Genomic DNA, 55680 nt, shown 5'->3' with positions numbered 1-55680 from the left:
TGGCTTGGCTGCTGTGCGGCGCTTATAACCAAAAGCCGGTGGATTGCAAATACCCGTTCTGAAAAAAATCGGTGTTCCCTAAGAAAGGCGAAACTGCTCCAAATCGCGGTTCAAAAAAGAATTTGGCGATTTCTGCGGGCGCTGATATTCTTGCCGCAACGCAAAAATCAAATGAGCGCCTGCTGCATATCTCAGAACTTGCGCGGCGCGGTGGAAAAACAACGTGGAAGACCCCGAAGGCGGCGCAAAGCCGCAATTTGACGGGGCGTCGGCGGAAGGGCGCAAGGACGGCAAGAAGTCCAGGCGCCGCAAGGGCAAGCGTGGCGGGCATTCCCGCAGCGCGGCTCATCCCGCTTCGCATGAGCCTACCGGCGGTGCCGGACAGCCTGCGCGCCCGATGGAAGATGCGGCCGGCAATCCGGCCCGCAAGCGAAAGCGTCGCCGTCGTGGCGGCCATGGCGCGCCGCAGGACGGTTCCCCACATGCCCATCCGATGGAGCAGACCCAAGCGGTGGACAGTGCTGCTCGGTCCGAAGGCGAGCAGACGCCGAGCCGGCGCAACCGCCGCAAACATCGCGGCAAGCGCGGTCTTCAGGGCCGGCCGCTGACGTCGGCAAAACCATCAAGTGCCCCGCAACAGGAAAGCCGTGCGGATGAGACGCTGCGCATTGCAGTTCCGCGCGAAACACAGAACAGCACAGCCGCCAACCGCAAGGGCCGCCAGGATAGTCACGGCCATCCCGGGTTTCAGGGCGATCGCCAGGCCGGCGAACATGCATGGCCGGACGAACTCTACGCCGCTCTCGACCTTGGCACCAACAATTGCCGTCTGCTCATCGCCCAGCCGACCCGCCCGGGGCAATTCCGGGTGGTCGACGCGTTCTCTCGCATCGTACGCCTTGGCGAGGGCCTTGCGGCCAGCGGCCGTCTGTCCGACGAGGCGATGGAGAGGGCAGTCGAAGCGCTGAGGATCTGCGCCTCCAAACTCAGAAACCGCGAGATCCGCCGCATGCGGCTGATCGCCACCGAAGCCTGCCGCCAGGCGGTCAATGGTGAGGAGTTCCTCAGCCGCGTCGTTGCCGAAACCGGCCTCGCGCTGGAGATTATCGATCGCGAGACCGAAGCACGGCTGGCCGTCTCCGGCTGCTCTTCGCTGGTCGGGCGTGAGACACGCTCCGTCGTGCTCTTCGATATCGGCGGCGGCTCGTCGGAGATCGCCGTCATCCGCATCGGTGACATTCGTTTCAGCCGGTTGGCCAATCACATCACTCACTGGACCTCGCTGCCGGTCGGCGTCGTGACGTTGTCGGAGCGTCATGGCGGGCGCGACGTCACGCCGGAGGCCTTCGAAGGCATGGTCCGCGAAGTCGGCGGCATGCTCGAAGGTTTCGATTGCCCGGAGATCGAGGTTGCCCAGGCCGGCGACTTCCATCTGATCGGCACATCAGGCACGGTGACGACGCTTGCCGGCGTCCATCTCGACCTGCCGCGTTATGACCGGCGCAAGGTCGATGGCATCTGGCTGTCCGATGACGAGGTCTCCGCCATGCAGGCAAAACTGCTCTCCTGGAATTTCGAAAGCCGCGCCGCCAATCCCTGCATCGGGCCCGATCGGGCCGATCTGGTGCTTGCCGGCTGCGCAATCCTGGAGGCGATCCGCCGCCGCTGGCCGAGCCCGCGCATGCGCGTGGCCGATCGCGGCTTGAGGGAAGGCCTGCTCACCGACATGATGGCCGATGACGGCGTGTGGCGGCGTAATCGCAACCGCCGCGGCCAGCGGGCCAGATCCGGATGATTTCAGGCCGACCTGAAATCTGAATCCGGATATGAATCAAAGAGTTAGAGCATGATGTCGTCCGAAAACCGCGCACACTTTTCGGCATCATGCTCTAGATAAGGAAAAGGCATGACCAAAGCACCGATCGCGGGAAACCGCACCGGCCGCAAGCTCGGCCAGCGCGTCAAGAACAAGAAGATGAAGGCCTCCTCGCGCCAATGGCTGCAGCGCCACATCAACGATCCCTATGTCCAGCGCGCCCAGCTGGAAGGCTATCGCGCCCGCGCCGCCTTCAAGCTTTTGGAGATCGACGAGAAGCACCATATCCTGCGCGGCGCCAAGCGCATCATCGATCTGGGTGCTGCACCCGGCAGCTGGTCGCAGATCGCTGCCAAGGTCACCGGCTCGACGGATGAGGATATCCGTGTGGCCGCGATCGATTTTCTCGAAATGGCCCAGCTGCCCGGCGTCAAGATCCTGCAGCTCGATTTCCTCGATCCGACGGCGCCGGAAAAGCTGCTGGAGGCGGTCGGCGGCACGCCAGATCTCGTCTTCTCCGATATGGCAGCACCGACCACCGGCCACCACCGCACCGACCATCTGCGCACCATGCATCTCTGCGAAGTCGCGGCCCAATTTGCCGTTGAGGTGCTGGGGGAAGGCGGACATTTCCTTACCAAGACCTTCCAGGGCGGCACCGAGCGTGAGCTGCTCGCCATGCTGAAGCAGAATTTCCGCCAGGTCGTCCATGTCAAGCCGAACGCCTCGCGTGCCGAATCGGTCGAGATGTTCCTGCTCGCCAAGGGCTTCAAGGGACGCAAGGCCGAAGGTGACGCAGAGCAGGCTTGATCTTGGGCTGGTCTCGGCCGATGATGACGATCTCAAGAGCTGAGCTGCTGGTCCCATGCTTCTTTACGTCACGCTCGGAACCAACGATCTTTATCGCGCAGGACATTTTTATGATGCCGTGCTGCCTCTGCTCGGCTATCGCCGCCAGCATTATTCGGAAGAGGAAATCGGCTATTCCGCCGAGAGCGATACGCGCTGCCGCTTCTGGGTGGTGACGCCGTTCAATTGCCGCCGGGCGACGTCTGGCAATGGCGCCATGGTCGCCTTTGCAGCCGAACGCCGAGCCGATGTCGACGCCTTCCATGTGGCGGCGATGGCGGCAGGCGCCGTCGATGAAGGCGGGCCGGGCCTGCGCTCCTACCACGCCCATTTCTATGCCGCTTATGTGCGCGATCTCGACGGCAACAAGCTCTCTGCCGTCTGCGAAAACCCTGAATAGACGACAGCGCCGCGCGTCTTTTCAGACGCGCAAAGGAGGCTGTAGCACTCGGAGCCTATTTCACCGCCGGCTGCTCGGCTTCGATCGTCGACGCCGTCACCAGCTTTGCGCGGTGGCCGGAAACGAGCGCGCCGGCATTGCGATCCATCCGGATGAAGGGAATGGTCGCAATGACCGTCAGTCCGGCGATGATGTAGAAGGCGAGGTGGAAATCGGCGACCTGCAACGCTTCACCCCTGATATAGATCGAGCTTTCCAGGATTGCGGCTGCGACCGCAACGCCGAGCGCCAGGCTGACCTGCTGCATCACCGAGCTCATCGATGTCGCTTGGCTGGCTTCGGCATCATCGATGTCGGCAAAGGCAAGCGCATTGACGCCGGTGAACATGAAGGAGCGGGAGAAGCCGCCGAGCAGCAGCACGCCGATGATGGCCAGATGCGGCGTTGCCGGCGTGAACAGGCCGGTGACGATGGTCACGAGGGTCGTCACCATGGCGGCGCAAAGCAGTGTCGTGCGGAAGCCGGCGGCCGCGAAAACGCGCTTTGCCATGAATTTGGTGGTGATCGCCCCGATCGCTCCGGCAAAGGTGATCAGGCCGGATTGGAATGGCGTCAGCCCGAAGCCGAGCTGCAGCATCAGCGGCGTCAGGAAGGGCATGGCGCCGACGCAGATCCGAAAGAGCGTGCCGCCCAAGGTCGAGGCCCGGAAGGTCGGGTTTTTGAACAGGTTGAGGTTGAGGATCGGCGCCGGGTGGCGTTTGGCATGGCTGATATAAAGGAAGCCGCAGATAAGGCCGATCACGGTGGCGGTGACGCCGATGATCGGGGGCAGGGCCGGCAGGCTGACCACCGACAGACCGAAGACGACGCCGGCGGCCGTAAGCGAGGTGAGCACGAAACCGGTGAAATCGAGCCTCGGCGGCGCCGTCGCCTCGACCTCCGGCAGGAAGATCGTTGCAAGCCAGATGCCGATGATGCCGACCGGCACGTTGATCAGGAAGATCCAGTGCCAGCTGAAATAGGTGGTGATGAAGCCGCCGAGCGGCGGGCCGGTGAGCGGGCCGACCAGCGCCGGGATGGTCAGTAGCGCCATGGCTGAAACCAGATCGCTGCGCTTCGTCGTACGCACCAGCACGAGACGGCCGACCGGCGTCATCATCGCGCCGCCCATGCCCTGCAGGAAGCGGGCAAAGACGAATTCGACGAGGTTGGACGAGATGGCGCAAAAGATCGAGCCGATGACGAAGACGGAGATGGCAAGGCGGAAGATCTTCTTGGCGCCGAACCTGTCGGCCATCCAGCCGCTGACCGGGATGAACACCGCCAGCGCCACCATATAGGAGGTCAGCGCCAGCTTCAACGTGATCGGCCCGACATTGAGATCCGCCGCGATCGCCGGCAGCGCCGTGGCAATGACGGTGGAGTCCATCTGTTCCATGAAAAGAGCGACGGCAAGGATCAGCGGGACGATGCGGTTCATAGGCGGGAGGCCTTGATGGGCTGCGGATGGGAGCTGGGAAGGCCCGTGCTGTTTAGACCCACTTCAGAGGCCTGCCAATGCTCAAATCCGGTTCGACGACATGTTTGCTTCACGTCTGCGTGAGACGGCTTGTCCGACAACATCAACTGTCAAGATTGACATGTGTGTACCCTGCCGGGGCAAGAAATCCGGCCGGAATCGACATCGGGGCCAGTGCGGTGACGCACCGCAGGTCATAAGAGGATGGACATGTGGAAATTTCGTCGGGAATAAAACGGCGCGCCCTTTTTGCCGCAGGCCTCGGCCTGTTCGCAGCGCCGGTCATTTTAAGAGAGAGGGCCGAAGCGGCCGCGACTGGAGAAAGCAGTAAGATGGATTTAACGCCGTTGCCCGAGATCAATCAATTCAAGCTCGGTTCCTATAAGTTCACCGTCGTGCGCGACGGCACCAATGTCTCGGAAAACCCGCACGAAACCTTCGGCAGCAATCAGGACCCCGAAACCGTCAAAGCATTGCTGACCGCAAACTTCCTGCCGGCCGACAAGTTCATGAACGGATATACGCCGGCTCTCATCGATACCGGTTCGGAGGTCATTCTCGTCGATACCGGCTTCGGCGCTGGCGGTCGCGCAAGGGGCGCCGGCCAGCTTACCGAAGGCCTGAAGGCCGCAGGCTATTCAGCCGACGACGTCACCTTGGTGGCGCTGACCCATCTGCACGGCGATCATATCGGCGGCCTGATGGAAAATGGCGCGGCGGCCTTTAAGAATGCCCGCTATGTCGTCGGCCAGACCGAGTATGATTTCTGGTCGGACAAATCACGCGAGGGCACGCCGGCCGAAGGCGGCCACAAGGCGGTGCTCGCCAATGTCGCGCCGCTTGCCGAAAAGACCACGTTCATCAAGGACGGCGACAGTTTCGCGCCCGGCGTAACGGCGATGCTGGCGGCCGGACACTCGCCGGGGCATATGGTGTTCCACGTCGAATCCGAGGGCAAACGCCTGGTTCTCACAGGCGATACCGCCAACCATTATATCCTGTCGCTGCTGCGGCCGGATTGGGAAGTGCGCTTCGATATGGACAAGACGCAGGCAGCCGCCACCCGCCGCAAGGTTTTCGAGATGATCGCGGCCGAAAAGATCGCCTTCCTCGGCTACCACATGCCGTTCCCCGCCGTCGGCTTCGTCGAAAGGCAGGATGGCGGTTATCGCTTCGTGCCGAAGACCTATCAGTTCGACATCTGATCTGGAGCAATTCCAGCAAAGCTGCGCCGCAGTTTTGCCAGGCAAAGCGCAAAGCGCTTTTGCCGGGAATGCATGAAAACAAAGAGATAGAGCATCTCCTTGACCTGGGGAAATCAGGAGATGCTCCAGGCGCATGGCACCCATGCCGAGCCCGGCGGACAGGCCGGGCTTTTTGCTATTTCCTTCCTGTCATAGACGTGTTACCAGCCCTCGCCAACTTCCAAGCAATCCCATGCACACCGCCGGGGCGGACGATTCGTTTCCGGGCGGGCTCGCATTTTTATTAAACGAAGGAATTTGGCCATGGCACGCATCATTGAAACGGCAACCGGCGCAGACGCGCTTACCTTCGACGACGTGCTGCTGCAGCCCGGCCACTCCGAGGTCATGCCCGGCCAGACGAACATCTCCACCCGCATCGCCCGGGATTTCGATCTCAACATCCCGATCCTTTCTTCGGCCATGGATACCGTCACCGAAAGCCGCCTGGCGATCGCCATGGCGCAGGCCGGCGGCCTCGGCGTCATCCACCGCAACCTGACGCCGATCGAGCAGGCCGAAGAGGTCCGCCAGGTCAAGAAGTTCGAAAGCGGCATGGTCGTCAATCCGGTCACCATCGGCCCGGATGCAAAGCTTGCCGAAGCGCTGGGCCTGATGAAATCGCACAGCATCTCCGGCATTCCCGTCGTCGAGAAGTCGGGCCGCCTCGTCGGCATCCTGACCAACCGCGACGTCCGCTTCGCCTCCGATCCTGAGCAGAAGATCCACGAGCTGATGACCAAGGACAGTCTGGTCACCGTCAAGGAGAGCGTCGATCAGCAGGAGGCCAAGCGCCTGCTGCATTCGCATCGCATCGAAAAGCTGCTGGTCGTCGATACCGAAGGCCGCTGCGTCGGCCTGATCACCGTCAAGGATATCGAAAAGTCACAGCTGAACCCGAATGCCTCCAAGGATGCCCAGGGCAGGCTTCGCGCCGCTGCCGCCATCAGCGTCGGCGATGACGGTTTCGAGCGCGCCGAACGTCTGATCGAGGCCGGCGTTGATCTTCTGGTCGTCGATACCGCCCACGGCCATTCGCAGCGCGTCCTCGATGCCGTCACCCGTGTCAAGAAGCTGTCCAACTCGGTGCGCATCATGGCCGGCAACGTCGCCACCTATGACGGCACCAGAGCGCTGATCGATGCCGGCGCGGATGCCGTCAAGGTCGGTATCGGCCCGGGTTCGATCTGCACGACACGGATCGTTGCCGGCGTCGGCGTTCCGCAGCTCGCGGCCATCATGTCGGCCGTTCAGGCAGCGCAGGCTCAGGACGTGCCCGTTATCGCCGATGGCGGCATCAAATTCTCCGGCGATCTTGCCAAGGCGATCGCCGCCGGCGCTTCCGCCGTCATGATCGGTTCGCTGCTGGCCGGCACCGATGAGAGCCCGGGCGAGGTCTATCTCTACCAGGGCCGTTCCTTCAAGGCCTATCGCGGCATGGGCTCCGTCGGCGCCATGGCCCGCGGCTCGGCTGACCGTTATTTCCAGGCGGAGGTGCGCGACACGCTGAAGCTCGTGCCCGAAGGTATCGAGGGCCAGGTGCCGTACAAGGGACCAGTCGCGGCCGTCGTCCACCAGCTCGCCGGCGGCCTCAAGGCGGCCATGGGTTATGTCGGCGGCAAGGACCTGAAGGATTTCCAGGAGCGGGCGACCTTCGTGCGTATCTCCGGCGCCGGTCTTCGCGAAAGCCACGCCCATGACGTGACCATCACCCGTGAGAGCCCGAACTATCCGGGCGCCGGCCTCTGATCATGAAAGCGGGCAGCGGGATTCCTCTCTGGATCGTCGCGCTGCTCGCAGCCCTCTGCCTTGCCGTGCTTGCCTGGACGACTTTCGGCTTCGTTGTGCCCTTCAAGCACGAAACCGGACAGGCGGTTCTCGATACCTATTTCGCCGGTTACGACGAGTCGGCCGTCTTTCATATGCAGAAACTGCTCGATGAGAACGAGACGGCGACCAAGCTGCTCCGGGCCATGTATTTCGGGCCGGAGCTGATCTTTCCGGCATTGCTGACAGCGCTGCTGTTCCTCGCCTTCGCCAAGCTTGGTCCCGCCGGCGCGTGGTTCGGCCGATCGCTGCATCCGCTCGCAGGCAAAGCGGTCTATCTGCTGCCGTTGATCTACGGCATCGCCGACTACGGCGAGAATATTGCGAGCCTGGCCGCCTTCGGCAACGGTGCGTCCGCAAGTCTCGCAGCCGAGCTGCTGCCATGGATGACACGGCTGAAATTCGTAAGCCTCGCCATCTGCTTCATCCTCATCGCCCGGCTTGCCATCGCCCGCTGGCTTTCGGCGCGCGAGGACTGAGCGGCTTTATCGGGCGCTGGTATCCGGCTTCCCTTTCGGCTACTGCTCGCAACGAATTCGGAAGCGAAAAGACTTAGGAACCATATGACCGGCTATCAAATCTTCTGGCCACTCCTCGCCCATGCCGCCCTGGTCTACGGTCTTTATGCGCTTCTTGGGCTGCGGCGCGCAAAAATGGTCCGCGCCGGCAATATCGATAAATCGGACTACCGCGAAAATCGTGATGAGCCGGCCGAAAGCCTCGTCGTCAAGAACTGCCTCGCCAACCAGTTCGAACTGCCGGTGCTGTTCTACGCCTGTTGTATTCTTCTCTATACCACCGAGGCCGACAATATCGTCGCCGTCGGCCTCGCTTGGACCTTCGTCGCGCTGCGTTACGCCCATGCCGCCATCCATGTCTCCAGCAACGATCTGCGCTACCGCAGCCCGATCTTTGCCGCCGGATACCTGGTGTTAGGAGCTATGTGGGTCTGGCTCGCCCTATGGATGGCCATGAGCTGAGGGCCGGCGCGGAGTGCCTCGCCAGGCGTCCGGTGGCCAGCATTGTCACTCGTCTCGTGCAGCGGCATGGATATCACTTCGCTCGAAGAATTCTGCAACTATTTCAGGTCTTTCGGTTGCTGATCAATTAGCATGATATGATCTAGGCGCCTGATTTCACACGCTTTTGCCGGTCGTTAAAATGCGAGCGTTTTCATTTACGACTGATGAAGACCTGCAATGTCATATCCGCCCGACGCGCTGGCTTGGCATGATGCCTGCCCGCGCGAACGATAAGAACGGGAACGACATGGGCGCGGAAAGCATGGATCGGATAGGCCTGCGCAGGCAGCCGAAGCAGGAGCGCAGCATCCAGAGGCTGGACCTCATTCTCGCCGCCGCCGCCAAGATCATTGCCGAAAAGGGCGTCAGCGCCATGCGGATGACGGAACTTGCCGTCGCTGCCAAGGTGCCGATCGGCTCGGTCTACCAGTATTTTCCCGAGAAGGCGGCGATCGTCAAAGCCTTGTTCGACCAGCACGCCTCGGCAATCCAGGCGAAGACGGCGGCGATGTTTGCCGACGTGCGGTCGCTCGACCAGGCGCTCGACCTCGTCTGCGACATCATCGACTGGTACTACGATTCCTACCACAATGATCCCGTCTATCTCGGCGTCTGGATGGGAACGGAGACCGACCAGGATCTGCTTCAGCTGAATATCGAGCATAGCGCCCGCGTCGCCGGTATCTTTCATCAGGCCGTGCGCAGGCTGGCGCCCAGCCTTTGCGACGAGCAGATATATGCGCGCACTTACCTGTTCAGCCACCTGATCGGCGCCGTCATCCGGCTTGCCGCCGTCAGCGAGGAGACTTTGGCGCGGCGCATGCTCGACGAGTGGAAACGCGTCATCCGCGCCTCCCTTTTCGCCACGACCCTGCCGAACGCCGCCTAAAAACTTACCAGCTCGGTACCATATTGGCGGCCTTCAGCCGCGGATAAAGGCGTGCCTGGGCGGATTTGACGTCCGCATCGAGGTTGTCGTCGACGACAGCAGGCGTGATGTTGTCGAGGCAGGCGGTGATATGCGCCGTGATCGCGTTCATCAGCGAGAGCGAAACGCCCGGCCGTTTCATAATGCCGATCTGTACCGGCGGCAGCGCCGGAAAGCCGTCCGCCTGGCTCAGTACTTTCATGCCGGTTCGCAGCGCCGATTCCGGCATCACCGAAACCGCCATGCCGGCAAGTACGGCGGCGGCAACGACGGTGCAGGACCAGCTGGTGAACAGGATCTGGTGTTCGCGTCCGACAGCATCGAGCGCCGAACAGGCAAGCTGGCGCCACTGACAATCACGCCGGCCGACGGCAAGCGGCACTGGCGCGTCGTCGCGGATCGGATGGTTTGCCGAACCCACCCAGCAAAGCGGCTCGGTTCTCACCACATCGGACATGCGCTCGCGCGGATTATGGGTGACGAGCGCGATGTCGAGCTCGCCCTTGTGCATGCGCTCGGCCAAATCCACCGAGGGCTCGCAGACGATGTAGAGTTCGACATTCGGATGCGTCTTGGCGAAGCGGCCGATGATCTCGGGCATGTAGCGGTCGGCATAATCGTCCGGCGTGCCGATACGCAGCGTCCCTTCCAGCCTGTTATCGTCGAACGCCGCGATCGCCTCATTGTTGAGGCGGATGATGCGACGGGCATAGTTGAGCAGTTTTTCACCCTCGACCGTCAGCCGGTTGCCGCGGCCGTCCTTGATGAACAGCTGCTTGCCGATGCGCTCTTCGAGACGGCGCATCTGCATGGAGACGGCCGATTGGGTCTTGTAGACCCTGTCGGCGGCCTTGGTGAAGCTGCCGGAATCGACGATGGCGATGAAAGTCTGCAACTGGTCGAGATCAAGAGGCGCGGCCATGGTGTCACCCATAAAGATAGCTGATGATAATCATTAGAAACATTCGTTGGACTGATCAATAGCTCTTTGGCATCTTCGGGATGCAAATCAAGCAAAGTGAAGGACAGACACCCTGCCTGTCCAAGCAGAATTCAGCCTTATCCCTTTCCGCACGACCTCGCGGAAGGGGTTGGGTTGTTGCGTGCCCGAGAAAGGAGAGTTCGATGCACACGACAGACCGAACACTAGAACTCGACTGCAGCAAGCTTACCCCGACGCTTTCCCAGCGCCTGGCGGCAGGCCTCGCTCCGCTGGTCTCCCTCTTTCGCGGGTTCCGCAATCGCATGGAGATCAACGCGCTGCATGATCTGAACGACACGCAGCTTAGGGATATCGGCCTTAGCAGGGCCGACCTGACCTCTGCGTTCCTGGCCTCGACGTTCTTCGAGGACCCCTCGGAACATCTGACGCGCTCAGCGCGCAATCGCTGGCGCCTGTCGCTCTTCCGCTCCTACGAGGAGTAGGAGCGTCGAGTTTCCCCGCAGGGTGATAGCCAATAGCCCTGCTGCTTGACCCGGTGATCGGCTTTCCCAAGCCATCGCCGGGTTTTTTTATGCCTTGGTTTCAGGCGCCTTCGGCCGATAGGTCTCGAAAATCGCTTCCAGGTTCCTCTGGTAAGTCTTCTGTACTTCCAACCCGCTGTCGAACATCGCGTTCAGCATCTCGGTATAGCTGTCGGCAACCTTCGCCTCTTCCGTCGGCGCCTCCGGCGTCTTCGTCGTCGGCTGTTTGGCCGCCGGTGGCTGGCCAAGCCCGCCCATCATCTCCTGAAAGGCCTTGGCAAAGGGATTGTCGAGGAAGGGGTTCGGCTGAGACGCCGGTTCCGCCCTCGGTACCGAAAACATCTGCTGCATCGCCTGGGTGAAGGGATTGTCGAAGATGCTGGCCTCTGGGGCCATCTTCGGTTTCGGCGCAAAGCCGGTACTCTCAAGCCATTTCTGGATGGTCTCGCCCATCGCCGTGTTGACGAAGGGGTTGACCGGTGAGGCCATCTGGCCGGTCGTCTGCTTGAAGAGCCCGCCCATCAGCGTATCGGCGAGCACCGGCAGCATCCGCTGGTAGATGTCCTGGCCGATGCCGGTCATCTGTGCGGCCTGCGCGGCCACTGCGCGCGAAACCTCCTTCGAGCCGAAAAGCTGGGCAAGGATGTTGTTGCCGTCGGAAATGCCCTCCGGCGTGAAGGCCCGGCTCATATCCTCGAAATATCGTGCATAATTGCCGGACGAGACAGCCTGCATCAGCCCGACGAAATCATAAGGGTTGCTGGTGCTGCGTTTCAGGCCGGCGGAAAAGGCAGGCATCAACGCCGCCATCGCCTTGGTCGCCTGTTCCTGGGCGAGGTTGAACTGCCGGGCGACTGCCTCCATCGCCGCGCCGTTCTGCGCCTGCATCATCATGTCGAAGAGTGGCAGCATGGAAGTCCCTTTCCCGGTTCGCGGCGTATTGTAACGTCACTATAACCGGAAATGGCAGAGCGCAAACCGCTTTTTGCCATAAGAACTTAGAGCATGTCGCGCAAAAGTGTGCAGCGGTTTTGCGATAACGACATGCGTAAAAACAAAGGGCTAAAGCGCTAGGAGCGAATCTGAAAGATCGCGAGGCGCTTTAGAGAGAAATTTTGGCCAGGCTCAGTACTGATAGTCCTCGAAGACAGGTTCCACGGAGCCGTGCCAGCGGCCGTGGTAGAGCGACAGCAGATCTTCGGCGAGCGTCGCCTTCTTGGCGAGCACCTCGTCGAGCGGCGCCAGGAAGATGCTCTCGTCCTGGCCTTCGCCGTTGAGCTTGCCGCGGGCCTTGAGGCCAGCCTTCGATATGCCGACCACTTCGCGCGCCATGTCGAACAGCGAATGTCCGCGGAATTGCGCTTTCAACCCTTGCGCCGGAACAGCATTGCGCAGGGCGCCGACCTCGGCAAAGCTCCAATCCTTCGTCAACGCGTCGGCGGCCTCGAGTGCGGCATCGTCATAGAGCAGGCCGACCCAGAAGGCCGGCAGTGCGCAGATGCGCCGCCACGGGCCGCCGTCGGCGCCGCGCATTTCGAGGAAACGCTTCAGCCGCACGTCGGGGAAGAGTGTCGAGAGATGGTTCGTCCAGTCGCCCATCGTCGGCGCCGGATCGGCGATCTCACCCTTCAACGCGCCATTCATGAACTGACGGAAAGTGACGTGGGTGCAGTCGTGATAGCGGCCGTCGCGGACGATGAAATACATCGGCGCGTCGAGCGCCCATTCGGCATAGTCGCGGAAGCCGAAGTCGTCGCGGAAAGTGAAATCGAGCAGGCCGGCCCGCCGGTTGTCGACATCGCGCCAGATATCGCCCCGCCAAGAGAGCAGCCCGTTCGGCTTGCCCTCGGTAAAGGGTGAGGATGCGAAGAGGGCGGTCGCCAGCGATTGCAGCTTCATCGAGACGCGCATCTTTTTGCGCATGTCGGCTTCCGAGGAGAAATCGAGATTCACCTGGATGGTGCAGGTGCGGTACATCATGTCGAGACCCATGGTGCCGACCTTCGGCATATAGCGGGTCATGATCTCGTAGCGTGATTTCGGCATCTGCGGGGTTTCCGCATAGGTCCATTTCGGACTGCCGCCGATGCCGAGGAAGCGGATGCCCATCGGCTCGGCGATTTCGCGCAGCGTCGCCAGGTGTTGGTTCGATTCCTTGCAGGTCTCATGGATCGTCTCCAGCGGTGCTCCGGAGAGTTCGAACTGACCGCCGGGCTCGATCGAGATGGCGCCCATGCCGCTCTGCTCGGCAAGGCCGATGATGTTGCCGCCGTCCGTGATCGGCTCCCAGCCGTTTTTCTTCTGCAGGCCGGTCAGCAGGGCCGAAATGCTGGCATCGCCGAAATAGGGAACCGGGCTGTTGTCGGCGCGGAAGAAGGCGAATTTCTCATGTTCGGTGCCGATCCGGAAACGCTCCCGCGGCTTGTTGCCCGCGGCAATATAATCGGTCAGATCCTGGACCGAAGAGAGCGGTGTCTGGTCGGTGGTGTCGCGGGCCATGCGGGATACCTGCATTGAAAAAGGCGCCCAGGGGGCCGGGCAATTGGAAGGGTGATTTGGACCCAAGCCACCCATGTTGCAAGTGAAATTCTTTCAACGACGCATCAAAAAAATAGCAGCAATTTCCGTGTCCACCCGTTTTCGGCGTCAGGTCCAGTCGCCGATCGCCGCCTGGACCAGCGCCAAGGCTGCAACGGCTGCCGTATCGGCTCGCAGGATGCGCGGTCCGAGCGGAATTGCGGTGACGAAATCGAGGCTTCGAAGCCGCGTCCGTTCTTCTTCGGAAAAGCCGCCTTCCGGCCCGACCAACAGAGCGAGATGCCTTTCCTTGATCGCTGAAAGCACCGGCAGCGGATTTTGCCCGGCATCGCCCTCGTCGCAATAGATGATGCGGCGCTCCCTCGGCCAGCGGTCAAGCAGGTCGAGAAGTCTCACGGGCTCGGCGACATCGGGAATGCCGAGAACGCCGCATTGCTCCGCCGCTTCGACGACATTGGCGCGCAGCTTGTCGAGATTGGTGATCTTACCCTGGACGTGCTGGGTCATGACCGGCTGCAGCAGCCCGGCGCCCATTTCCACCGCCTTCTGCACGAGATAATCCAGGCGGCCGACCTTGAGCGGCGCAAAGAGATAATGCAGGTCGCACGGCTGCGGCTGCGGCCGCGTCTCTTCGATTGCTCTCAGCAGGATGCGTTTGCGCGTGGGGAAGGAGAGGGTCGCCTTCCACTCGCCGTCGCGGCCGTTGAAGAGCAGGATCTCCCCACTTTCCTCCATCCTCAGCACATTGGCGAGATAGTTGAACTGGTCGGCATTCGCCTCGAGGGCGGCGCCGCTGGAAAGCGGCGCGTCGACGAAAAGCCGTTGCATGCGGAAATTGGCGCGCATTTAAAAACTCGCGGGTTTTAGAGCATGATGCCGAAAAGTGTGTGCGATTTTCTTATGGCATCATGCTCTAACTCTTTAATTTAGAACAGGATTCAGATTTTAGGCCGAGCGGGCCTAAAATCATCCTGTTCTAGACGAAGAGCGCGAACATAACCCAATATATCATTGCCGCAAGCGCTGCCGAAACCGGCACGGTGACGATCCAGGCAGCGATGATCGTCATGAAATGCGAGCGACGCACGAGATAGCGCCGGCGTGTCTCGTGGATATTCGGCTCCTCCGGCTCGTCGATATCGAAGCTTTCGGCCTTGCGCCTGATATAGGCGATGCGGCGCTTCGAATGGCGCGTGTACCATTCGCGGAAGAAGCCGACGCCGAAGACGGCGCCGACGGCGATATGTGTGGTGCTGACCGGCAGGCCGAGCCAGGAGGCGACGATGACGGTGAAGGCGGTCGACAGCGCGACGCAATAGGCCCGCATCGGATTGAGCTTGGTGATCTCCTCGCCGACCAGGCGGATGAGGCGCGGCCCGAACAGCAGCAGGCCGACGGAGATGCCGAAGGCGCCGATCAGCATCACCCAGAGCGGTGGATGGCCGATGCCGTCACCGCCGCCGATACCGACAGAGTGGACGATCGCCGAAAGCGGCCCGACCGCGTTCGAAACGTCGTTGGCGCCATGCGCAAAGGAAAGCAGCGCCGCAGAGCCGATCAGCGGCAGCCGGAACAGCACCCGCAGCGAGCTGTTGCGGTTTTCGAGATTGCGCGCCTGGGCGAGCACAAGCGGCCGGGCGGCAAGCCAGCTGACCAGCCCGATGCCGATGCCGATGAGGATGATGGTAAAAGACGGAAATTTGCCGGTAGGCGACAGTTGCAGCACCATATAGGCCATGAAGCCGCCGGCCATCACTGCGACCAGCACCGGCACCCAGCGCTGGGCGGCCGCGACCTTGTCGTCGCGATAGATAATCAAGGTCTTGACGAGGTAGAGCAGCCCGGCCGCGATCAGTCCGCCGATCAGCGGCGAGGTGATCCAGCTCGAGGTGATCTCCAGCATCACCCGCCAATTTACCGGTTCCGGCCCGACGGCCGCGATACCGGCGCCGATCACCGCGCCGACGATCGCATGGGTGGTCGAAACCGGCGCGTTCAACCAGGTTGCGAGATTGATCCAGAGGGCTGCCGCCGTCAGTGCCGCCATCATGATCCAGCCGAGCATCGCCGGCGGCACCTGGACCGTGTCGACGATGTTCGAGGAAATCGTCTTGACGACATCGCCGCCGGCGATCGTGGCGCCGAGAACTTCGAAAATAGCAGCGATGACCAGCGCCTGGCCCATCGTCATCGCGCGCGCCCCGACGGCAGCGCCGACATTGTTGGTCACGTCATTGGCGCCGATGTTCATCGCCATGTAGCCGGCAAGGGCTGCCGCCGCCACGACGAGCACCGCTCCTGGCTGGTCGAACACATAGACGCCGGCAAACAGCATGGCCAGACCGACGAAGATCAGCCCGAGACCAGGCGCCACCAGCCGCCGCAAGACATGCTTCGTTGCGTCCTCGGCATGGGTGATCTTGGCGAGGTCTTTGTCGAGCGTGCGTTTCGTCAGGACTGTGGGACGTGGCGGCATTCGTTTTCCGAGGTATGAAATCTGCTTCTACGTTGCTTTTCTAGCACCGCAAGATGGCAGGATTCATTCCGCGGAAATTGGTTTGGCCGCCGAAATTGGTTTGGCCGTCGAAATCTGTTTGGCCGCAGGAGCCTGTTTGGCCCGTCGGGTCGTAAATCTTTCCGATACCGTCTGCTTGAAGGCAAGCAAGAGGGTGCGAAGCTCTGGTTCGCGCACGCGCCCGGCCGCTTCATCGAACGAGACCCATTCGATGCGGCGTTCGCCCTTTTCCTTGAAGTTCTTCGCCATGTCGGTGACTTCGAGCGCATAGACCTGCACCTTGCAGGCCACCTGCACGCCGTCGCGCAGGACTTTCGAATAGCTGTAAGCGCCAAGCGTTTCCGTCTCGACCGCGCCGCGGACACCGGCTTCCTCAAATGCTTCCTGTGCGGCGACCTCATGGGCGCATTTGCCTGTCATCGGCCAGCCCTTGGGAATGACCCAGCGGCCGGTATCGCGGCTTGTCATCAAAAGGACCTCGGCATCACCGCTCTTCTTCTTCACCCGATAGCAGATCGCACCATATTGCTGTCGCGGCGGACGCCGGAACATCAGCTGCACATCGGATGCCAATCGGGCGAGAAGAGTCAATTGTCGGGTCACCTTCGCAGTGGTTGTTAGGAATCACTCATATACGTGTATCACGAAAAGCTTACACAATCCAAAAGCCGCAAACGCTCCGAACGCGATTCGACCCCCGATCATAGAGGAAATCAGGCTGGGCCAGACTTAAAAATCCGTCACGTCCTGTTTCGAATGCGCCACATTGCACAGCTGTACAATATGGCGTGGTCTTGCCTTTCGTTCAATCGCAAGATCAAGTGATCCACCATCATTTTTGAATGTCGTCATCATGCGCCTTCCACCGCTCAATGCCGTCCGCGCCTTCGAGGCAGTCTGCCGTCACGGCAGCATTCTCAAGGCTGCCGAAGAGCTGAATGTGGTGCGCGGCGCTGTGCGCCAGCAGATTGCCACACTGGAGGGCCACTTCGGCCGCAAGCTCTTTCTGCGCGATGGCCGCAGGCTGGTCCCCACCGCGGAGGCCAGCGCTTTCGCCGAGGCGTCGGGCGCGGCTTTCGACATTCTGCAGCGCGCTGCTTGCGAGCTTGAAGGCGCGGTGCCGGGCTGCATCCGGCTCGGCGTGCCCTCCGCTTTCGCGGTCTGGTGGCTGATGCCGCGTGTCGCGGATATGCAGACGAGTCTCGGCGATGTGGTGGTCGACATCGTACCGAAGACGGTGGTCGAACCGTTGCAGATGCACCCGGAATTGGACGCCGTGATCATGGGCGGCGAATACCGGCCGTCCGCGGGGATTAGCGCCGTGCGGTTCATGGAGGACGAGTTCGGCCCGGTCGCCACGCCGGCGCTTGCCGCGACACTGTCGCCCGACCCGGCGGCAATGGGCCGGCTCACCATGCTTGCCAGCCGCAGCGTTCCCAAGCTCTGGGACGAGTGGTTTGTCGAAAGCGGCACGCCGCCGGTTGCCTTTTCCCGCCGCCAGGAATTCGAGGATCTGCTGCTGGCGCTCGGTGCCGCCCGCTCGGGGCTCGGCATCGCCCTTGCGCCGCGCGCCTCGATCGAGGACGATCTTCTGCGCGGTCAACTGGTGGCACCCTACGGCTTCGTCTCCCGTCCGTCCGGCTACAGCCTCTGCTGCCGCACGCCGGATGCCAAGCGACCGGGTTTTGCGGCCCTGTCCGGCTGGCTGCACCGTTGCGGGAAAGCGAGCTGAAAGGGCAGATTTTCTGCTCCTTCGCCAGAATAACCTCCATAGTCGCCGCCCTGCCGCTCCGCTAAAAAATATGGGAGCATCGGCAACAGGGATGAAATGATGGAAAAGACTGCGACACGCATCGACTGGATCGGCAGCAGCTGTCGGCTGTTGAAGGCGACCGCGGCCGAATTCGAGCGGACGCGTCCCTTCGCTGGCCTGTCGATCGGCACCGGCATTCATCTGGAACCGAAGACGGTGGCGCTGCTGATGACGCTTCGCGCCGGCGGCGCGCATCTTGTCTGCACCGGCAATCTCAACAGCACCCAGCCTTCGACGGTCGAGTTCCTGCGGTCCCAGGGCATCACCGTTTTCGCCACGCAGACGACCGATCCCGCCGCCCATCATGGCAGCCTCGAAGCAGTAATTGCTGAAAAGCCGGATCTGCTGCTCGACAATGGCGGCGATCTCTTCGCCATGGCGGCGGAGAGGCCCTACGCCAATCTCCGTGGCGGCACCGAGGAGACCACCTCGGGGCGCACGCGGCTGCTGCCGTTGCGCGAACGCCTGAACATGCCGATCCTCGTCATCAACGACAGCCCGATCAAGCAGTTCGCCGAAAACCGGCATGCCGTCGGCCAGAGCCTGTTCGAAAGCTATTTGCGCTTCACCAACCGCTCGACCAACGGCAAACGTGTGACGGTCTTCGGCTACGGCGCCTGCGGCAAGGGCACGGCCGCCTGTTTCCGCAACGCCTTTTCCACCGTCAGCGTCGTCGATATCGATCCGGTGACGACGCTCGAAGCCCATCTCGACGGTGTCGTCACGCCGCTGCGTGACGATGCGATTCGCTCGGCCGACATAATCGTCACCGTCACCGGCTTTGCCGGCATCGTCACGGCGGCCGACTTGCTCCTCATCAAGCACGGCGCGATCCTGATGAATGGCGGCCATTTCCCGCATGAGATCGATGTCGAGGCTTTCCGTCGCCATTCGGATGTCGTCGGCATCGATTGTTACGAGGCCGACCATATCGAGACCTTCCATCTGATCGACGGTCGTTCCTTCCATGTGCTGGGCGGCGGCCACATGGCCAATCTCGCCGGTCCGCGGCCGCTCGGCAATACCGTCGAATCGATGGATCTCGGCTTCACCCTTCAGGCCCGCTGCCTGGAACGCATCGCCAAGGGCGAGGCCGCTCCCCAATCCTGCATCGTGCCGGTCCCCGGCGATATCGACGCGATGGTGGCCAACGCTTATCTGGATTTGGCGCGCTAGATGTGAGCATTCAGCGAAGAGATCAGTCGATCTCGACGACGAGCTTCCCGTCCGCCTGCCGGTTTTCGATCAGCCGATGTGCCTCGTCGGTATCGCCCAGTGTGAAGCGGTGCGGGTCGAGCCTTGGCACCACCTTGCCGGCTTCGACCAGCTTCGTCATTTCACGCATGATCTCGCCGTGATGGGGGCGTCCTTCGCCGGTCAGAAGCGGCAGCAGCGTGAAGACGCCGGAATAGGTCGCCGCCTTGAAGGAGAGCGGCGCCAGCGCGTGATTTCCCCAGCCAAGGCAGCTCACGACATGACCGAACCGGTTAACCGCCTGGAACGCCGTATCGAGCCCCTGGCCGCCGACCGTATCGTAGACCAGATCGAAACCCTCGCCGCCGGTATGTCTAGCGACATAGGTTTCCACCGCTTCCGCGGCACGATCGATCGGCGTTGCATCGAGACCGGCGAGATAGTCCATTTTCGAAGCGCCGTCGATGACATAGACCTGCGCCCCGACGGCCTTGGCGATCTGGGCGACGATATGGCCGACACCGCCGCCGCCCAACACCAGCACCTTGTGATCGGCTCTCACTCCGGCGCGGTCGACGAGTCCTTCCCAGGCGGTAATTGCGACCAGCGGCAATGCTGCGGCCTCGCGCATCGAAACGTTCTGCGGCTTTGGCGCCAACAGTGCGGCGTCGACGGCTGCGAATTCGGCAAGCGATCCCTGAACGCCGCCGACCCCGCCGGTCATGCCATAGACCGCGTCGCCGCGACGGAAACCGCCGACGCCGGGTCCGATCTCTTCGACGATACCTGCCATATCGATGCCAAGAATGGCCGGAAGCGGGTGGCGCGCATGGGCCGCATTGCCGGCTCGGATCTTGAGGTCGAGCGGATTGACGCCGCTCGCCGTGATGCGCACCAGGACCTGGCCTTCGACGGGCACCGGCTTCGGAACATCGGCGATCCGCAATGGCGAATTCGGCGATTCCGCCAGCAGCACTTTCATCGTTGATTGTATCGACATGCAACTCTCCTTCGTTCGCAGTGTGGCGCCTACGGTCGCAACGGGTCTTCTGGAAGAAAGATCGCTCATTGAAACGCGAATGAAAATAAAAGACAACGACTGAAGCTCATGCATTTTTGTTTGATGGATACGAGTGATGGAATGGAGCGACCTGAAGCTGTTTCTGGCGATCGCACGGTTCGGCACGCTGGGGGCAGCAGCCCGCAGCCTCGGGCTGACGCAGCCGACGATGGGCCGGCGGTTGCGTGCCCTTGAAGCCTCTCTTGGCCAGACGTTATTTCAGCGCACCACGGAGGGCTTTGTGTTGACCGAGGAAGGCGCGGTCGTGCTCGCCGGTGCCGAACGCATCGAGGAGGAGGCGCTTGCTGTGGAGCGCGTCCTTACCGGCGGCAGCCGCCAGCTCGGTGGTTTTCTCAGGCTATCCTCATCCGACTGGTTCGGCGTGCATATGCTTTCGCCGGTGCTGGCGGAATTCTCCCAAGTCCATCCCAAGGTGGTGGTTGAATTATTGACCGACAGCCGGCTTCTCAGCCTGCCGCGACGCGAAGCCGACCTCGTTTTCCGCATTCAGCCCTTTACGGAAGCGGAGATCATTTCGCGCAAGCTCATCCATATCGAATACGGCCTTTACATCCGTCGCGGCGCGCCGCACCCGAAAGCATTCGATGGCGCCGGCGCCCGCCTCGTCACCATGGACGAGGCTTTCGGCGACATGCCGGATGTCGGCTGGCTGCAGCGCCTCTTGCCGCGGGCTGAAATCGTCTTGCGCAGCAACAGCCGCGATGTGCAGGCGGCGCTCTGTGCCAATGGAGCAGGGCTCGCGGTCCTGCCGCGGCCGCTCGGTGATTCCATTGCTGCCATCGAACTGGTCGGTCTCGGCGAGGCACCGCCCGGCCGCGACACCTGGGTCGGCTATCACCGCGACATGAAACGCCTGGCGCGGCTGCGCGCCCTGCTGGATCTTGTCATCGAGAGATTGGCGGGCTGAACCGACGCTGGAAAATGATCCCGAAAATGTGAGCGATTTTCGGAGCGACATCACGCTCCAATTTCCAGTTGGGTCTGCAGTCATATCTCCCAATAGGGGACGGGGCCGTAAAGCTCCGCGAGATAATCGATGAACAGCCGCACCTTGGCCGGCAGGAACTGCCGGCTGGGATAGACGGCCGAAAGTGCTACATTGTGCGAGCCTTCATAGGCCGGCAGCACCTGCACCAGCTGGCCGGCTTTGAGCTCTTCGCCGATATCCCAGGTGGAGCGCAGGGCGATCCCGAGGCCTGAGATGACCGCCTCGCGGATCACCTCGCTGGAATTGGTGATCAACATGCCTTCCGGCTTCAGGCTGAGCATCCCGCCCGGCCCGTTCAGCCGCCAGGTGTCGTTATTATGCGCCGGCAGGCAGCGGTGGTGTTTCAACTCGTCGATATGCCTGGGTTCGCCATGTGCCGTCAGATAATCCGGCGAGGCGCAGAGCAGCCGGCGCACTGGCGCCAGCCGGCGAGCGACGAGGCTCGAATCGGTGAGTTCCGCGATGCGGATCGCCAGATCGAAACCACCGCCGACGATGTCGCTGAATTCGTCCGTCAGCACCAGGTTGATCGTAAGCTCCGGATGCGCCTGCATAAACGTCTTCAGATGCGGCGCGATGTGCATGCGTCCGAAAGAGGTCGGCGCCGAGATCTTCAGCGTGCCGTGCATCTGCGCCGAGCGGCCGGAAATGTAGAATTCCGCCTCCTCCAACCCGGCGAGAATGCCAAGAACGCGGTCGTAGAAACCCTGTCCGGCCTCCGTCAGCGAGATTTGCCGCGTCGTGCGCTGCAAAAGCCGGGTGCCGAGCCGATCCTCCAGCCGCTTGATCCGTTTGGAGACGACGGCGGGAGAAAAGCCGAGCGCGCGCCCGGCGAGCGACATGCTGCCTGTCGAAACGACCTTGGCAAAGATTTCGAGATCACCCAGATTGGTCATAAGGTTTTGTGACTTTTTCCCTTTTTGTCATAAGTGCTTAGCATTTGCGCCAATTTCGGGAAAGTGTTAAGCCGGGTCTATCGGCGGCAGGGAGGTTCGCGGCCGGTTTCCGCTGCCATTTCCTGTTGTCATTTTCCCGATGAAAGAGAATCAGGGAGAACGCCATGTCCGACGCCATATCGTTTCTCGAGCCGCGCGCCGATGTGCTGGCGCGCCGAGCCCAGATCGTCGCCGATCTGACCGAACTTCTGCCACCGGAATGCCTGGTCCATGAGGCGCGTGAACTGGTGCCGTTCGAGACCGACGCATTCGTTTCCTACCGTCGTCTGCCGCTCGCCGTCGCCCTGCCGCGCACCACGGCCGAGGTTTCGGCCATCATGCGTTATTGCCACCGTTACGGCATTCCGGTCGTGCCGCGCGGCGCCGGCACCTCGCTTTCCGGTGGCGCCATTCCGCAAGAGGACGCCGTCGTGCTCGGCCTGTCGAAGATGAACCGCATCCTCGAAATCGACTTGCCGAACCGCGGCGCCGTGGTGCAGGCTGGCGTCACCAACCTCAATATCTCGGAATCCGTCTTCGCTGACGGCTTTTTCTACGCCCCCGATCCGAGTTCGCAGCTCGCCTGTACCATCGGCGGCAATATCGGCATGAATTCCGGCGGCGCCCACTGCCTGAAATATGGCGTCACCACCAACAATCTGCTCGGCGTCAGGATGGTGCTGGTCGACGGCACGGTAATCGAACTCGGCGGCAAGGCGCTGGATGCGGCGGGTTATGACCTGCTCGGCCTCGTCTGCGGCCATGAAGGCCAGCTCGGCATCGTCACCGAGGCGACGGTACGGCTGATCGCCAAGCCGGAGGGTGCCCGCCCTGTGCTCTTCGGCTTCGAGACTTCGGAAGAGGCCGGCGCCTGCGTTGCCGATGTCATCGCCGCCGGCATCGTTCCGGTCGCGATCGAATTCATGGACAAACCGGCCATCGAGATCTGCGAAGCTTTTGCCCATGCCGGTTATCCCCTCGATGTCGGCGCGCTGCTGATCGTCGAGGTCGAAGGGTCGGAAGCGGAAATGGACGCCACGCTGAAGGACATCGTCGAGATCGCCCGCCGCCACGGCGTCAAGACCGTGCGCGAATGCCAGTCGGCGACCGAAGCGGCGCTGATCTGGAAGGGCCGCAAATCCGCCTTCGGCGCCACCGGCCGCATCGCCGACTATATCTGCATGGACGGCACGGTGCCGCTCAGCCAGCTTTCGCACGTGCTGAAGAGGACCGCCGAGATCATCGATCATTACGGCCTGCGGGTCGCCAACGTCTTCCATGCCGGCGACGGCAACATGCATCCGCTGATCCTCTTTAACGCCAACGATCCGGAGGATGCCGCCCGTGCCGAGGCGGCCGGCAACGATATCCTCAGGCTCTGCGTCGATGCCGGCGGCTGCCTCACCGGCGAACATGGCGTCGGCATCGAGAAACGCGACCTGATGCGACATCAATATTCCGAGGCCGATCTCGCCCAGCAGATGGCGGCGCGCGCCGCCTTCGATCCCGGGTGGCTCCTCAACCCGTCGAAGGTCTTCCCGCTCGAAGGGCGTCCCCCCGCATGATCGATCTGATGCCGACGAGCGAGGAAGAGGCGGCGGCGATCGTCCGCGCCCATGCCGAGGCCGGCCGGCCGCTTGCAATCTGCGGCGGCGATACCCGCTCGGGTTTCGGCAATGCCGTCATCGCCGAAGACCGGCTGCGCTCGACCGGGCTTGCCGGCATCGTCGCCTATAACCCCGGCGAAATGGTCATGACCGTGCGATCGGGTACGCCGCTTGCAGAGGTCGAGGCGGCACTTTCCGACAGCGGCCAGATGCTCGCCTTCGAGCCGATGGACCATCGCCCTGTCATGGGAACCTCGGGCGAGCCGACGATCGGCGGTGTCTTTGCCGCCAATGTCTCCGGCCCGCGTCGGCTGATCGCGGGAGCCGCCCGCGACAGCCTGCTCGGTGTGCGCTTCGTCAACGGCCGCGGCGAGATCATCAAGGCCGGCGGCCGGGTGATGAAGAATGTCACCGGCCTCGACCTCGTCAAGCTGATCGCCGGCTCGCATGGCACGCTGGGCTTCCTCACCGAAGTCACCTTCCGGGTGCCGCCGCGTCCGAAGACCGAGCGTACGGTGGTTCTATCCGGTCTCAACGACGCCGAGGCGGCAAACGCCATGGCGGCGGCGATGGCGCTGCCGGTCGAAGTCTCGGGTGCCGCCCACCTGCCGCTGACGGTGACGTGGAAATTCCTCGCCGGCAAATTGCCGGAGGGCGAGGCGACGGTTCTGCGCATTGAAGGCCTGGCGAGCTCGGTCGACGTGCGCATCGAAAAGCTTGCGGCGGCAATGTCGGCCTTCGCGACGGTGACGCGGCTGGATGAGCCGGAAAGCCGCAGGCTCTGGCAGGAAATCCGTGACGTCCTGCCCTATGCCGATGCGACTCCGCGGCCAGTCTGGCGTGTTTCGGTCGCTCCCGGCACCGGCCATCAGCTGGTCGCAGCGCTACGCCTGGAAGCCGGCGTCGACGCTTTCTACGATTGGCAGGGCGGACTCGTCTGGATGCGCATGGAGGCCGGCCCCGAAGCCGACCTGGTCCGCCGCTATATCAAGGCGCTCGGCGGTGGCCATGCGACGCTGCTCCGCGCATCGGGCGAAGCGAGGGCGGCCACCGCCGCGTTTCATCCGGAGCCTGAGGCGGTGGCGATGTTGTCGCGGCGGGTGAAGGAGAAATTCGATCCGGCCGGCATATTCAATCCGGGGAAGATGGGGTGAGAAGATGAGTCTGCGTCCCGGCACAACCGCTGGCATCCCCTCGAAGCGGAGGCCCCGCTAAATGCAAACCAACTTCACCCCAACCCAGCTGCTCGACCCTGATGTCGCCGAATCCGAGCAGATTCTGCGCAAATGTGTCCATTGCGGTTTCTGCACCGCCACCTGTCCCACCTATGTGACGCTCGGCAACGAGCTCGACAGTCCGCGCGGCCGCATCTACCTGATCAAGGATATGTTGGAAAACGGCCGGCCCGCCGATGCCGAGGTCGTTACCCATATCGACCGCTGTCTCTCCTGCCTTGCCTGCGTCACAACCTGTCCCTCTGGTGTCGACTACATGCACCTGGTCGATCACGCCCGCGCCCATATCGAAAAGACCTACAAGCGTCCGTTGATGAACAGGCTGACGCGTGCCATTCTTGCCGCCGTGCTGCCCTATCCCGGCCGTTTCCGTCTGGCGCTCAATCTCGCCCGCCTCGGCCGACCTTTTGCCGGCCTGATGCGGGGAGCTGCGCTGAAACCCTTCGCCGCCATGCTGGCGCTTGCGCCGCGCCGCATCCCCGCAGCGTCGGCCTTCGCAAAACCCGGCAGCTACCCGCCCGAGACGGAACGGCGTGGCCGGGTGGCGATGCTTTCCGGCTGCGCCCAACCGGTGCTCGATCCCGGCATCAATGCGGCGGCGATCCGGCTGCTGACCCGGCTCGGCGTCGAGGTCGTGCTGCCGGAAGGCGAAGTCTGCTGCGGTTCGCTCGTCCATCACATGGGCCGCGCCGAACAGGCGCTCGCCAGCGCGCGGGCCAATGTCGATATCTGGACGCGCGAAATCGACGGGCAGGGGCTCGATTCCATCATCATCACTGCCTCGGGCTGCGGCACGACGATCAAGGATTACGGCCATATGCTGCGCCTCGATCCCGCCTATGCCGCAAAGGCGGCGAGGGTTTCGGGCCTCGCTAAGGACGTCACCGAATATCTCGCAACCCTCGACCTGCCGGCGCATATGCCGAAGGGCATCACCGTCGCCTATCACTCCGCCTGTTCCATGCAGCACGGCCAGCGCATCACGCTGGCGCCGAAGCAATTGCTGAAAGCGGCGGGTTTTACCGTGCGCGATCCGGCGGAAGGCCATCTCTGCTGCGGCTCGGCCGGCACCTACAACATCATGCAGCCGGAGATCTCGGCTGCCTTGAAGGCACGCAAGGTCAAGAATATCGAGGCGACCAAGGCCGACGTCATCGCCACCGGCAATATCGGCTGCATCACCCAGATCGCCACCAGCACCGGCATGCCGATCCTGCATACGGTCGAGCTGCTCGATTGGGCCTACGGCGGCACTGTGCCGGAAAAATTAAGAGGTTTGCCCTTAGGCTGACGAGAAAGGCCGATCGGGCCGGTCTCGGGAGTTTAGACGATGTGGCGGGGAATGATTGTGCTTGCGGGACTGCTCTGTGCGGCAGGGACTGCCCATGCGAATAGCCGCTTTTTCTGTTCCGCCGATGACAAAGAAGCGCGCTTCACGCTCGAAAGCGGTTTCGAAAGCCAAGCCGGTCACAAGCTCAACCATTTCCGCGGCGCGCTTGTTGTCAAGGATCCGGCGCAATCGACCGTGTTCGGCAAGCGTGTCTTCGAATCGCAGCATCTGACCAACCATTGGTCGCGCGACGGCGATCTGCTGCTGGAAGTCTTCGACGGCGGCGAAGATGAAACCGGCGGAGCAACGCTGGATCTGGTCGTGGTTGCCGGCGAACGCGGCAAGCCGGCTGCAACTTTCAGCGGCACCTATTCCCTGACGATCGAAGGCGGCAGCAAACCCTATGCCGTCGAGGGCAAGGTCAGCTGCGGCACCAAATAGCACCGCAGCCGAAACTCAATTATTCAATTACCAATGGAACGCGACGCCGACGTTGACGGCATTCGTGAAGATGTTGGTCTTCAGGTCCACGCCGCTATCGATCGGAACGTCGATGCGCGAATAGGTGCCCTTGTATTCGACGAAGGTCGACCAGCGATCGGTCACCTTGAAGTCGACGCCGGCCTGGGCCTGTAGCGTCACGCCGCCGAATTCATAAGCCCAGGTCTTGCCCTCGGGACGAATCACTTCGACATGCGGAATGTTCACGCCGACACCGGCGCCGAGATAGGGAGTCCAGCGGCGAGCCGGATCCTGGAAGCGATAGAGCCCATTCACCGTCAGCAGGTTCAGGCCGTCGGTGAATTCGAAATGCGACCAGCCGGTCTTGGCGAGCGTGTCGTCGTCGGCATAGACCTTGTCATGGGTATAATCGAGCGAAATACCCCAGTTCGGCTTGTTGAAGTTCTCGAGCCACCAGGTGACGCGGCCGCCGTAGTAAGGCGGGCTGCCGAAGGACTTGCCTTCCCAGCCGGCGGTGAAATGCGTGCCGTCGGAAAGATCGACGCCGCTATGCGGTGCCGTCTGGTAGCCGCCGTAGACAGAGAATTGCAGGTCTTCCGCCGAGGCGGAGGCTGCCGAACAGATCGTGAAGAACGCGATGCCCGCAAGCAGCGAAGCGGAAGAACGCAGCGCATATGTCATTGAATAGCCCCGATATTGTAAAAATAAGTCGTCCTTGCCGCAGATGTGCCAGCTTTCCGCCGCAATGTCTAAGAAAAATAAAAGGCGCGTCAAAGAGCGCCTTTCGTTTTTTTCGTGAGTGTTGCTCAGCCGCCGAATATCGTCCGCAGCACGTCGATGCCTCTGTCCTCGAACGCGACCGTGCCCTGCCTGTTGCCGGGACCGATGACGATCACCTTGGTGCCGACGGGCGCGCGATCATAGAGATGCGTCACATCCTCGTTCATCATCCGGATGCAGCCGGAAGACATGTTGAGGCCGATGGTCCAGGGCTGGTTGGTGCCATGGATGCGGAAAATGGTGTCGCGGCCGCCCTGGTAGAGATACATGGCGCGGGCGCCGAGCGGATTGTCCTCGCCGCCTTCCTGGAAGGCAGGAATCATATGGCCCTTGGCGGCTTCGCGGCGGCGCATCTCGGCCGGCGGCGTCCAGCCCGGCCATTCGGCCTTGCGGCCGATCTTGACCACACCCGACCAGCCGAAGCCGTCACGGCCGACGCCGATGCCGTAGCGGGTGGCCCGGTTGTTGCCTTCGACGAGGTAGAGATACTTGTTGTTGGTATCGATGATCACGGTGCCGGCCGCTTCCGGCGTCACCAGCCGCACTTTCTTACGCTTGAACTCCGGCTTCACATATTTCGGCATCTGCGCGACACGCACGATCTGCGTCGGATGCCGTGTATTGTCGGGCGTGGAGCCGGCCGGCGCTGCAAAGGCTGATGTAGACATCAAGGACAGGACAAGTCCGGCGGCAGCCAGACCCGGCATTAATTTGATCATGAATCGATTCCCCTCAAGCAAATCCGCCCGAGGCTACATGAACTTCTGCCCGATTCAAGATCGGCGTGGCCGGATAAAACATTTTTGGAGAAGGGAGCCGCCTGTTCTTGCGGCTATCTAGAACATGATGCCGAAGAGTGTGTGCGGTTTTCGAACGACAGCATGCTCTAACTATTTAATTTAGAACAGGATTCAGATTTTAGGCCGATCGAGCCTAAAATCATCCTGTTCTAGAGCATTCCCGTTTTCTACGAAACGCGGAAATGCTCTATCCTTTTGTTTTTACGCAATTCCGGAAGCAAAACCGCTGCACACTTTTGCTGGAAATTGCTCTAGCTACTACGTGTGCCGTTAGATGACGATGACGCGGGTTCCGACGCTGACGCGGTCATAGAGGTCGACGACGTCTTCGTTGCGCAGACGAATGCAGCCGGAGGAGACGGCGCTGCCGATCGACCAGGGCGCGTTGGTGCCGTGGATACGGTAAAGCGTCGAGCCGAGATACATGGCGCGTGCGCCGAGCGGGTTTTCCGCACCGCCGTCCATACGCGCCGGCAGGTAGTGGCCCTTGGCGGCTTCGCGGCTGATCATCTCGGACGGCGGCGTCCAGTCCGGCCATTCCTGCTTACGGGTGATCTTGTGGGCGCCTGCCCATTCGAAGCCGGGCTTGCCGACGCCGACGCCGTAACGCCGCGCCTTGCCGCCCTGCATCACCAGATAGAGGAAGCGGTTGTTGGTATCGATGACGATCGTGCCGGGCTTTTCCTGGGTGTCGTAGTCGACCATCTGCGGCAGGTATTGCGGCTCGATCGGATGGCGGATCGCCGGTATGCCGGGATTGATCGCCGAAACGGTCTGCGGTGACACTGGCGGCGCCTGGCGGAGCACGCGGCGCTGGAAAAGGCCACGCTGCTGCGGCTGGATGACCGGCCGCTGGTAGACGACGGGACGAACCGTACCGCCGCCGAGCTGGTAGACCCAAGGCGCGGTCAGGTCGGGGCTTAGCACGACCGGTGGGCGGGTAGCATAGCGGTCGTCTGCAAGGGCGGCCGTGGAAAGAACGCCGAGCAGGGCTGCAGCAAGAACAAGCGGTTTCATCATCGGACGGACTCTCTACAAATGACCGAAAACGTTGGCGGGATACATCCGCCTGCAAAGACGCTGCCACCCAATCCGCCAGCGAATGGTAAAGATCGATTCATGAAAAGCCGACCGACCGGATAAACTTTTCGTCAGGGTTACCGTTCGGTTTGGAAAGACGGTTTGCAAATGGTAAAGCCGGAATCATGACCGGAAAACGAAGCGGACCCGGCGAACAGACGGACCCGGGAATGAAGCGGACATGAGCGAGACAGGCATCATCATCGGCGAGGACGGCAGGAGCCGATGCCACTGGCACGCCAATCTGCCCGATTATCTCAGATATCATGACGAGGAATGGGGCCGCCCTGTCACCGATGACATTCGCCTCTTCGAGAAGATCTGTCTCGAAGGCTTCCAGTCCGGTCTTTCCTGGCTGACCATCCTGCGCAAGCGAGAGAATTTTCGCGCCGCCTTTTCCGGCTTCGATTTCGAGAAGGTCGCTCTCTTCGGCGACGAGGACATCGCTCGCTGCCTGGCCGATGCCGGCATTATCCGCCATCGCGGCAAGATCGTCTCGACCATCAACAATGCCAGGCGCGCCATTGCGCTCAGGGACGAATTCGGCTCGCTCGCCCATTATTTCTGGTGCTACGAACCGGGTCATAACGAGCGACCTGGAGTGGTCGACCGTGAGCATATCGTCGCAAATCCGACGACGCCGACCTCGACGGTGATTTCAAAGGATCTGAAGAAACGCGGCTGGACCTTTGTCGGCCCGACCACAGTTTATGCTTTCATGCAGGCGATGGGTCTCGTCAACGATCATCTGGAGGGCTGCTTCTGCCGGCCCGAGGTCGAGGCGATGCGCGCCGCTTTGGTTCGCCCATGAAAGAAGATGCATCCGTGAGAATATTGATCACCGCCGCTGCCCTGTTTTTCCTATCGGTCTCAGCCATGGCGCAGACGCCGCAGCTCGATCCTGGCGAGAAGCTCGAGAAACTGCAGTTCCCGGCTGTCACCATGCAGCTGAAGGGCTGGACGAAGTTCGGCAACGGCCATGTCTATACGCTGCCGGTGCGCACCGGCCAGCACCTGAAGATCGACTTTGCCACCAAGAGTAAGTTCGCCTACCTGGCGATCTTCGACCTGTCGAAACCGGATGACGAGGCCTTTTTCGGCACCGACGAGGACGGCTTGAGCTTCGAGACGACGGTCAAGGAAAACACCACTTGGCTGTTGCGTCCCTATTATTCCAAGGTCTCGCCGCGCCGCGGCCTTGGCGCCCCCTTCAGTATTCTGATCGAGCCTTTGGCCACTGCGCCGAAGCAGCCGCAGCCACCAGCCGAGCCGGAACGCCCGTCGCTGTTTCCGAAGGCGCCAGCCAAGCCGTAATAAAACAGAGCGCTTTTGTCCGCCTATGCCAGCCGGTCGATCAGGTCGCGCAACTCGCCGAGATGGCCGATCTTGCGGAAACGCGGCGCCTCCGTCGGCTCTTCCACATGTTCCAGCACCCAGGTGAGTTCGTGCGGCACGAAGACGCCGTAGCTGCCGGCGGCGATCGCCGGCACGATGTCGGATTTCAGCGAATTGCCGACCATCATCGCCCGCTCCGGCCCGTCGCCGACCTTGGCGAAGATGCGCCGATAGGTGACGGCGGTCTTGTCGGAGACGATCTCGACGGCATCGAAGAAGTCGCCGAGCCCGGATTGGGCGAGCTTGCGCTCCTGGTCGAACAGATCGCCCTTGGTGATCATCACCAGCAGGTATTTGCCGGCAAGCGCCTCCAGCGTGTCGCGCACATGCGGCATGGTCTCGACGGGATGGCTGAGGAGGTCGCGGCCGGTATCGAGGATTTTGGCGATCACGCTCGAGGGAATCTTACCCTCGGTGATCTCGATCGCCGTCTCGATCATCGACAGCGTGAAGCCCTTGATGCCGAAGCCGTAGTGGCGAAGGTTGCGTTTCTCGGCTTCCAGCAGCCGCTCGGAAATCTTCGGCCCTTCGGCGAAATCGGCAAGAAGCCCGGTGAAATGCGCTTCCGTCAGCCGATAATATTGTTCGTTCTGCCAGAGCGTGTCGTCGGCATCGAAGCCGATCGTGGTCAGTGGTCGCGTCGTCATATGCGTACCTTTGAGCATGATGCCGAAAAGTGTGAGCGGTCTTCTTATGACATCATGCTCTAACTCTTTCATTGAGAACAGGATTCAGATTTTAGGCCGCTCGGCCTAAAATCATCCTGTTCTTGAAATATGGCCGGCAATCTATCGCTCGCCTGTGTCGAGACAAGGGCTGTGTGGAGACAAGGGCTGTGTGGAGACAAGGGCTGTATGGAGACAAGGGCACTCATCTCCGCTTGGAAGGCGCAACGTTGAAAATCGCCGCCGCCGCACTACATCGAGTTTGCCTCACCTTGCAGCCAGCCACGGCTGTGCCTGTCACGCGCAGGCCAATAATCAAAAAATGAAGTTCTTAAGTTCGCAAGCCCCTCTTGCGGCAGACACAAAGGATTTTTTCGACCATGCGTTACAATCAACTTGGAAATACGGGACTTTTCGTCTCGGAAATCTGCCTGGGCACCATGACCTTCGGCGAAGCCAAACAGGGCAGCATGTGGGGCGCCATCGCCGATGTCGACCAGAATGCCGCCGACCGGATTGTCGAGCGCTCGCTTGCATCAGGCGTCAATTTCATCGACACGGCCGACGTCTATTCATCCGGCGAGTCCGAAAGGCTGCTCGGCCAGGCGCTGAAGAACCTCGACATCCCACGCAAGGACGTCGTCATCGCCACCAAGGTCTACGGCGTCATGGGCGACAAGCCGAATGACCGCGGCGCTTCGCGCGGCCACATCATGGATTCGATCGAGGCGAGCCTCAAGCGCCTGCAGACCGATCATATCGACCTCTATCAGATCCACGCCACCGATACGGTGACGCCGATCGAAGAGACGCTGCGCGCCTTCGACGATCTCGTTTCCCGCGGTCTCGTGCGCTATATCGGCGTCTCCAACTGGCAGGCCTGGCGCATCTCCAAGGCGCTCGGCCTCTCCGAACGCCGCGGCTTTGCCCGTTTCGAAACGGTGCAGGCCTATTATTCGATCGCCGGCCGCGATCTCGAGCGCGACATCGTGCCGATGATGCAGGAGGAGAAGCTCGGCCTGATGGTCTGGTCGCCGCTCGCCGGCGGTCTGCTCTCCGGTAAGTACGGTCCCGGCGCGCCCGGCAACGGCGAGGGCCGTCGCGCCAGTTTCGACTTTCCGCCCGTCGACCAGGACAAGGCCTGGGCCTGCGTTGCCGTCATGCGCGAAGTCGCCGAAAAGCACCGCGTCAGCGTCGCCACCGTGGCGCTCGCCTATATCCTTGCCAAGCCTTTCGTCACGACAGTCATCATCGGCGCCAAGCGTGTCGACCAACTCGACCAGAACCTTGCCGCCGTCAAGCTGAAGCTCGACGGCGACGATATGAAAAGGCTCGACGAGGCCAGCGCCCTTGCTCCCGAATATCCGGGCTGGATGCTGGCGCGACAGGGCGCCGGCCGCCGCCCGGCCGATTTCGAGCCGAAGGATTGATTTGCAAGTCCAAGGGCATTTCGGTGAGGGAACGCCGGAGATATCCGGCGTTCTTTTTTTGCAGACGATCGGTTATTTGCCGTGGGCTTTAAGCCAGGCATTCATCTCGGTGATCTCGGCTTCCTGCGCCTTGATGACGCCTTCGGCGAGTTTGCGGATATCGGCATCCTTGCCGTATTGAAGTTCGATCCTCGCCATGTCGATCGCGCCTTGATGGTGCGGGATCATGCCGCGGACGAAATCCACATCGGGATTGCCGCTATATTTGATCGTCATATCCTTGTGCATCTTGGCGTTGGCCTCGCTGAATGCGTGGCTTGCTGCATCGTGACTGCCCATCGGCTTGCTCATGTCCATCGACATGTCTTCGGCAAGGCTGGGGGCGGCAACGAAGGCAAGCATTGTAGCAAGCGTAACGATTTTCAGAGACATGAGAGATCCTTCCTCTGTCTGACAATAGGTCTTCCAGGCAGCAGCGCTACCTGATTGGCATGGATGGGGTGTCAGGACAGTCGGGGAGGGGGCGCCTGCGGCGCGGGCCTTTTATCATCCAGGGCGCGGGCAAGTGCCGGGGCAGGATAGCCGAAAACGGATTTTCCGCCGTCCATGACCGTCACCGTCGGCGGCAGCAGAAGACAGGCGGCGCAAAGCGGCATATGCGCAACGTCGCCGCTAGCGCAGGGATCTTTCAGGGGAGCGATTTGCCTTGGCCCCTCGGGCATATTCCCTTTGGACACATCCATGCCGGCCATCTGATGGTGCATGCTGCCGGCCTCGACGGTGACCGGCGCATTCATCGACGCGCATGTCGGACAGCCCGCCCATGCAGACATGGCGCTGTAGACCAGCCAGCCGAGTAACATCGTGATGAGGGCGAGTGTCCGCATGATGTTTCATATAGGCGAATGCGGGCCGCACGCCAAGCTGGCCGACGATGACAGGCTGACGGATCACGGCATTGTCATGCCTCTCACCAGGCGGCGATCACCTGGTGCTCGATCCGGTAATCCCGGCTCTCCTCGCCGAGCGGCGCGACCGGCCATGTCCAAGTCGCTTTTGCCGGTGGCTGCGAGACACCGTGCAGCAGGTCGGCCTCTTCCTGCACCCTGCCGTTGCGGTCGATGACGGCATATGCGATGTCGGTCACCAGACAGCTGCGGCAGGCAAGCCCCGAAAGCCCGGTCAGATGCGCGGCGATCAACCCTTCCACCGTATCTTTAGGCATGCGGCCTGCCTCGGTCTCGTGGCGCCGTTTCACGCCGCGGCCGATCTGCGACAGCAGGTTGGCCGAAACGACGAAATCGAGATAAGGCACCGAACGCAGGAAGCCCAGTGGTTCGGGCTCCCTGCCGGCGGCGAGATCGTCATAGCCGGAGAGATCGCGCTCGATCAGCCGGACATTGCGGTAGCCCTTGGCCGTCAGCCACAGGCGCACCGAGGCGAGATGGACGAGGTCGACCAGCACGACAGTGTCGAAGTCTCTCGCCAACTCTTTGATCGGCACGTCGCGCAGCAGGCCCGAACCGAGCACGACCGCCGTCCGTTTCTGCCTGAGATCGGCTGCCGCCGCGCGTATCGCATTCCGGCTCTTCTCTTCGTGTTCGGCCCAATCCTTGGAGCAACGTCCGGCCCGGGACCACAGATTGACGGAATAGCGGATGAACTTTCTGTAGGACTTGCCGGTCAACGGCAATGTCGCGGTATAGAGAAGCGCCTCGGCGATCATGAGCATATCCGCATTTCTGATGGACGCCTCTGCTTCAATCGATTCTGCCTGCGGCTTCAAGACCCTTCGCCCTTGCCGCTCCCGGCCCAATCCGCTAGGAAACCGCCACTGTCACAGTCAGCGGAATTCCCGGAAATGAACGATAAACAGAAGAAACCGCAAAAGCTCAAGGCCCGCCTGCCGCGCGGCTTCGTCGACCGCACGGCCGCCGATATCCGTGCCGTCAATGAGATGACGGCAAAGATCCGGGAAGTCTACGAGCATTATGGTTTCGATCCGCTCGAAACGCCGCTGTTCGAATATACCGATGCGCTGGGCAAATTCCTGCCCGACAGCGACCGGCCGAATGAGGGCGTCTTCTCGCTGCAGGACGACGACGAGCAGTGGATGTCGCTGCGTTACGACCTGACCGCGCCGCTCGCCCGTCATGTCGCCGAGAATTTCAACGAAATCCAGCTTCCCTACCGCACCTACCGCGCCGGTTACGTCTTCCGCAACGAGAAGCCCGGCCCCGGCCGCTTCCGCCAGTTCATGCAGTTCGATGCCGATACGGTCGGCGCGCCGGGCGTCCAGGCCGATGCCGAAATGTGCATGATGATGGCCGATACGCTTGAGGCGCTCGGGATCAAGCGCGGCGACTATGTCATCCGCGTCAACAACCGCAAGGTTCTGGACAGCGTGCTGGAGGCGATCGGCCTCGGCGGCGACGACAAGGCCGGCCAGCGGCTCAACGTGCTACGCGCCATCGATAAGCTCGACAAGTTCGGGCCGGAAGGTGTGGCCCTGCTGCTCGGTCCCGGCCGCAAGGATGAATCCGGCGACTTCACCAAGGGCGCCGGCCTCGACCAGGCGCAGATCGACAAGGTGCTGTTCTTCGTCGGCATCAAGGACTATGCCGAAAATGCTTCGCGGCTGGCCGAGCTCGTCGCCGAAACCTCGAAGGGCGTCGAAGGCGTCGAGGAACTGAATTTCATCGGGGCGTTGGTCACGAGCGCCGGCTATCAGTCCGACCGCATCAAGATCGATCCCTCCGTCGTGCGCGGCCTCGAATATTATACTGGCCCGGTCTACGAGGCCGAGCTCAGCTTCGACGTCACCAACGAAAAGGGTGAAAAGGTCGTCTTCGGTTCGGTCGGCGGCGGCGGCCGTTATGATGGCCTGGTCTCCCGCTTCATGGGTCAGCCGGTTCCGGCAACCGGCTTTTCGATCGGCGTCTCCAGGCTGATGACGGCGCTGAAGAACCTCGGCAAGCTCGGCGCCAGCGAAGTGATCGAGCCCGTGCTGGTAACCGTCATGGACGGCGATGTCGAGGCGATGGGCCGCTATCAGAAGATGACCCAAGAGCTGCGCGCCGCCGGCATCCGCGCCGAGATGTTCCAGGGCAACTGGAAGAAGTTCGGCAACCAGCTGAAATACGCCGATCGCCGCGGCTGCCCCGTCGCCATTATCCAGGGCGGCGACGAGCGCGCCGACGGCGTCGTGCAGATCAAGGATCTGATCGAGGGAAAGCGGCTCTCCGGCGAGATCGAGGACAATGCCAGCTGGCGCGAGGCCCGCGTGGCACAGGAGACGGTGCCGGAAGCCGACCTCGTCGCCAAGGTGAGGGAGATTCTTGCGGCGCAGGCAGAGGATCGGAAGAGGGCGGGCGGCGATGTCTGAGGCCGTTCCGACACGCTCGTCGCTTATCGTTCGGAGCGCGGCATGCCCCTGATCAACCTCCCCGAATTTGCCAACGATCTGCTGGCCGAATTTACCGCCCGCAACACCGAGCGCATCGACACGCCGGTGATCCAGCCGGCCGAACCCTTTCTCGATATCGCCGGCGAGGACCTGCGCCGCCGCATCTTCATGACGGAGAGCGAAACCGGGGCGAGCCTCTGCCTGCGTCCCGAATTCACCATCCCCGTCTGCCTGCGCCATATCGAGACGGCAACCGGCACGCCGAAGCGTTACGCCTATCTCGGCGAGGTTTTCCGTCAGCGCCGCGACGGCGCCAATGAATTCTATCAGGCCGGCATCGAAGATCTCGGCGATATCAACCTGTCCGGCGCCGACGCCCGCGCCATCGGCGATGCCACCGGCATTCTCGCCCGCCTGCTGCCGGGCCGGCGCCTGTCGGTGACATTAGGCGACCAGGCGGTGTTCGAAGCCGTCGTCCAGGCGCTCGGCCTGCCGCTCGGCTGGCAGAAGCGCCTGATCCACGCCTTCGGCAACATGACGCAGCTGGAAGCCCTGCTTGCCGGCCTCGTCAGCCCGCAATTCGTCACCGGGCTGGACGACGATATTGCCAAGCTTGTCGCGTCAGGCGATGAGCAGGCGCTGGTCGCCCATATCGAGCAGGAAATGCAGACCACGGGTTATTCGGCCAATGCCGGCCGCTCGCCGCTGGAAATTGCCCGGCGGCTCAAGGAAAAGCTCATCCTCTCCGAAACGCGTCTCGACGACGCGGCCTTCCATGTGCTGGAGGAGTTCCTGTCGCTCCACGTGCCGCTCGTCAATGCGTCCGCGGCCCTGGCCGGTTTCGCCGATGCGGCCGGCCTGAAACTCGGCAACGCACTATCCCGCTTCAACGGCCGCGTTGCCGCCCTTGCCAATGCCGGTGTCGACCTCTCTTGCGTTGACTACCGCGCCGCCTTCGGACGGCCGCTCGATTATTACACCGGCCTCGTCTTCGAGGTGACGGCGGAAGGCTCGGCGGCGGTTCTGGCCGGTGGTGGCCGCTTCGACCGGCTGCTGACCTTCCTCGGCGCAACGGACCGCATTCCGGCCGTCGGCTTCTCCTTCTGGCTCGACCGCATCGAAACCGAAAGGGCAGCTGAATGACCATCACCATCGCGCTTCCCTCCAAGGGCCGGATGAAGGACGATGCTTCGGCAATCTTCGAGCGGGCCGGCATGCCGATCGCAGCTGTCGGCAACGACCGCTCCTATCGCGGCCGCGTCGAAGGCTGGGACGATGTCGAAATCGCCTTTCTCTCGGCCTCCGAAATCTCCCGCGAGCTCGGCAACGGCACTGTCGATTTCGGCGTCACCGGTGAAGATCTGATGCGGGAAGGGTTTGCCGAAGTCGACAAGCGGGTCGAATTCTGCGCCCGGCTCGGCTTCGGCCATGCCGATGTCGTCGTCGCCGTGCCGGAGATCTGGCTGGATGTCGAGACCATGGCCGATCTCGTCGATGTCGCCGCCGATTTCCGTGCCCGCCATGGTCGGCGCCTTGCCATCGCCACCAAATACTGGCGGCTGACCCAGCAGTTCTTTTCGAGCCAGCACGGCATCCAGCTTTATCGCATCGTCGAAAGTCTCGGCGCCACCGAGGGGGCTCCGGCGTCCGGCTCGGCCGATATCATCGTCGACATCACCTCCACCGGCTCGACGCTGCGCGCCAACCGCCTGAAGGTGCTTCAGGACGGCGTCATCCTGCATTCGCAGGCCTGCCTCGTGCGCGCCCGCAGGGAAAGCCATGCGGACGAACCGGTCGTGCAGGCAATCATCGACGCGGTGCGCGCCGCCCTCTGATCTCCAGGCATAAGAAAAACCCGCCGTCGGATGTGACGGCGGGGTTCTCTATGTCTGGGAGGATGTCTGCTTGTTCAGGCGGCCGCGTAGGCGCCGCGGCGGGCGTCGAGCGAGTAAGCGCCTGCGCCGTTGGTGGCGAGCATGATATAGGCGCCGGCGAGCGTGACGTTCTTCATGAAGTTGACGAAGTTCAGGGCGTTGATCCAGCCGTTGGCAGCGGCCGGGAAATCAGGAACGTTGACCGGCGAAAGGTGGAAGACGACGCCGGTGAACACACAGAACACGGCGAGCAGCCAGCCGACGATGCGGACCTGAAAGCCGACGAGCACGGCGAGACCGGTTGCAAGTTCGAACAGGCCGGCGAGATAGGTGAGCGCCGTGGAAGCGGGCAGACCTGCACCGGCGATCATGCCGGCGGTCGAAGCCGGATCGGTCAGCTTGCCGAAGCCGGCGAAGATGAACATGAAGGAAAGCAGGATACGGGCAATCAGGGTAATGACGTTGTTCGACATGGACGTTGTCTCCGTTTGACTGGTTCTGGAGATCTTGGTGCCCCGGCACCGTGTGGACCTCTGATGCCTCCTATGTCGCTCATTTCTCCCATTGTGGAAAGATAAACGAACGGGGACACTTTGTTCAATAATATAGAACGATGCCCTACAGGCGGCCGCTTGCCTTTGCCGCGTCCGGTCTCTTATGGTCGGCGCCCAACAAGGAGAATCCGATGGCAGATCTGTCCGCATTTCCGATCACGGCGCGCTGGCCGGCGAAAAATTCCGACATCATCCAGCTTTATTCGCTGCAGACGCCGAATGGGGTGAAGGTATCAGTCGCGCTCGAGGAGCTCGGCCTTGCCTACGAGGCGCATTATATTTCCTTCGCAGCCAACGAGCAGAAGTCGCCGGAATTCGAATCTCTCAACCCGAACGGCCGCATTCCGGCGATCATCGATCCGAACGGGCCGGATGGTAAGCCGATCGGCCTGTTCGAATCCGGCGCCATCCTGCTTTATCTCGCCGAAAAAACCGGCAAGCTCATTCCTGAAGACGCCGCTGGCCGCTACGAGTGCATCCAATGGGTGTTTTTCCAAATGGCCGGCATCGGCCCGATGTTCGGCCAGTTCGGACATTTCTACAAGTTCGCCGCCGACAAGGTCGCCAATAATTCCTATCCGGTGGAGCGCTATCGCGACGAGTCCAAACGGCTGCTCGGCGTGCTCGAAGACCGGCTGAAGGGTCGGCAGTGGATCATGGGCGACCAGTATACGATTGCCGACATCACCACCTTCACCTGGGTTCGCGGCGCCGATATCTTCTATGGCGGCCGCGAGGTTCTCGACTATGCGAAATTCCCCGCCGTCATGGACTGGCTGCAGCGCTGCATCGCCCGCCCGGCCAGCGAGAAGGGGCTCAACATTCCGGTCAAGCCGGAGTGACGAACAGGCCGCCGCAAAGCAGAAAGGCCGCCCATCGGGACGGCCTTGGTGTTCTACCCCCGGCCTCTATCGGTGGCTTGCAATCTGCCTTGCGCCTTCAAGCTTGAAGCGCGGAAAGATGAAGACGCCGACCATGCTGCCGCTGTATTTCTCTTCGAGCCCGTTCGACTCGCCCATGCAGAACAGCGGCTGGCGCAAGCCGTTCGGCATGATGATCGTCGTCGAAAAACAGAAGGAGGAGCAGCGTGTCGCCGCCTGCTCGAACAGTTCCAAGATGTGGCCGCGGTCCTTGGTATCGTAGCAGCGGATCAGGCTTAGGAGCCCGCATTCCTGTGCGGAGAGGCCGTGCAGCATCGCGCTCCATTCGCCGAGACGTAACATGCCGCTCGACAAATCTCCGGTCCAGGCTTCGGAAATCGAAAACTGCGCCACGATCTCGTCATTTTGATTGTGGTGCTCAAGCGAGCCGGGTGTCAAAGGTACGGCTGCATTGGCTTTGGCGATCTTAAACAAGGCGTTCCCCCGTTCGCATGCAGCTCCTCCGCCGCACGCTCGGTAAACACAAAAACAGGATCACGCAGCAGCAGGCATGATGCCCGTGCTTTTACCTGCGATCGTTGCCGCGGCCATCGGGCCTGCGGAACGTCAAGGATCGACTCTCGCGCCCGCTTGGTGGGCGCACTTCAATTGCAGCGCGGATTTATAGGAGCTTTTGAACAAACGGCAACGGCTTTTTAAGGGGTGTTCGGATCGGCATTTTTCCTGGGATGCCGGCATCCTCAGCCTATCCAGCGGGGAAGCGGCGCCGAAACATCAATTTTGCGGGCTTTGGATGCGGTTCCACTCGACATGAGGTGAGAAAGGGCGCCGCAACGCCGCAATCTCCCGCCAAGACCAGAGGCTTGAAAAAGCGCGGCAACGCAAGCCTCGCGAAAGCTTCCCGGGCGGGAGCGGGCGACGCGCCATGAAATTGCGCACAACGGACCGAATCGCCGGAGACGGGAAATGCGCGCAAAAGAAAAGGGCGACCCGAGGGCCGCCCTTCCTGTTCCGGAGACCGGAATGATGGCAGTGCAGGCTTTCGCCTATCACATCATGTCCATTCCGCCCGTTCAGCGCGCTTGACGCGCTGACCCATTTTAGATGATGGGCGGTTTCATGAACGATGCTGTGAAGGCCGTAGGCCTATCACATCATGTCCATTCCGCCCATGCCGCCCATGCCGCCCGGCATGCCGCCGCCAGCCGAGTCTTTCTTCGGCAGTTCGGCGATCATGGCTTCGGTGGTGATCAGCAGCGATGCGACAGAAGCAGCGTTCTGCAGCGCCGTGCGGACAACCTTGAGCGGGTCGACGATACCCATGGCGATCATGTCGCCATATTCGGATGTCTGGGCGTTGTAGCCGTAGTTGTCTTCGTTCTTGTCGAGGACCTTGCCGACAACGATCGAGGCTTCGTCGCCTGCGTTTTCAGCGATCTGACGAACGAGCGACTGCAGGGCGCGGCGAACGATGTTGATGCCGGCTTCCTGGTCGTCGTTTGCACCCTTGACGGTGATCTTCGTGGAAGAGCGCAGCAGAGCGATACCGCCGCCGGGGACGATACCTTCCTGAACGGCAGCGCGCGTCGCGTTGAGCGCGTCGTCGATGCGGTCCTTCTTTTCCTTCACTTCAACTTCCGTCGAGCCGCCGACGCGGATGACGGCGACGCCGCCGGCGAGCTTGGCAAGACGTTCCTGCAGCTTCTCGCGGTCGTAGTCGGAGGTGGTTTCTTCGATCTGAGCCTTGATCTGGGCAACACGGCCTTCGATGTCGGACTTGGCGCCCGAACCGTCGACGATCGTGGTGTTTTCCTTGGAGATCGAAACCTTCTTCGCACGGCCGAGCATGTCGAGCGTGACGGATTCGAGCTTGATGCCGAGGTCTTCGGAGATCACGGTGCCGCCGGTCAGGATGGCGATGTCTTCGAGCATGGCCTTGCGGCGGTCGCCGAAGCCAGGAGCCTTGACGGCAGCGATCTTGAGGCCGCCGCGCAGCTTGTTGACGACGAGCGTTGCGAGGGCTTCGCCTTCGACGTCTTCAGCGATGATCAGGAGCGGCTTGCCGGTCTGAACGACAGCTTCGAGAACCGGAAGCATCGACTGCAGGTTCGAGAGCTTCTTCTCGTGAAGGAGAATGAAGACGTCTTCGAGGTCGGCGATCATCTTTTCCGGGTTGGTCACGAAGTAGGGGCTGAGGTAGCCGCGGTCGAACTGCATGCCTTCGACGACTTCGAGTTCGGTTTCGGCGGTCTTGGCTTCTTCAACCGTGATGACGCCTTCGTTGCCGACCTTCTGCATGGCTTCAGCAATGTCGAGACCGACCTGCTTGTCGCCGTTTGCGGAAATCGTGCCGACCTGTGCAACTTCTTCCGAAGTGGAGATCTTCTTGGCCTTGGCCTGGAGATCCTTCACGACGTCAGCAACAGCGAGGTCGATGCCGCGCTTCAGGTCCATCGGGTTCATGCCGGCTGCAACAGCCTTGTTGCCTTCGCGAACGATCGCCTGGGCAAGAACAGTTGCGGTCGTGGTGCCGTCACCGGCGATGTCGTTGGTCTTCGAAGCAACTTCGCGGACCATCTGTGCGCCCATGTTTTCGAACTTGTCTTCGAGTTCGATTTCCTTGGCGACGGAAACGCCGTCCTTGGTGATGCGCGGAGCGCCGAAGGACTTGTCGATGATGACGTTACGGCCCTTCGGGCCGAGCGTTACCTTGACTGCATCGGCGAGAATGTCGACGCCACGCAGCATTTTTTCGCGCGCGGTGCGACCAAACTTGATTTCTTTAGATGCCATGATTGAAACTCCTCATTTCGAGTGTCCGGGTTCTGGACCCGTCGGCTACGTCGGAAGGCCAGCGGCTGATCAGCCGATGATGCCCATAATGTCGGCTTCCTTCATGATCAGAAGGTCTTCGCCGTCGATCTTGACTTCGGTGCCGGACCACTTGCCGAACAGAATGCGGTCGCCAGCCTTGACGTCGAGTGCGACGACCTTGCCGGACTCATCGCGCGCGCCGGAACCGACGGCGACGATTTCGCCTTCCTGCGGCTTTTCCTTGGCGGTATCGGGAATGATGATGCCACCCTTGGTCTTGGCTTCGGACTCAACGCGGCGAACAACGACGCGGTCGTGAAGGGGGCGGAAGTTGGTGCTTGCCATTGTCTAATCCCTCGATCGAATGACATTCGCGGGCCGGAGCGGCCCACATGGATAGATGTTAGCACTCCCTTGCGGTGAGTGCTAGCGACGAGCATTTAGGGATGGCTCCGAAAGGAGTCAATGAGAGCAATCACGAATTTTTGTGCCGGAATTGTGAAGAGGCGGAAGAATTGCGGAGATTGCCGCCGAAACCGGCGCGGCGGGTCGACGGCGAAGAAAATGCCTTGCCATCGCCTTGCGCCTTTGCAATGTCACCGGTGACTGCAGCAAATCGGGAAATCGGAATGGCCAGGCGGATAGAAAACTTCTCGGAGATAACAGGTCATTACGACGTGGTGCTCTGCGATGTCTGGGGCGTCGTTCACAATGGCGTCGATCCGTTTCCGAAGGCAGCCGCAGCCCTTGAGGCGGCGCGCGCCAACGGCGTCGTCGTCGTCCTCATCACCAATTCGCCGCGCCTTTCCTGGCAGGTGGTCGAGCAGTTGCGCCAGATCGGCGTTCCCGACGGCGCCTATGATAGGATCGTCACCTCCGGCGACGTCACGCGCCGGCTGATCGCCGAAGGGCCGAAGACGGTCTTTCTGCTCGGCCCCGAGCGCGACAAGGCGCTTCTCGAAGGCATCGGCGTCGAGCGCAAGCCGGCGGGCGAAGCGCAATCGCTCGTCTGCACCGGCTTTTTCGACGACGAGACTGAGAAGCCGGAGGATTACACCGACATGCTTCTGGAATTCAAAGCCCGCGAGGTGCCGATGATCTGCGCCAATCCCGACCTCGTCGTCGAGCGTGGTCACCGCATCATCCCCTGCGCCGGTGCCATGGCCGCCTATTATGAGCAGCTTGGCGGCAGCACCCGCATCGCCGGAAAACCGCACCGGCCGATCTATGAGGCGACGCTGGCCGCTGCCCGCGAGCTTCGCGGCGATTTCTCGGTCGACCGCGTGCTGGCGATCGGCGACGGCATGCCGACCGATGTGCGCGGCGCCTTGAATTACGGCCTCGACCTTCTCTACATCAGCGGCGGTATCCACGCCAAGGAATACACCCTGAACGGCGAGACCGACGAGGCGATCCTCAACGCCTATCTCGATCGGGAAAAAGCCGCGCCGAAGTGGTGGATGCCACGCCTTGCATAAAGAGAAGCCAGCCGATGACCGTCTTCCACCGCAATGAAACCCGGGAACCCTTGCCTGCCCATCTAAAGGGCGGCGTCATTGCCATCGGCAATTTCGACGGCGTGCACCGTGGCCACCAATCGGTGCTCAGCCGCGCGCTCGAAATCTCCAGGGCCCGCGGTATCCCCGCTTTGGTGCTGACGTTCGAGCCGCATCCGCGCACGGTCTTCCGGCCTGAGACACCGGTCTTCCGCCTGACGCCCGCACCATTGAAGGCCCGCATCCTGGAAACGCTCGGTTTCGGCGCCGTCATCGAATATCCCTTCGATTATGAGTTTTCGCAGCGCTCGGCCGATGATTTCATCCATTCGATCCTCAAGGATTGGCTCGGCGCCTCAGAGGTCGTCACCGGCTTCGATTTCCATTTCGGCCGCGGCCGCGAGGGCGGTCCGGCCTTCCTGATGAATGCCGGCCAGACCTATGGCTTCGGCGTCACCCTGATCGACGCCTTCCGCGACGAAAACGCCGACGTCGTCTCTTCGAGCCATATCCGCGCGCTTTTAAGCGACGGCAATGTCAGCGAAGTCGCCGGCATGCTGGGCTATCATTATACGGTTGAGGCCGAGGTGATCGACGGCGAAAAGCTCGGCCGGCAGCTCGGGTTTCCCACCGCCAACATGCGCCTGCCGCCGGAGGTCGAACTCGCCGCCGGTATCTACGCCGTCCGCTTCCGCCGCCAGGACGGCACGCTGCACGACGCCGTCGCAAGCTACGGCCGCCGCCCGACGGTTACGGAAAACGGTGCACCGTTGCTCGAAACCTACCTTTTCGATTTCAGTGGCGATCTCTACGGCCAGCGCTGCGCCGTCTCCTTCTTCGGCTATATCAGACCGGAGCTGAAATTCGACGGCCTCGATCCGCTGGTCGCCCAGATCAAGCGCGACGAGGAGGAGGCGAGGGCGCTGCTTTCCGGTGTGAAACCGCTGGGCGAACTCGACCGGAAGCTTTGTTTTTCCTGACGTCGCCGTGAGCGTGGCGGCAGCGGGGAGACCAGCGATTCCTGCCACCGATGCCGATGGCGCAACCGCGAATTCTGCTCTTCCTTTTCCAGGCAAAAACGCCTATGAACCGCCGCTATGACGAAATTTCGGCTGGCGATGACGATGCGAATTATCGGCCCGGCCTTCCGCGCGCGCTAAGCGGCCGGAAGGTCCGGGTTTTTGGCGCTTGGATACAAGCGCTTCCGTCACCAGCTTTTTCACGCCCGTTGCGCCCCTTCCTGGGCCGCCAGAAACGATTGTCCGATATGACCGACACAGCCGAAAAGATCGACTATTCGAAGACCCTCTATTTGCCCGAAACCGATTTCCCCATGCGCGCCGGCCTGCCGCAGAAGGAGCCGGAGCTGGTCAAACGCTGGCAGGAGATGGGTCTCTACAAGAAATTGCGCGCTTCGGCCGCCGGCCGCGAAAAGTTCGTGCTTCACGACGGCCCGCCCTATGCCAATGGCAACATCCATATCGGCCACGCGCTGAACAAGATCCTCAAGGATGTCATCAACCGCTCGTTCCAGATGCGCGGTTACGACGCCAATTACGTGCCCGGCTGGGATTGCCACGGCCTGCCGATCGAATGGAAGATCGAAGAGAAGTACCGCGAGAAGGGAAAGAACAAGGACGAGGTCCCGGTCAACGAATTCCGCCGCGAATGCCGTGAGTTTGCCACCGGCTGGATCAAGACCCAGGCCGAAGAGTTCAAGCGTCTCGGCATCGAAGGCGACTTCGACAATCCCTATACGACGATGAACTTCCACGCGGAAGCGCGCATCGCCGGCGAACTCCTGAAGATCGCCGCAAGCGGCCAGCTTTATCGCGGCTCCAAGCCGATCATGTGGTCGGTCGTCGAGCGCACGGCGCTGGCCGAGGCCGAAGTCGAATACCAGGATTACGAGAGCGACACGATCTGGGTGAAATTCCCCGTTGTCGAAGGTCCGGCTGCGCTCAAGGATGCGTTCGTGGTCATCTGGACGACCACGCCCTGGACGATCCCCGGCAACCGCGCGATCTCTTTTTCCGCACGTGTCTCCTACGGTCTCTACGAGGTAACGGCTGCCGAGAACGATTTTGGTCCGCGTCCCGGCGAAAAGCTGATCTTTGCCGACAAGCTGGCTGAGGAATCCTTCGCCAAGTCCAAGCTGCAGTACAAGCGCCTGGGCGATGTCTCTGCGGCCGACTTCGCAGCGATGGCCTGTGCCCATCCCTTCAAGGGTCTGGACGGAGGCTATGAATTCGCCGTGCCATTGCTTGATGGCGATCACGTCACCGATGATGCCGGCACCGGTTTCGTGCACACGGCACCCAGCCACGGCCGCGAAGACTTCGATGCCTGGATGTCGGCCGTCCGCACGCTGGAGGCTCGTGGCATCGACTCCAAAATCCCGTTCCCGGTCGACGACGGCGGCTTCTACACATCGGATGCCCCCGGCCTCGAGGGCGCACGCGTCATCGACGATAACGGCAAGAAGGGCGATGCCAACGACCGCGTCATCAAGGAACTGATCGCCCGCGGCGCGCTCTTTGCCCGCGGCCGGCTGAAGCATCAGTATCCGCATTCCTGGCGCTCGAAGAAGCCGGTGATCTTCCGCAACACGCCGCAATGGTTCGTCCATATGGACAAGACCCTTGCCGACGGCACGACGCTGCGTTCGCGCGCTCTCGGTGCGATCGACGACACCCGCTTCGTGCCCGCCGCCGGCCAGAACCGCCTGCGCGCCATGATCGAAGGCCGCCCGGACTGGGTTCTTTCTCGTCAAAGAGCATGGGGCGTACCGATCGCCGTCTTTGCCGACGAGCAGGGCGAGGTCCTCGTCGACGAAGCCGTCAGCGCCCGCATCCTCGACGCCTTCGAACAGGAGGGCGCCGACGCCTGGTTTGCCGAAGGCGCCAAGGAGCGCTTCCTCGGCAACGATCATGACCATGCCCGCTGGACGCAGGTCATGGATATCCTCGATGTCTGGTTCGATTCTGGCTCGACGCACACCTTCACGCTCGAAGACCGCCCGGACCTGAAGTGGCCGGCCGACCTTTATCTCGAGGGTTCCGACCAGCATCGCGGCTGGTTCCATTCGTCACTGCTGGAATCGGCGGCCACCCGTGGCCGCGCCCCTTATAACGCCGTCCTTACCCATGGCTTCACCATGGACGAGAAGGGCGAAAAGATGTCGAAGTCGAAGGGCAATGTCACCGCGCCGCAGGAAGTGATGAAGGACGCCGGCGCCGACATCCTGCGCCTCTGGGTCATGACCTCGGACTATGCCGACGACCTGCGCGTCGGCAAGACGATCATCCAGACCAATGTCGATGCCTATCGCAAGCTGCGCAACACCATCCGCTGGATGCTCGGCACGCTCGCCCACGACACGGGCGAGGAGATCGAGTTTGCCGATCTGCCGGAGCTGGAGCAGTTAATGTTGCACCGGCTTGCCGAACTCGACGAGCTGGTGCGCGAAAACTACGATGCCTTCGATTTCAAGAAGATCGCCCGCGCACTGATCGATTTCGCCAATGTCGAGCTGTCGGCCTTCTATTTCGATGTCCGCAAGGATGCGCTCTACTGCGACGCGCCATCGAGCCTGCGCCGGCGCGCCAGCCTGCACGTCATCCGTCAGATTTTCGATTGCATGGTGACCTGGCTTGCCCCGATGCTGCCCTTCACCACCGAAGAGGCCTGGCTGTCGCGCAATCCGTCCGCCGTTTCCGTGCATCTGGAGCAATTTGCCCCGGTTGCAAAGGAATGGCGTAACGATGCCCTGGCCGAGAAGTGGAAGAAGATCCGCACGGTCCGCTCGGTTGTCACAGGCGCGCTGGAAATCGAGCGCAAGGACAAGCGCATCGGCTCCTCGCTGGAAGCGGCGCCGGTCGTCCACATCGCCGATCCGGAATTGCTGAAGGCGCTGGAAGGCCAGGACTTCACCGAAGTCTGCATCACCTCGGCAATCGAGGTCAGGGCCGGCGAAGGCCCGGCTGAAGCTTTCCGCCTGGCCGAAGTGCCTGAGGTTAGCGTCGTGCCGAAGCTTGCAGAGGGTGAGAAATGCGCCCGCTCCTGGCGGATCACCAGGGACGTCGGTTCCGATCCCGAATATCCCGACGTCTCGGCCCGTGATGCTGCAGCCCTTCGCGAGCTTGCGCTGCTCGCGTGAAGAATATTGCCGGGTGAATTGCGTTTTCGCGGTTCATCCGGTAAAAGCTGCCTGAAAATGGCCGGATTTTTGCGTCAGGGGGACGGTTGTCCGGTTGGGCAACGATTGCACCGGTGGCTGGAAGGGTTTTCATGTTCGCAACGCATTGGTTCCGTATGGGCGCCTGCCTGTCTGTCGTCATGGCGGGATGCTCCCTGGTCTCCAGCTGCGCCAGCAGCCCGACCTACGGCACCGACAAGACTGCCATGGAGCAATTGACCGACGATCTCGGACAGTCCGTGTCGCTGACCGGGCCCGACCCGAAGAACAAGGGCGTCAAGTACACGCCGCGCCCGACGCTGGTACTGCCGGCCCAGGCGCAGAAGGAAACCCTCGTTGCGCCGCAGCAGACGGTCGCCAACAAGGACAATCCGCAATGGATTGAATCGCCGGAGGAAACGCGCGCCCGCCTCGTCGGGGAAGCAGACGCGAACTCCGACAATCCGAACTACCGCTCGCCGCTCGCCAGCTCGGCAATCGAAGGCGGACGGCGCACGACGGAAGCGCAGACCAAGGCCTATCGTGAAGCCCGCGCCCTGCAGAAGGGCTCCTATATCGATCAGCGCCGCTATATTTCCGATCCGCCGCCGGGCTACCGCACCGTCGACGATCCGGCAAAGCTCGACGATGTCGGCGAGCCCGAGCTCAAGAAGCAGAAAAAGCGCAAGAAGGATGCGGCGGTCGCCAACACCGGCAAGCAGTGGTGGAACCTCCTGCAATAGCGGCCTTTGAGCGTTTGAAAAGACGCGCGGCGCTGTAAAGATTACGGCGCCTCTCTCTTTTGCGAAAAGAATCGTCTTAGGATGTCGGCCGATTGCACCTCGTTGAAGCCGGAATAAACCTCCGGAGCGTGGTGACAGGTGGGCTGCGCATAAAATCGCACGCCATTGTCGACGCCGCCGCCCTTCGGGTCTTCGGCGCCGTAATAGAGCCTGCGGATACGCGCAAACGAGATGGCTGCCGCGCACATGGTGCAAGGCTCGAGCGTCACATAGAGATCGGCGCCGACGAGACGCTCCTGTCCGAGCGTTTCGCAGGCAAGCCGGATCGCAGCGATTTCGGCATGCGCGGTCACGTCTTTAAGCTCGCGCGTGCGGTTTCCCGCCTGGGAAATGGCGATATCGTCGATAACGATGACGGCGCCGATCGGCACCTCGCCGCGTTCTCCGGCGGCACGCGCTTCTTCAAGCGCCATCTCCATGAAACGATTTGTCTTCACGATCGCAAGAATTTCCACTTAACCGCAGATGCGTGACCTGATAGACAGGCCCAAAAGGCAGGCAAACAACAAATGACACCCAAAGACAAGCCAAAACGCCCGGGCGCGAAGCCCTTTTCACGGGACGACGGGCCGAAGGCCGGCGCGAAGCCTGGCGGCGCGAAGCCGGCAAAGGCTGCGATCGCCGCCGAGGCCGATAGCGAGGCCAAGGCCGAACGCATTTCCAAGGTGATGGCACGCGCCGGCGTCGCGTCCCGCCGCGACATCGAACGGATGATCATGGAAGGCCGTGTAACGCTGAACGGCAGGGTTCTCGACACCCCCGTCGTCAACGTCACGCTCGCCGATCGCATCGAGGTCGACGGCGTGCCGATCCGCGGCATCGAGCGCACCAGGCTATGGCTCTATCACAAGCCGGCCGGTCTGGTGACGACCAATGCCGATCCGGAAGGCCGGTCGACCGTCTTCGACAATCTGCCGGAAGAACTGCCGCGCGTCATGTCGATCGGCCGCCTCGATATCAACACCGAAGGCCTGCTGCTGCTGACCAATGACGGCGGTCTCGCCCGCGCGCTCGAGCTGCCGGCGACCGGTTGGCTGCGCCGCTACCGTGTCCGCGCTCATGGCGAGATCGATCAGGACGCGCTCGACAAGCTGAAGGACGGCATCGCCGTTGACGGCGTGCTCTATGGCTCGATCGAGGCGACGCTCGACCGCACGCAAGCGTCGAACGTCTGGATCACCATGGGTCTTCGCGAAGGCAAGAACCGCGAAATCAAGAACGTGATGGGTGCGCTCGGCCTCGACGTCAACCGCCTGATCCGCATTTCCTATGGCCCGTTCCAGCTCGGCGACTTGCCGGAAGGCCATGTCATCGAAGTGCGCGGCCGCACGCTTCGCGACCAGCTCGGCCCGCGCCTGATCGAGGAAGCCAAGGCGAATTTCGACGCGCCGCTCTACAACGCGCCGGCCGTCGCGGCCGAGGAAGAGGCTGAAGCCCCAGTACCGGAAAGGCGCGAGCAGCGTCCGCGCCGCGACGAAGACAAGCGCGAACGGGCGCTGAGCCGCCTCGACACCAAGCGCGACGATCGCCACGGTGGCGGGCGTAGAGATGACGATCGCCGCGATAGCGGCCGCAGGGATGATGACAAGCCCAAGCGTCCTCAGCCGCTCGGCCAGCGTCGCAGCGCCAATGTCTGGATGGCGCCCGGCGCCCGGCCACTTGGCGAAAAGGCTGCAGCGAAAGCCGCCAAGAATGAGCAGACCGCGCGCCGGCGCGGCGAGCAGGCGCCGGCAAAGGGTGCCGGTTCCCACCATATCGAGGATCGCCCGCGCACGCAGATCAATCGCGTGCGCGAGGAGGACGGCGAATGGATCCGTTCGAGCGAGCAGCCCCACCGCAAGGATGAGGGCGAAGGCTCCGGCCGCAAGCGCTCGTTCGGGGATCGGCCTGCCCGCGAAGACCGCGGTTTTGGCGACCGCCCGGCGCGCGGCGAACGCCCCCCCCGTGAAGGGGGTGACGAACGTCCGCGTACCAGAAGCTCTGCCGGCGAAGGCCGTGCGGAGCGTCCGCGCGGCGACCGGCCTTTCGGCGATCGTCCCTCGCGCGGCGATCGGCCCTTCGGCGACAAGCCGCGTGGTGATCGCAAACCGCGTGCGGATGGCGACGAGCGTCCTCGTGCCGCCAGAGCCTCCACCGGTGAGGCCCGTTCGGAGCGTCCGCGCGGCGACCGGCCTTTCGGTGATCGTCCTTCCCGCGGAGATCGCCCCTTCGGCGACAAGCCGCGTGGAGATCGCAAGCCGCGTGCGGATGGTGACGAGCGTCCTCGTGCCGCCAGAGCCTCCACCGGTGAGGCCCGTTCGGAGCGTCCGCGCGGCGACCGGCCTTTCGGTGATCGTCCTTCCCGCGGAGATCGCCCCTTCGGCGACAAGCCGCATGGTGATCGCAGACCGCGCGAGGACGGTGATGAACGTCCGCGCGCAGCCAGGGCCTTCGCCGGCGAAGGCCGCTCTGAGCGTCCACGTGGAGAACGAACCTTCGGCGACAAATCTACGGGCGGCAGGCCTTCGGGCGACAAGCCTTCGGGTGACAAGCCGCGCGGCAAGGGCTTTGGTGCCAAGCCGGGTGGGGCCAAGAATTTTTCCGGTAAGCCGAAGGGCGCCAAGCCAGGCAGTGACAGGCCAGGCAGTGACAGGCCGGGCGGCGACAGGCCTGCGGGCGGGCCGTCCAGAGGTGGTGCAAAAGGAAAGGGAATGACACGCGGTGCGGATCGTCGGCGGTGAATTTCGCGGACGGCCTCTCGCCGTGCCAAAATCCAACGATATCCGGCCGACTGCCGACCGGACGCGCGAGAGCCTGTTCAATATATTGAGCCATGCCTATCCGGAATGTGTCGACGGCACCCGGATACTCGACCTTTTTGCCGGAACCGGCGCCGTTGGCCTCGAAGCCGTTTCACGCGGCTGTCGTCATGCGCTCTTCGTCGAAAACAGCGTCGAGGGCAGGGCGCTGCTCTGGGAAAACATCGATGCGCTCGGCCTGCACGGCCGCACGCGCATCCTGCGCCGCGATGCCACCGATCTCGGCAGCGTCGGCAATCTCGAAGCCTTCGACGTGCTGTTTGCCGACCCGCCCTATGGCAAGGGTCTCGGCGAGAAGGCAATGGCGGCCGCCGCTCAGGGCGGCTGGCTGCGGCCTGGCGCGATCGCGGTGCTGGAAGAACGCGCCGATATTGTCGTTTCCGTGCATCCTTCCTATGTTTTCCTCGAAAACCGCATCTTTGGCGATACGAGGGTGCATTTCTTCCGGTATCAGCCGCAATAAGCGGGGGCGGGCGTGCAGCAGGCAGAGATCATCAGCCCGAAACTGCCGGCGATCAGTGATCTCCCAACGGTCGCCGTCGCTTTCGGCGGCGGCGGCGCGCGCGGGCTTGCCCATATCCATGTGATCGAGACGCTCGACGAACTCGGGATCCGGCCAGTGGCGGTGTCAGGCTCGTCGATGGGTGCGATCATGGGGGCCGGCATGGCCGCCGGCATGTCCGGCGCCGAAATCCGCGAACATGCGCTGGCGACCGTCGGCAACAGGACGGCCGTCGTCAGCCGCATCTGGGGCCTGAGGCCGGCGACGGTGCGGGATGCCGTGGCCAAGGGCATCCGCATCGGCCAATTCAATCTGGAGCGGATCCTCAAGGCCTTCCTGCCGTCCGAGCTGCCGGCCCGCTTTGAAGATCTGCTGGTGCCAATGAAAGTCATCACCACAGATTATTACGGGCAGTGTGAAGTCATCATCGAAGAAGGCGAGCTGTTTCCGGCACTCGCTGCCTCATCCGCCATCCCCGCCGTCTTCATGCCGGTGCGCCTGCGCGACCGCGTGATGATCGACGGCGGCATCAGCAATCCGGTGCCTTACGAATGCCTGATGGATCTTGCCGACATCGTCGTCGGCATCGATGTCGTCGGCGCGCCGGAAGGCGACGGCACCCATATCCCGAACCGCATGGAGAGCATCTTCGGTTCCGGCCAGCTGATGATGCAGACGGCGATCACGCTGAAGCTGAAGCTCCGCCCGCCGCATATCTTCCTGCGCCCGGCAGTCGGCCGCACCGGCGTCATGGATTTCCTCAAGGCCCGCGATGTGCTGGCCATGTCCGTCGGTGTCAAGGACGACCTGAAATTCGCCCTCGACCGCGAGATCGAAGCGCGGCTGAAGCGCTGATGTTCTCTTGATTTACGCCTCCGCCGTCGCATCCACGGTGCCTGCCAGCGGATCGTCCTCGAAAGCATCGGCGGCACGTTTCGGCTTGACCAGCGGTTCGGGGCGGACGGGATGGGAAAACAGCATGTCGCGGCCGGCCTGCAATCCTTCGGACACCTGCAGCACCAGGCGCGCCTCGTCGCGCTTGCGGATATCCTCGCCGATTTCATAGGCATCGACCTCGGGCACACCAAGCGCCTCCAGCGTCCGCCGCCCGAAGAGCAGGCCTGATTCCAACGTTTCGCGCAGTTCGTAGTCGATACCCTTGTTACGCAGCTCGATCGAATGGATGCGATCGTAGGAGCGCACGTAAAGCCTGGTGTGCGGATAGTCCGCCTGCACCAGTTCCACCACCTTGTCGGTGATTTCCTTCTTCTGCGTGCAGACGAGCACGATCTTTGCCCGGTCGATGCCGGCCGAGCGCAGCACGTCCTTGCGGGCGCCGTCGCCGAAATAGATGCGAAAGCCGAAGGCGGAGGCCTGGCGGATACGGTCCGCCGAAAAATCGATGACGGTGACGCTGCGCCCGCCGGCAAGCAGGATCTGGGCGGCGATCTGGCCGAAACGCGAGAAGCCGACCATCAACACATCGGCGCCGGCACCCTCGAAATCCTCGTCCAATTCCTCATGCTCATCGCCGCTGAGCAGCCGCTTGGAAAGAGCCGCGCCGATCGGCGTCAGCGCCATGGACAGCGTGACGATCGCGACCAGCAGCGATGCCGTGCTCGCCGACATCAGCCCGACGGTTGCCGCCGCGGTAAACAGCACGAAGCCGAATTCGCCGCCTTGCGGCAGCAGAAAGGCGATCCGGATCGCATCGTTGTGCGGAGAGCCGGAGATCCGGCAAAGCCCGTAGATGATGATCGCCTTGACCGCCATGATGATCGGCACCGCAACGATGACGAAGAGCGCGTTGTCGGCAAGCACGTCGAGCTGCAGCGACAGGCCGACGGCGATGAAGAAGATGGCGAGCAGCACGCCGCGGAAGGGCTCGATATCGGCCTCCAGCTCGTGCCGGTAGGAGGATTCGGCGAGCATCACCCCGGAGAGGAAGGCGCCCATCGCCATCGAAAGCCCGGCAAGCTGCATCAGGCTTGCCGATCCCATGACGACGAAAAGGGCGGCGGCAATCATCGCCTCGCGCGCGCCGGTCCGGGCGATGATCTGGAAGAGCGGCGTCAGCAGGTAACGCCCCATGACGACCATTGCCGCGACCGCGCCGACGGCGACGGCGAAATCGGCGAGCGGCGCATTGCTGCCCTTGCCGCCGCCGTCGAGAACGGTGATCAGCGCCAAGAGCGGCACGATCGCCAGGTCCTGGAACAGCAGCATCGAGAAGGAACGCTGCCCGTATTTCGTATTGACGTCGCCGTCGCCCTCGAGGATCTGCATGGCGAAGGCCGTCGACGACAGTGCCAGGCCAAAGCCGGCGACGATGCTGCCGCGCCAATCGAGAACGTGGGAAAACCAGGCGAGCGCGGTCAGCGCCAGCCCGGTCACCACCACCTGCGCCGTGCCGAGGCCGAAGATGTCGCGCCGCATCTGCCAGAGGCGGCTGGGTTTCAATTCCAGTCCGATGATGAAGAGCAGGAAGACGACGCCGAGTTCGGCGACCGCAAGGATCTGTTCACCGTCGGTGATGCCGTGGAAGACAGGGCCGATGACGATGCCGGCAGCGAGATAGCCGAGCACCGTGCCGAGCCCGAGCTTCTTGAAGATCGGCGCGGCGACCACGGCTCCGCCGAGCAGCAGGATCGTTTCGGAAAAAAAGGCATTGGACGCTGACATCAGGGCAATTTCTTTCGACGGCGGGAAGCAGGCGGGCAACCCCGACAAAGAATCGGCGGCGGCGGCCTTGATGCTTGGGAGAGTGCACAATAAATGGAAGCCGAAGGAAAGGCCAAATCATGTCCTCAGAAATTGATTCCTCGACACTTCTTTCCCGCGCAAGTCAATTGATCGATCTGGCCAAGAAGGCGGGGGCCGACGCCGCCGACGCCGTCGTCGTCCGGTCGCGCTCGCAATCGGTCAGCGTCCGCCTCGGCAAGGTCGAGGGCACCGAATCTTCCGAAAGCGACGATTTTTCGCTGCGCGTCTTCATCGGCAAACGCGTCGCCAGCGTTTCGGCCAATCCGGGCTTCGATCTCCAGGCGCTTGCCGAACGCGCCGTCACCATGGCCAAGGTCTCGCCGGAAGATCCGTTCGCCTGCCTGGCGGATGAGGCGAGCCTGTCGAAATCCTATCCCGACCTGCAATTGCTCGATACCACCGAGGTCTCCTCCGAGATGCTGCGCGAGGCGAGCCTCGCCGCTGAGGCAGCCGCTCTGGCGGTCGAGGGTGTCACCAATTCCTCCGGCGCCGGCGCCTCGGCCGGCATGGGCGGCCTCGTCCTTGCCACCTCGCACGGTTTTGAGGGCAGTTACATGGCGTCGCGCTTCGGCCATTCCGTCAGCGTCATATCGGGCGAAGGCACCGGCATGGAACGCGACTATGACTACGACAGCCGCCTCTACTATGCCGAACTCGACGATCCCGCTGAAATCGGTCGTCGCGCCGGCGAACGG

53 protein-coding genes (1 of these 53 cut by a window edge) are annotated in these 55680 nt (G+C 62.2%); 31 read left to right on the top strand and 22 right to left on the bottom strand.

From position 1 onward, the window contains the following. Positions 1-223 precede the first annotated feature (223 nt). The 3 genes from HJB82_RS28675 to HJB82_RS28665 all read left to right on the top strand — a co-directional run bounded on the left by HJB82_RS28675 (position 224) and on the right by HJB82_RS28665 (position 3065). Positions 224-1795: a Ppx/GppA phosphatase family protein gene (locus tag HJB82_RS28675; RefSeq protein ID WP_221142164.1), complete on the top strand. Its 1572-nt coding sequence runs from the start codon at positions 224-226 to the stop codon at positions 1793-1795. A 111-nt stretch (positions 1796-1906) separates the two neighbouring features. Then, a complete protein-coding gene (locus HJB82_RS28670) occupies positions 1907-2626 on the top strand; it encodes an RlmE family RNA methyltransferase (protein WP_207583058.1) in 720 nt (239 codons plus the stop codon). Positions 2627-2681: 55 nt separating this feature from the next. Then, positions 2682-3065, top strand: a complete 384-nt coding sequence (locus HJB82_RS28665; RefSeq protein ID WP_207583059.1) for a VOC family protein — start codon at positions 2682-2684, stop codon at positions 3063-3065. 55 nt (positions 3066-3120) lie between these two features. Here HJB82_RS28665 and HJB82_RS28660 read toward each other — a convergent pair whose 3' ends face one another. After that, on the bottom strand, positions 3121-4545 hold the full coding sequence (locus HJB82_RS28660) for a DHA2 family efflux MFS transporter permease subunit (RefSeq protein WP_221142162.1): 1425 nt from the start codon (positions 4543-4545) through the stop codon (positions 3121-3123). A 251-nt stretch (positions 4546-4796) separates the two neighbouring features. Between HJB82_RS28660 and HJB82_RS28655 the strand changes: the two genes are divergently transcribed. From HJB82_RS28655 to HJB82_RS28635, 5 genes are all read left to right on the top strand, one after another. Then, on the top strand, positions 4797-5789 hold the full coding sequence (locus HJB82_RS28655; protein ID WP_207583061.1) for an MBL fold metallo-hydrolase: 993 nt from the start codon (positions 4797-4799) through the stop codon (positions 5787-5789). Positions 5790-6092: 303 nt separating this feature from the next. Continuing rightward, positions 6093-7577, top strand: coding sequence for an IMP dehydrogenase (gene guaB, locus HJB82_RS28650; protein WP_221117584.1), 1485 nt, complete (start codon positions 6093-6095; stop codon positions 7575-7577). Positions 7578-7579: 2 nt separating this feature from the next. Next, a complete protein-coding gene (locus HJB82_RS28645) occupies positions 7580-8134 on the top strand; it encodes a hypothetical protein (protein ID WP_207583063.1) in 555 nt (184 codons plus the stop codon). 84 nt (positions 8135-8218) lie between these two features. Next, positions 8219-8635, top strand: a complete 417-nt coding sequence (locus HJB82_RS28640) for an MAPEG family protein (protein ID WP_221117583.1) — start codon at positions 8219-8221, stop codon at positions 8633-8635. Between the two features lie 289 nt (positions 8636-8924). After that, the gene (locus HJB82_RS28635; protein WP_207583065.1) at positions 8925-9566 is read left to right on the top strand and encodes a TetR family transcriptional regulator; all 642 of its coding nucleotides are present in this window, start codon (positions 8925-8927) and stop codon (positions 9564-9566) included. A gap of 4 nt (positions 9567-9570) precedes the next feature. Here HJB82_RS28635 and HJB82_RS28630 read toward each other — a convergent pair whose 3' ends face one another. Beyond that, the gene (locus tag HJB82_RS28630) at positions 9571-10527 is read right to left on the bottom strand and encodes a LysR substrate-binding domain-containing protein (RefSeq protein ID WP_164010060.1); all 957 of its coding nucleotides are present in this window, start codon (positions 10525-10527) and stop codon (positions 9571-9573) included. 203 nt (positions 10528-10730) lie between these two features. Here HJB82_RS28630 and HJB82_RS28625 point away from each other — a divergent pair, with 203 nt between their 5' ends. Then, positions 10731-11030, top strand: a complete 300-nt coding sequence (locus HJB82_RS28625; protein WP_207583066.1) for a DUF1127 domain-containing protein — start codon at positions 10731-10733, stop codon at positions 11028-11030. A gap of 87 nt (positions 11031-11117) precedes the next feature. Here the strand turns inward: HJB82_RS28625 and HJB82_RS28620 are convergent, their stop codons facing one another. The 5 genes from HJB82_RS28620 to HJB82_RS28600 all read right to left on the bottom strand — a co-directional run bounded on the left by HJB82_RS28620 (position 11118) and on the right by HJB82_RS28600 (position 16713). Continuing rightward, on the bottom strand, positions 11118-11981 hold the full coding sequence (locus tag HJB82_RS28620; protein WP_221117582.1) for a DUF937 domain-containing protein: 864 nt from the start codon (positions 11979-11981) through the stop codon (positions 11118-11120). A gap of 213 nt (positions 11982-12194) precedes the next feature. Beyond that, positions 12195-13568, bottom strand: coding sequence for a glutamate--cysteine ligase (locus HJB82_RS28615; RefSeq protein WP_221117581.1), 1374 nt, complete (start codon positions 13566-13568; stop codon positions 12195-12197). Positions 13569-13715: 147 nt separating this feature from the next. Then, positions 13716-14453, bottom strand: coding sequence for a 16S rRNA (uracil(1498)-N(3))-methyltransferase (locus HJB82_RS28610; protein WP_221117580.1), 738 nt, complete (start codon positions 14451-14453; stop codon positions 13716-13718). A gap of 130 nt (positions 14454-14583) precedes the next feature. Beyond that, positions 14584-16083 carry an inorganic phosphate transporter gene (locus HJB82_RS28605; protein ID WP_221117579.1) on the bottom strand — a complete coding sequence of 500 codons (1500 nt, stop codon included), beginning with the start codon at positions 16081-16083 and terminating at the stop codon, positions 14584-14586. Positions 16084-16146: 63 nt separating this feature from the next. After that, positions 16147-16713: an NUDIX hydrolase gene (locus HJB82_RS28600; protein ID WP_221117578.1), complete on the bottom strand. Its 567-nt coding sequence runs from the start codon at positions 16711-16713 to the stop codon at positions 16147-16149. Positions 16714-16975: 262 nt separating this feature from the next. Here HJB82_RS28600 and HJB82_RS28595 point away from each other — a divergent pair, with 262 nt between their 5' ends. Together HJB82_RS28595 and HJB82_RS28590 are read left to right on the top strand one after the other, a co-directional pair. Further along, positions 16976-17854, top strand: coding sequence for a LysR substrate-binding domain-containing protein (locus HJB82_RS28595; RefSeq protein WP_221117577.1), 879 nt, complete (start codon positions 16976-16978; stop codon positions 17852-17854). Positions 17855-17953: 99 nt separating this feature from the next. After that, positions 17954-19111, top strand: a complete 1158-nt coding sequence (locus HJB82_RS28590) for an adenosylhomocysteinase (RefSeq protein WP_221142159.1) — start codon at positions 17954-17956, stop codon at positions 19109-19111. Between the two features lie 22 nt (positions 19112-19133). Here the strand turns inward: HJB82_RS28590 and HJB82_RS28585 are convergent, their stop codons facing one another. Further along, positions 19134-20129 carry a zinc-dependent alcohol dehydrogenase family protein gene (locus HJB82_RS28585; protein ID WP_207583073.1) on the bottom strand — a complete coding sequence of 332 codons (996 nt, stop codon included), beginning with the start codon at positions 20127-20129 and terminating at the stop codon, positions 19134-19136. A gap of 136 nt (positions 20130-20265) precedes the next feature. Between HJB82_RS28585 and HJB82_RS28580 the strand changes: the two genes are divergently transcribed. Then, positions 20266-21117, top strand: a complete 852-nt coding sequence (locus HJB82_RS28580; RefSeq protein WP_207583074.1) for a LysR family transcriptional regulator — start codon at positions 20266-20268, stop codon at positions 21115-21117. 80 nt (positions 21118-21197) lie between these two features. Here the strand turns inward: HJB82_RS28580 and HJB82_RS28575 are convergent, their stop codons facing one another. Next, positions 21198-22094 carry a LysR family transcriptional regulator gene (locus tag HJB82_RS28575; RefSeq protein WP_207583075.1) on the bottom strand — a complete coding sequence of 299 codons (897 nt, stop codon included), beginning with the start codon at positions 22092-22094 and terminating at the stop codon, positions 21198-21200. A 164-nt stretch (positions 22095-22258) separates the two neighbouring features. Here HJB82_RS28575 and HJB82_RS28570 point away from each other — a divergent pair, with 164 nt between their 5' ends. The 4 genes from HJB82_RS28570 to HJB82_RS28555 all read left to right on the top strand — a co-directional run bounded on the left by HJB82_RS28570 (position 22259) and on the right by HJB82_RS28555 (position 26746). Further along, positions 22259-23698 carry an FAD-linked oxidase C-terminal domain-containing protein gene (locus HJB82_RS28570; RefSeq protein WP_207583076.1) on the top strand — a complete coding sequence of 480 codons (1440 nt, stop codon included), beginning with the start codon at positions 22259-22261 and terminating at the stop codon, positions 23696-23698. Continuing rightward, the gene (glcE, locus tag HJB82_RS28565; RefSeq protein WP_221142157.1) at positions 23695-24894 is read left to right on the top strand and encodes a glycolate oxidase subunit GlcE; all 1200 of its coding nucleotides are present in this window, start codon (positions 23695-23697) and stop codon (positions 24892-24894) included. Before HJB82_RS28570 ends, glcE begins: the two co-directional genes overlap by 4 nt. A 61-nt stretch (positions 24895-24955) precedes the next feature. Next, positions 24956-26266 (top strand): glycolate oxidase subunit GlcF, encoded by a 1311-nt coding sequence (gene glcF, locus HJB82_RS28560; RefSeq protein ID WP_221142155.1) that lies wholly within the window; start codon positions 24956-24958, stop codon positions 26264-26266. A 39-nt stretch (positions 26267-26305) separates the two neighbouring features. Further along, entirely contained in the window at positions 26306-26746 is a 441-nt protein-coding gene (locus HJB82_RS28555) for a hypothetical protein (protein WP_207583079.1), read from the top strand. A gap of 27 nt (positions 26747-26773) precedes the next feature. Here the strand turns inward: HJB82_RS28555 and HJB82_RS28550 are convergent, their stop codons facing one another. From HJB82_RS28550 to HJB82_RS28540, 3 genes are all read right to left on the bottom strand, one after another. After that, complete coding sequence (locus tag HJB82_RS28550) at positions 26774-27448, bottom strand: outer membrane protein (protein ID WP_207583080.1); 675 nt, start codon at positions 27446-27448, stop codon at positions 26774-26776. A gap of 125 nt (positions 27449-27573) precedes the next feature. After that, entirely contained in the window at positions 27574-28266 is a 693-nt protein-coding gene (locus HJB82_RS28545) for a L,D-transpeptidase (RefSeq protein ID WP_207583081.1), read from the bottom strand. 351 nt (positions 28267-28617) lie between these two features. Further along, positions 28618-29367, bottom strand: a complete 750-nt coding sequence (locus HJB82_RS28540) for a L,D-transpeptidase (RefSeq protein WP_207583082.1) — start codon at positions 29365-29367, stop codon at positions 28618-28620. 241 nt (positions 29368-29608) lie between these two features. Here HJB82_RS28540 and HJB82_RS28535 point away from each other — a divergent pair, with 241 nt between their 5' ends. Together HJB82_RS28535 and HJB82_RS28530 are read left to right on the top strand one after the other, a co-directional pair. Beyond that, positions 29609-30238: a DNA-3-methyladenine glycosylase I gene (locus HJB82_RS28535; protein WP_207583083.1), complete on the top strand. Its 630-nt coding sequence runs from the start codon at positions 29609-29611 to the stop codon at positions 30236-30238. Then, entirely contained in the window at positions 30235-30741 is a 507-nt protein-coding gene (locus tag HJB82_RS28530; protein WP_207583084.1) for a hypothetical protein, read from the top strand. Before HJB82_RS28535 ends, HJB82_RS28530 begins: the two co-directional genes overlap by 4 nt. Before the next feature lie 23 nt (positions 30742-30764). Here the strand turns inward: HJB82_RS28530 and HJB82_RS28525 are convergent, their stop codons facing one another. Further along, positions 30765-31469: an HAD family hydrolase gene (locus tag HJB82_RS28525; RefSeq protein WP_207583085.1), complete on the bottom strand. Its 705-nt coding sequence runs from the start codon at positions 31467-31469 to the stop codon at positions 30765-30767. A gap of 398 nt (positions 31470-31867) precedes the next feature. On the opposite strand from HJB82_RS28525, the gene HJB82_RS28520 reads away from it, so the two are divergent. Next, complete coding sequence (locus HJB82_RS28520; RefSeq protein WP_221117572.1) at positions 31868-32917, top strand: aldo/keto reductase; 1050 nt, start codon at positions 31868-31870, stop codon at positions 32915-32917. 72 nt (positions 32918-32989) lie between these two features. Here the strand turns inward: HJB82_RS28520 and HJB82_RS28515 are convergent, their stop codons facing one another. From HJB82_RS28515 to HJB82_RS28505, 3 genes are all read right to left on the bottom strand, one after another. Then, on the bottom strand, positions 32990-33349 hold the full coding sequence (locus tag HJB82_RS28515) for a DUF305 domain-containing protein (RefSeq protein ID WP_207583087.1): 360 nt from the start codon (positions 33347-33349) through the stop codon (positions 32990-32992). Between the two features lie 71 nt (positions 33350-33420). Further along, a complete protein-coding gene (locus HJB82_RS28510) occupies positions 33421-33804 on the bottom strand; it encodes a hypothetical protein (protein ID WP_207583088.1) in 384 nt (127 codons plus the stop codon). A gap of 83 nt (positions 33805-33887) precedes the next feature. Then, entirely contained in the window at positions 33888-34649 is a 762-nt protein-coding gene (locus tag HJB82_RS28505; RefSeq protein ID WP_221117570.1) for a hypothetical protein, read from the bottom strand. A 129-nt stretch (positions 34650-34778) separates the two neighbouring features. On the opposite strand from HJB82_RS28505, the gene hisS reads away from it, so the two are divergent. Genes hisS through hisG form a run of 3 tightly spaced genes read left to right on the top strand, consistent with a single transcriptional unit; the run spans position 34779 to position 38158 of the window. Beyond that, positions 34779-36302: a histidine--tRNA ligase gene (hisS, locus tag HJB82_RS28500; RefSeq protein WP_221117569.1), complete on the top strand. Its 1524-nt coding sequence runs from the start codon at positions 34779-34781 to the stop codon at positions 36300-36302. 42 nt (positions 36303-36344) lie between these two features. Continuing rightward, on the top strand, positions 36345-37466 hold the full coding sequence (locus tag HJB82_RS28495; RefSeq protein WP_221117568.1) for an ATP phosphoribosyltransferase regulatory subunit: 1122 nt from the start codon (positions 36345-36347) through the stop codon (positions 37464-37466). Next, a complete protein-coding gene (gene hisG / locus HJB82_RS28490) occupies positions 37463-38158 on the top strand; it encodes an ATP phosphoribosyltransferase (protein WP_221131108.1) in 696 nt (231 codons plus the stop codon). The genes HJB82_RS28495 and hisG overlap by 4 nt, the downstream gene beginning before the upstream one ends. Before the next feature lie 74 nt (positions 38159-38232). On the opposite strand, the gene HJB82_RS28485 is transcribed toward hisG, so the two are convergent. Further along, positions 38233-38670, bottom strand: coding sequence for a DoxX family protein (locus tag HJB82_RS28485; protein WP_209887339.1), 438 nt, complete (start codon positions 38668-38670; stop codon positions 38233-38235). 212 nt (positions 38671-38882) lie between these two features. On the opposite strand from HJB82_RS28485, the gene HJB82_RS28480 reads away from it, so the two are divergent. Continuing rightward, positions 38883-39593 (top strand): glutathione binding-like protein, encoded by a 711-nt coding sequence (locus HJB82_RS28480; protein WP_221117566.1) that lies wholly within the window; start codon positions 38883-38885, stop codon positions 39591-39593. Between the two features lie 66 nt (positions 39594-39659). On the opposite strand, the gene HJB82_RS28475 is transcribed toward HJB82_RS28480, so the two are convergent. The 3 genes from HJB82_RS28475 to groES all read right to left on the bottom strand — a co-directional run bounded on the left by HJB82_RS28475 (position 39660) and on the right by groES (position 42791). Then, positions 39660-40106 carry a hypothetical protein gene (locus HJB82_RS28475; protein ID WP_207583095.1) on the bottom strand — a complete coding sequence of 149 codons (447 nt, stop codon included), beginning with the start codon at positions 40104-40106 and terminating at the stop codon, positions 39660-39662. Between the two features lie 675 nt (positions 40107-40781). After that, positions 40782-42425 (bottom strand): chaperonin GroEL, encoded by a 1644-nt coding sequence (groL, locus tag HJB82_RS28470; protein WP_207583096.1) that lies wholly within the window; start codon positions 42423-42425, stop codon positions 40782-40784. A gap of 69 nt (positions 42426-42494) precedes the next feature. After that, positions 42495-42791: a co-chaperone GroES gene (gene groES, locus HJB82_RS28465; RefSeq protein WP_003545797.1), complete on the bottom strand. Its 297-nt coding sequence runs from the start codon at positions 42789-42791 to the stop codon at positions 42495-42497. A 284-nt stretch (positions 42792-43075) separates the two neighbouring features. Between groES and HJB82_RS28460 the strand changes: the two genes are divergently transcribed. The 4 genes from HJB82_RS28460 to HJB82_RS28445 all read left to right on the top strand — a co-directional run bounded on the left by HJB82_RS28460 (position 43076) and on the right by HJB82_RS28445 (position 48862). Further along, positions 43076-43924 (top strand): TIGR01459 family HAD-type hydrolase, encoded by an 849-nt coding sequence (locus HJB82_RS28460; RefSeq protein WP_207583097.1) that lies wholly within the window; start codon positions 43076-43078, stop codon positions 43922-43924. 14 nt (positions 43925-43938) lie between these two features. Then, positions 43939-44922 carry a bifunctional riboflavin kinase/FAD synthetase gene (locus HJB82_RS28455; RefSeq protein WP_207583098.1) on the top strand — a complete coding sequence of 328 codons (984 nt, stop codon included), beginning with the start codon at positions 43939-43941 and terminating at the stop codon, positions 44920-44922. Positions 44923-45209: 287 nt separating this feature from the next. Then, entirely contained in the window at positions 45210-48101 is a 2892-nt protein-coding gene (gene ileS / locus HJB82_RS28450; RefSeq protein ID WP_207583099.1) for an isoleucine--tRNA ligase, read from the top strand. Between the two features lie 131 nt (positions 48102-48232). Next, on the top strand, positions 48233-48862 hold the full coding sequence (locus HJB82_RS28445; RefSeq protein ID WP_207583100.1) for a hypothetical protein: 630 nt from the start codon (positions 48233-48235) through the stop codon (positions 48860-48862). Between the two features lie 41 nt (positions 48863-48903). Here HJB82_RS28445 and HJB82_RS28440 read toward each other — a convergent pair whose 3' ends face one another. Then, positions 48904-49341, bottom strand: a complete 438-nt coding sequence (locus HJB82_RS28440; RefSeq protein WP_207584258.1) for a nucleoside deaminase — start codon at positions 49339-49341, stop codon at positions 48904-48906. A 90-nt stretch (positions 49342-49431) separates the two neighbouring features. Between HJB82_RS28440 and HJB82_RS28435 the strand changes: the two genes are divergently transcribed. Genes HJB82_RS28435 through HJB82_RS28425 form a run of 3 tightly spaced genes read left to right on the top strand, consistent with a single transcriptional unit; the run spans position 49432 to position 53077 of the window. Further along, a complete protein-coding gene (locus HJB82_RS28435) occupies positions 49432-51642 on the top strand; it encodes a pseudouridine synthase (RefSeq protein WP_207583101.1) in 2211 nt (736 codons plus the stop codon). Next, entirely contained in the window at positions 51623-52183 is a 561-nt protein-coding gene (gene rsmD, locus HJB82_RS28430) for a 16S rRNA (guanine(966)-N(2))-methyltransferase RsmD (protein WP_039618105.1), read from the top strand. Before HJB82_RS28435 ends, rsmD begins: the two co-directional genes overlap by 20 nt. Before the next feature lie 12 nt (positions 52184-52195). Beyond that, complete coding sequence (locus HJB82_RS28425) at positions 52196-53077, top strand: patatin-like phospholipase family protein (protein WP_207583102.1); 882 nt, start codon at positions 52196-52198, stop codon at positions 53075-53077. A gap of 12 nt (positions 53078-53089) precedes the next feature. Here the strand turns inward: HJB82_RS28425 and HJB82_RS28420 are convergent, their stop codons facing one another. Next, complete coding sequence (locus HJB82_RS28420; protein WP_207583103.1) at positions 53090-54904, bottom strand: monovalent cation:proton antiporter-2 (CPA2) family protein; 1815 nt, start codon at positions 54902-54904, stop codon at positions 53090-53092. A gap of 119 nt (positions 54905-55023) precedes the next feature. On the opposite strand from HJB82_RS28420, the gene HJB82_RS28415 reads away from it, so the two are divergent. Further along, positions 55024-55680, top strand: the beginning of a protein-coding gene (locus tag HJB82_RS28415) for a TldD/PmbA family protein (protein ID WP_207583104.1). It continues 690 nt past the right edge of the window; only the first 657 of its 1347 coding nucleotides appear in the window; its start codon is at positions 55024-55026; its stop codon lies beyond the right edge, outside the window.

Origin of the sequence: Rhizobium sp. NZLR10, assembly GCF_019685125.1 — a bacterium.
Classification (GTDB): Bacteria; Pseudomonadota; Alphaproteobacteria; order Rhizobiales; family Rhizobiaceae; genus Rhizobium.
This window is presented reverse-complemented; position numbering and strand designations above follow the sequence as displayed.

What these genes read in the sequence shown, in the direction of transcription:
- guaB (WP_221117584.1), top strand. Translation starts at nt 6,093, where the DNA reads ATGGCACGCATCATTGAAACGGCAACCGGCGCAGACGCGCTTACCTTC.
- hisG (WP_221131108.1), top strand. Translation starts at nt 37,463, where the DNA reads ATGACCATCACCATCGCGCTTCCCTCCAAGGGCCGGATGAAGGACGAT.
- HJB82_RS28495 (WP_221117568.1), top strand. Translation starts at nt 36,345, where the DNA reads ATGCCCCTGATCAACCTCCCCGAATTTGCCAACGATCTGCTGGCCGAA.
- HJB82_RS28645 (WP_207583063.1), top strand. Translation starts at nt 7,580, where the DNA reads ATGAAAGCGGGCAGCGGGATTCCTCTCTGGATCGTCGCGCTGCTCGCA.
- HJB82_RS28640 (WP_221117583.1), top strand. Translation starts at nt 8,219, where the DNA reads ATGACCGGCTATCAAATCTTCTGGCCACTCCTCGCCCATGCCGCCCTG.
- HJB82_RS28585 (WP_207583073.1), bottom strand. Translation starts at nt 20,129, where the DNA reads ATGTCGATACAATCAACGATGAAAGTGCTGCTGGCGGAATCGCCGAAT.
- HJB82_RS28615 (WP_221117581.1), bottom strand. Translation starts at nt 13,568, where the DNA reads ATGGCCCGCGACACCACCGACCAGACACCGCTCTCTTCGGTCCAGGAT.
- HJB82_RS28520 (WP_221117572.1), top strand. Translation starts at nt 31,868, where the DNA reads ATGCGTTACAATCAACTTGGAAATACGGGACTTTTCGTCTCGGAAATC.
- HJB82_RS28460 (WP_207583097.1), top strand. Translation starts at nt 43,076, where the DNA reads ATGGCCAGGCGGATAGAAAACTTCTCGGAGATAACAGGTCATTACGAC.
- HJB82_RS28625 (WP_207583066.1), top strand. Translation starts at nt 10,731, where the DNA reads ATGCACACGACAGACCGAACACTAGAACTCGACTGCAGCAAGCTTACC.
- HJB82_RS28660 (WP_221142162.1), bottom strand. Translation starts at nt 4,545, where the DNA reads ATGAACCGCATCGTCCCGCTGATCCTTGCCGTCGCTCTTTTCATGGAA.
- HJB82_RS28620 (WP_221117582.1), bottom strand. Translation starts at nt 11,981, where the DNA reads ATGCTGCCACTCTTCGACATGATGATGCAGGCGCAGAACGGCGCGGCG.
- HJB82_RS28455 (WP_207583098.1), top strand. Translation starts at nt 43,939, where the DNA reads ATGACCGTCTTCCACCGCAATGAAACCCGGGAACCCTTGCCTGCCCAT.
- hisS (WP_221117569.1), top strand. Translation starts at nt 34,779, where the DNA reads ATGAACGATAAACAGAAGAAACCGCAAAAGCTCAAGGCCCGCCTGCCG.
- groL (WP_207583096.1), bottom strand. Translation starts at nt 42,425, where the DNA reads ATGGCATCTAAAGAAATCAAGTTTGGTCGCACCGCGCGCGAAAAAATG.
- ileS (WP_207583099.1), top strand. Translation starts at nt 45,210, where the DNA reads ATGACCGACACAGCCGAAAAGATCGACTATTCGAAGACCCTCTATTTG.
- HJB82_RS28670 (WP_207583058.1), top strand. Translation starts at nt 1,907, where the DNA reads ATGACCAAAGCACCGATCGCGGGAAACCGCACCGGCCGCAAGCTCGGC.
- HJB82_RS28545 (WP_207583081.1), bottom strand. Translation starts at nt 28,266, where the DNA reads ATGATCAAATTAATGCCGGGTCTGGCTGCCGCCGGACTTGTCCTGTCC.
- HJB82_RS28570 (WP_207583076.1), top strand. Translation starts at nt 22,259, where the DNA reads ATGTCCGACGCCATATCGTTTCTCGAGCCGCGCGCCGATGTGCTGGCG.
- HJB82_RS28505 (WP_221117570.1), bottom strand. Translation starts at nt 34,649, where the DNA reads ATGCTCATGATCGCCGAGGCGCTTCTCTATACCGCGACATTGCCGTTG.
- HJB82_RS28530 (WP_207583084.1), top strand. Translation starts at nt 30,235, where the DNA reads ATGAAAGAAGATGCATCCGTGAGAATATTGATCACCGCCGCTGCCCTG.
- HJB82_RS28445 (WP_207583100.1), top strand. Translation starts at nt 48,233, where the DNA reads ATGTTCGCAACGCATTGGTTCCGTATGGGCGCCTGCCTGTCTGTCGTC.
- HJB82_RS28590 (WP_221142159.1), top strand. Translation starts at nt 17,954, where the DNA reads ATGGAAAAGACTGCGACACGCATCGACTGGATCGGCAGCAGCTGTCGG.
- HJB82_RS28555 (WP_207583079.1), top strand. Translation starts at nt 26,306, where the DNA reads ATGTGGCGGGGAATGATTGTGCTTGCGGGACTGCTCTGTGCGGCAGGG.
- HJB82_RS28665 (WP_207583059.1), top strand. Translation starts at nt 2,682, where the DNA reads ATGCTTCTTTACGTCACGCTCGGAACCAACGATCTTTATCGCGCAGGA.
- HJB82_RS28535 (WP_207583083.1), top strand. Translation starts at nt 29,609, where the DNA reads ATGAGCGAGACAGGCATCATCATCGGCGAGGACGGCAGGAGCCGATGC.
- HJB82_RS28540 (WP_207583082.1), bottom strand. Translation starts at nt 29,367, where the DNA reads ATGATGAAACCGCTTGTTCTTGCTGCAGCCCTGCTCGGCGTTCTTTCC.
- HJB82_RS28635 (WP_207583065.1), top strand. Translation starts at nt 8,925, where the DNA reads ATGGGCGCGGAAAGCATGGATCGGATAGGCCTGCGCAGGCAGCCGAAG.
- HJB82_RS28420 (WP_207583103.1), bottom strand. Translation starts at nt 54,904, where the DNA reads ATGTCAGCGTCCAATGCCTTTTTTTCCGAAACGATCCTGCTGCTCGGC.
- HJB82_RS28525 (WP_207583085.1), bottom strand. Translation starts at nt 31,469, where the DNA reads ATGACGACGCGACCACTGACCACGATCGGCTTCGATGCCGACGACACG.
- HJB82_RS28480 (WP_221117566.1), top strand. Translation starts at nt 38,883, where the DNA reads ATGGCAGATCTGTCCGCATTTCCGATCACGGCGCGCTGGCCGGCGAAA.
- HJB82_RS28595 (WP_221117577.1), top strand. Translation starts at nt 16,976, where the DNA reads ATGCGCCTTCCACCGCTCAATGCCGTCCGCGCCTTCGAGGCAGTCTGC.
- glcE (WP_221142157.1), top strand. Translation starts at nt 23,695, where the DNA reads ATGATCGATCTGATGCCGACGAGCGAGGAAGAGGCGGCGGCGATCGTC.
- HJB82_RS28440 (WP_207584258.1), bottom strand. Translation starts at nt 49,341, where the DNA reads ATGGAGATGGCGCTTGAAGAAGCGCGTGCCGCCGGAGAACGCGGCGAG.
- glcF (WP_221142155.1), top strand. Translation starts at nt 24,956, where the DNA reads ATGCAAACCAACTTCACCCCAACCCAGCTGCTCGACCCTGATGTCGCC.
- HJB82_RS28550 (WP_207583080.1), bottom strand. Translation starts at nt 27,448, where the DNA reads ATGACATATGCGCTGCGTTCTTCCGCTTCGCTGCTTGCGGGCATCGCG.
- HJB82_RS28630 (WP_164010060.1), bottom strand. Translation starts at nt 10,527, where the DNA reads ATGGCCGCGCCTCTTGATCTCGACCAGTTGCAGACTTTCATCGCCATC.
- HJB82_RS28485 (WP_209887339.1), bottom strand. Translation starts at nt 38,670, where the DNA reads ATGTCGAACAACGTCATTACCCTGATTGCCCGTATCCTGCTTTCCTTC.
- HJB82_RS28510 (WP_207583088.1), bottom strand. Translation starts at nt 33,804, where the DNA reads ATGCGGACACTCGCCCTCATCACGATGTTACTCGGCTGGCTGGTCTAC.
- HJB82_RS28515 (WP_207583087.1), bottom strand. Translation starts at nt 33,349, where the DNA reads ATGTCTCTGAAAATCGTTACGCTTGCTACAATGCTTGCCTTCGTTGCC.
- HJB82_RS28605 (WP_221117579.1), bottom strand. Translation starts at nt 16,083, where the DNA reads ATGCCGCCACGTCCCACAGTCCTGACGAAACGCACGCTCGACAAAGAC.
- HJB82_RS28580 (WP_207583074.1), top strand. Translation starts at nt 20,266, where the DNA reads ATGGAATGGAGCGACCTGAAGCTGTTTCTGGCGATCGCACGGTTCGGC.
- HJB82_RS28575 (WP_207583075.1), bottom strand. Translation starts at nt 22,094, where the DNA reads ATGACCAATCTGGGTGATCTCGAAATCTTTGCCAAGGTCGTTTCGACA.
- HJB82_RS28435 (WP_207583101.1), top strand. Translation starts at nt 49,432, where the DNA reads ATGACACCCAAAGACAAGCCAAAACGCCCGGGCGCGAAGCCCTTTTCA.
- groES (WP_003545797.1), bottom strand. Translation starts at nt 42,791, where the DNA reads ATGGCAAGCACCAACTTCCGCCCCCTTCACGACCGCGTCGTTGTTCGC.
- HJB82_RS28610 (WP_221117580.1), bottom strand. Translation starts at nt 14,453, where the DNA reads ATGCGCGCCAATTTCCGCATGCAACGGCTTTTCGTCGACGCGCCGCTT.